Annotated in this window: 46 protein-coding genes and 1 tRNA gene (1 of these 47 running past the window's edge); 26 read left to right on the top strand and 21 right to left on the bottom strand. The window is 73.6% G+C overall.

What is annotated here, in order from left to right; all coding sequences use genetic code 11:
* Positions 1–177 precede the first annotated feature (177 nt).
* On the bottom strand, positions 178–864 hold the full coding sequence (locus tag IO30_RS0106435) for a GNAT family N-acetyltransferase (protein WP_031140178.1): 687 nt from the start codon (positions 862–864) through the stop codon (positions 178–180).
* A gap of 140 nt (positions 865–1004) precedes the next feature.
* Between IO30_RS0106435 and IO30_RS0106440 the strand changes: the two genes are divergently transcribed.
* Positions 1005–1805 (top strand): alpha/beta fold hydrolase, encoded by an 801-nt coding sequence (locus IO30_RS0106440; RefSeq protein WP_031140179.1) that lies wholly within the window; start codon positions 1005–1007, stop codon positions 1803–1805.
* A gap of 69 nt (positions 1806–1874) precedes the next feature.
* Here IO30_RS0106440 and IO30_RS45270 read toward each other — a convergent pair whose 3' ends face one another.
* Complete coding sequence (locus tag IO30_RS45270) at positions 1875–2021, bottom strand: hypothetical protein (RefSeq protein WP_157853125.1); 147 nt, start codon at positions 2019–2021, stop codon at positions 1875–1877.
* Between the two features lie 25 nt (positions 2022–2046).
* On the opposite strand from IO30_RS45270, the gene IO30_RS0106445 reads away from it, so the two are divergent.
* Together IO30_RS0106445 and IO30_RS0106450 are read left to right on the top strand one after the other, a co-directional pair.
* Positions 2047–2934 carry an SIS domain-containing protein gene (locus IO30_RS0106445; RefSeq protein ID WP_051901969.1) on the top strand — a complete coding sequence of 296 codons (888 nt, stop codon included), beginning with the start codon at positions 2047–2049 and terminating at the stop codon, positions 2932–2934.
* A 45-nt stretch (positions 2935–2979) separates the two neighbouring features.
* Complete coding sequence (locus IO30_RS0106450; protein WP_031140181.1) at positions 2980–3648, top strand: (2Fe-2S)-binding protein; 669 nt, start codon at positions 2980–2982, stop codon at positions 3646–3648.
* A gap of 70 nt (positions 3649–3718) precedes the next feature.
* Here the strand turns inward: IO30_RS0106450 and IO30_RS0106455 are convergent, their stop codons facing one another.
* Entirely contained in the window at positions 3719–5491 is a 1773-nt protein-coding gene (locus tag IO30_RS0106455) for a S8 family peptidase (protein ID WP_031140183.1), read from the bottom strand.
* 269 nt (positions 5492–5760) lie between these two features.
* A complete protein-coding gene (locus tag IO30_RS0106460) occupies positions 5761–7146 on the bottom strand; it encodes a cation:dicarboxylate symporter family transporter (RefSeq protein ID WP_031140185.1) in 1386 nt (461 codons plus the stop codon).
* Between the two features lie 106 nt (positions 7147–7252).
* On the opposite strand from IO30_RS0106460, the gene IO30_RS0106465 reads away from it, so the two are divergent.
* Positions 7253–8857, top strand: coding sequence for a sensor histidine kinase (locus IO30_RS0106465; RefSeq protein ID WP_031140187.1), 1605 nt, complete (start codon positions 7253–7255; stop codon positions 8855–8857).
* Positions 8854–9585, top strand: a complete 732-nt coding sequence (locus IO30_RS0106470; protein WP_031140189.1) for a response regulator — start codon at positions 8854–8856, stop codon at positions 9583–9585. The genes IO30_RS0106465 and IO30_RS0106470 overlap by 4 nt, the downstream gene beginning before the upstream one ends.
* On the opposite strand, the gene melC2 is transcribed toward IO30_RS0106470, so the two are convergent.
* On the bottom strand, positions 9531–10388 hold the full coding sequence (gene melC2, locus IO30_RS0106475) for a tyrosinase MelC2 (RefSeq protein ID WP_031140191.1): 858 nt from the start codon (positions 10386–10388) through the stop codon (positions 9531–9533). The genes IO30_RS0106470 and melC2 overlap by 55 nt on opposite strands.
* Complete coding sequence (gene melC1, locus IO30_RS0106480; RefSeq protein WP_031140193.1) at positions 10385–10789, bottom strand: apotyrosinase chaperone MelC1; 405 nt, start codon at positions 10787–10789, stop codon at positions 10385–10387. Before melC1 ends, melC2 begins: the two co-directional genes overlap by 4 nt.
* Positions 10790–11097: 308 nt before the next feature.
* Here melC1 and gad point away from each other — a divergent pair, with 308 nt between their 5' ends.
* Positions 11098–12489 (top strand): glutamate decarboxylase, encoded by a 1392-nt coding sequence (gad, locus tag IO30_RS0106485; RefSeq protein ID WP_031140196.1) that lies wholly within the window; start codon positions 11098–11100, stop codon positions 12487–12489.
* A gap of 20 nt (positions 12490–12509) precedes the next feature.
* Here gad and IO30_RS0106490 read toward each other — a convergent pair whose 3' ends face one another.
* Together IO30_RS0106490 and IO30_RS0106495 are read right to left on the bottom strand one after the other, a co-directional pair.
* Complete coding sequence (locus IO30_RS0106490) at positions 12510–14948, bottom strand: DEAD/DEAH box helicase (RefSeq protein ID WP_078904578.1); 2439 nt, start codon at positions 14946–14948, stop codon at positions 12510–12512.
* A gap of 233 nt (positions 14949–15181) precedes the next feature.
* Positions 15182–16852: a sigma-70 family RNA polymerase sigma factor gene (locus tag IO30_RS0106495; protein WP_031140200.1), complete on the bottom strand. Its 1671-nt coding sequence runs from the start codon at positions 16850–16852 to the stop codon at positions 15182–15184.
* 417 nt (positions 16853–17269) lie between these two features.
* On the opposite strand from IO30_RS0106495, the gene IO30_RS41705 reads away from it, so the two are divergent.
* Complete coding sequence (locus tag IO30_RS41705; RefSeq protein WP_157853127.1) at positions 17270–19264, top strand: tetratricopeptide repeat protein; 1995 nt, start codon at positions 17270–17272, stop codon at positions 19262–19264.
* Here IO30_RS41705 and IO30_RS0106505 read toward each other — a convergent pair.
* A complete protein-coding gene (locus tag IO30_RS0106505; RefSeq protein WP_051859006.1) occupies positions 19236–20042 on the bottom strand; it encodes an IclR family transcriptional regulator in 807 nt (268 codons plus the stop codon). The genes IO30_RS41705 and IO30_RS0106505 overlap by 29 nt on opposite strands.
* Positions 20043–20129: 87 nt before the next feature.
* Here IO30_RS0106505 and IO30_RS0106510 point away from each other — a divergent pair, with 87 nt between their 5' ends.
* A complete protein-coding gene (locus tag IO30_RS0106510) occupies positions 20130–20780 on the top strand; it encodes a bifunctional 4-hydroxy-2-oxoglutarate aldolase/2-dehydro-3-deoxy-phosphogluconate aldolase (RefSeq protein ID WP_234321583.1) in 651 nt (216 codons plus the stop codon).
* Entirely contained in the window at positions 20777–21787 is a 1011-nt protein-coding gene (locus IO30_RS0106515; protein ID WP_037893350.1) for a PfkB family carbohydrate kinase, read from the top strand. The genes IO30_RS0106510 and IO30_RS0106515 overlap by 4 nt, the downstream gene beginning before the upstream one ends.
* A gap of 83 nt (positions 21788–21870) precedes the next feature.
* Here IO30_RS0106515 and IO30_RS0106520 read toward each other — a convergent pair whose 3' ends face one another.
* A complete protein-coding gene (locus IO30_RS0106520) occupies positions 21871–22755 on the bottom strand; it encodes an aldo/keto reductase (protein WP_031140208.1) in 885 nt (294 codons plus the stop codon).
* A gap of 181 nt (positions 22756–22936) precedes the next feature.
* Positions 22937–24271 carry a glycoside hydrolase family 18 protein gene (locus tag IO30_RS0106525; protein ID WP_031140210.1) on the bottom strand — a complete coding sequence of 445 codons (1335 nt, stop codon included), beginning with the start codon at positions 24269–24271 and terminating at the stop codon, positions 22937–22939.
* Between the two features lie 385 nt (positions 24272–24656).
* Here IO30_RS0106525 and IO30_RS0106530 point away from each other — a divergent pair.
* From IO30_RS0106530 to IO30_RS0106545, 4 genes are all read left to right on the top strand, one after another.
* Positions 24657–24730, top strand: a tRNA-Trp gene (locus tag IO30_RS0106530).
* A 111-nt stretch (positions 24731–24841) separates the two neighbouring features.
* Positions 24842–26332, top strand: coding sequence for a hypothetical protein (locus tag IO30_RS0106535; protein ID WP_051859005.1), 1491 nt, complete (start codon positions 24842–24844; stop codon positions 26330–26332).
* 118 nt (positions 26333–26450) lie between these two features.
* On the top strand, positions 26451–27011 hold the full coding sequence (locus IO30_RS0106540) for a carboxymuconolactone decarboxylase family protein (protein ID WP_031140215.1): 561 nt from the start codon (positions 26451–26453) through the stop codon (positions 27009–27011).
* Complete coding sequence (locus IO30_RS0106545) at positions 27008–27859, top strand: RNA polymerase sigma-70 factor (RefSeq protein WP_031140216.1); 852 nt, start codon at positions 27008–27010, stop codon at positions 27857–27859. Before IO30_RS0106540 ends, IO30_RS0106545 begins: the two co-directional genes overlap by 4 nt.
* Before the next feature lie 37 nt (positions 27860–27896).
* On the opposite strand, the gene IO30_RS0106550 is transcribed toward IO30_RS0106545, so the two are convergent.
* The 4 genes from IO30_RS0106550 to IO30_RS0106565 all read right to left on the bottom strand — a co-directional run bounded on the left by IO30_RS0106550 (position 27897) and on the right by IO30_RS0106565 (position 32298).
* Positions 27897–28295 (bottom strand): VOC family protein, encoded by a 399-nt coding sequence (locus tag IO30_RS0106550; RefSeq protein ID WP_031140218.1) that lies wholly within the window; start codon positions 28293–28295, stop codon positions 27897–27899.
* An 888-nt stretch (positions 28296–29183) separates the two neighbouring features.
* Positions 29184–30023, bottom strand: coding sequence for a sugar phosphate isomerase/epimerase family protein (locus tag IO30_RS0106555; protein WP_031140220.1), 840 nt, complete (start codon positions 30021–30023; stop codon positions 29184–29186).
* Positions 30020–31177 carry a dihydrodipicolinate synthase family protein gene (locus IO30_RS0106560; RefSeq protein WP_031140222.1) on the bottom strand — a complete coding sequence of 386 codons (1158 nt, stop codon included), beginning with the start codon at positions 31175–31177 and terminating at the stop codon, positions 30020–30022. The genes IO30_RS0106555 and IO30_RS0106560 overlap by 4 nt, the downstream gene beginning before the upstream one ends.
* A complete protein-coding gene (locus tag IO30_RS0106565) occupies positions 31174–32298 on the bottom strand; it encodes a Gfo/Idh/MocA family protein (protein ID WP_031140223.1) in 1125 nt (374 codons plus the stop codon). The genes IO30_RS0106560 and IO30_RS0106565 overlap by 4 nt, the downstream gene beginning before the upstream one ends.
* Before the next feature lie 229 nt (positions 32299–32527).
* Here IO30_RS0106565 and IO30_RS0106570 point away from each other — a divergent pair, with 229 nt between their 5' ends.
* Positions 32528–33604 (top strand): LacI family DNA-binding transcriptional regulator, encoded by a 1077-nt coding sequence (locus IO30_RS0106570; RefSeq protein WP_031140225.1) that lies wholly within the window; start codon positions 32528–32530, stop codon positions 33602–33604.
* Positions 33601–34434: a sugar phosphate isomerase/epimerase family protein gene (locus tag IO30_RS0106575; RefSeq protein WP_051859004.1), complete on the top strand. Its 834-nt coding sequence runs from the start codon at positions 33601–33603 to the stop codon at positions 34432–34434. The genes IO30_RS0106570 and IO30_RS0106575 overlap by 4 nt, the downstream gene beginning before the upstream one ends.
* A gap of 776 nt (positions 34435–35210) precedes the next feature.
* Here IO30_RS0106575 and IO30_RS0106580 read toward each other — a convergent pair.
* Entirely contained in the window at positions 35211–36338 is a 1128-nt protein-coding gene (locus tag IO30_RS0106580) for a substrate-binding domain-containing protein (protein ID WP_031140228.1), read from the bottom strand.
* A gap of 249 nt (positions 36339–36587) precedes the next feature.
* On the opposite strand from IO30_RS0106580, the gene IO30_RS0106585 reads away from it, so the two are divergent.
* The 5 genes from IO30_RS0106585 (at position 36588) to IO30_RS0106605 (ending at position 42918) form a co-directional block, all read left to right on the top strand.
* Entirely contained in the window at positions 36588–38447 is a 1860-nt protein-coding gene (locus IO30_RS0106585) for a glycoside hydrolase family 35 protein (RefSeq protein WP_031140229.1), read from the top strand.
* 14 nt (positions 38448–38461) lie between these two features.
* On the top strand, positions 38462–39505 hold the full coding sequence (gene galT / locus IO30_RS0106590) for a galactose-1-phosphate uridylyltransferase (RefSeq protein ID WP_031140230.1): 1044 nt from the start codon (positions 38462–38464) through the stop codon (positions 39503–39505).
* Positions 39502–40659 carry a galactokinase gene (gene galK, locus IO30_RS0106595; protein WP_031140231.1) on the top strand — a complete coding sequence of 386 codons (1158 nt, stop codon included), beginning with the start codon at positions 39502–39504 and terminating at the stop codon, positions 40657–40659. Before galT ends, galK begins: the two co-directional genes overlap by 4 nt.
* 346 nt (positions 40660–41005) lie before the next feature.
* Positions 41006–41956: an aldo/keto reductase gene (locus IO30_RS0106600; RefSeq protein WP_031140233.1), complete on the top strand. Its 951-nt coding sequence runs from the start codon at positions 41006–41008 to the stop codon at positions 41954–41956.
* A complete protein-coding gene (locus IO30_RS0106605) occupies positions 41953–42918 on the top strand; it encodes a D-2-hydroxyacid dehydrogenase family protein (protein WP_031140235.1) in 966 nt (321 codons plus the stop codon). The genes IO30_RS0106600 and IO30_RS0106605 overlap by 4 nt, the downstream gene beginning before the upstream one ends.
* A gap of 37 nt (positions 42919–42955) precedes the next feature.
* Here the strand turns inward: IO30_RS0106605 and IO30_RS0106610 are convergent, their stop codons facing one another.
* Together IO30_RS0106610 and IO30_RS0106615 are read right to left on the bottom strand one after the other, a co-directional pair.
* Entirely contained in the window at positions 42956–43819 is an 864-nt protein-coding gene (locus IO30_RS0106610; RefSeq protein WP_031140237.1) for an ABC transporter permease, read from the bottom strand.
* Positions 43816–46602, bottom strand: a complete 2787-nt coding sequence (locus IO30_RS0106615) for an alpha/beta fold hydrolase (RefSeq protein ID WP_031140239.1) — start codon at positions 46600–46602, stop codon at positions 43816–43818. The genes IO30_RS0106610 and IO30_RS0106615 overlap by 4 nt, the downstream gene beginning before the upstream one ends.
* Before the next feature lie 153 nt (positions 46603–46755).
* On the opposite strand from IO30_RS0106615, the gene IO30_RS0106620 reads away from it, so the two are divergent.
* The 5 genes from IO30_RS0106620 (at position 46756) to IO30_RS0106640 (ending at position 50843) form a co-directional block, all read left to right on the top strand.
* Entirely contained in the window at positions 46756–48294 is a 1539-nt protein-coding gene (locus IO30_RS0106620; RefSeq protein ID WP_031140241.1) for an ATP-dependent DNA ligase, read from the top strand.
* 58 nt (positions 48295–48352) lie between these two features.
* A complete protein-coding gene (locus IO30_RS0106625; protein ID WP_031140243.1) occupies positions 48353–49006 on the top strand; it encodes a helix-turn-helix domain-containing protein in 654 nt (217 codons plus the stop codon).
* Between the two features lie 46 nt (positions 49007–49052).
* Positions 49053–49205 (top strand): DUF6126 family protein, encoded by a 153-nt coding sequence (locus IO30_RS40130; RefSeq protein WP_234321617.1) that lies wholly within the window; start codon positions 49053–49055, stop codon positions 49203–49205.
* Between the two features lie 79 nt (positions 49206–49284).
* Positions 49285–50367: an NAD(P)H-dependent amine dehydrogenase family protein gene (locus IO30_RS0106635; protein WP_031140245.1), complete on the top strand. Its 1083-nt coding sequence runs from the start codon at positions 49285–49287 to the stop codon at positions 50365–50367.
* The gene (locus IO30_RS0106640) at positions 50364–50843 is read left to right on the top strand and encodes a carboxymuconolactone decarboxylase family protein (protein WP_031140247.1); all 480 of its coding nucleotides are present in this window, start codon (positions 50364–50366) and stop codon (positions 50841–50843) included. Before IO30_RS0106635 ends, IO30_RS0106640 begins: the two co-directional genes overlap by 4 nt.
* A 112-nt stretch (positions 50844–50955) precedes the next feature.
* Here IO30_RS0106640 and IO30_RS0106645 read toward each other — a convergent pair whose 3' ends face one another.
* From IO30_RS0106645 to IO30_RS0106650, 3 genes are all read right to left on the bottom strand, one after another.
* Positions 50956–52605: a GMC oxidoreductase gene (locus IO30_RS0106645; protein WP_031140249.1), complete on the bottom strand. Its 1650-nt coding sequence runs from the start codon at positions 52603–52605 to the stop codon at positions 50956–50958.
* A 99-nt stretch (positions 52606–52704) separates the two neighbouring features.
* Positions 52705–52827, bottom strand: a complete 123-nt coding sequence (locus IO30_RS47830) for a DUF6629 family protein (protein ID WP_324617532.1) — start codon at positions 52825–52827, stop codon at positions 52705–52707.
* Between the two features lie 30 nt (positions 52828–52857).
* Positions 52858–54402 (bottom strand): MFS transporter, encoded by a 1545-nt coding sequence (locus IO30_RS0106650; RefSeq protein ID WP_051859003.1) that lies wholly within the window; start codon positions 54400–54402, stop codon positions 52858–52860.
* A gap of 168 nt (positions 54403–54570) precedes the next feature.
* On the opposite strand from IO30_RS0106650, the gene IO30_RS0106655 reads away from it, so the two are divergent.
* Positions 54571–57671 carry the 5' portion of a S8 family serine peptidase gene (locus IO30_RS0106655; RefSeq protein WP_031140253.1) on the top strand. Its footprint extends 463 nt past the window's final position, so the window shows 3101 of its 3564 coding nt (coding positions 1–3101); the start codon lies at positions 54571–54573; its stop codon lies beyond the right edge, outside the window.

Genomic DNA, 57671 nt, shown 5'->3' on the forward strand with positions numbered 1-57671 from the left:
GAGCGTCACGCCCTCGGGGGCGGAGCGCGGTCGGCACCAGGCCGTCACTTTCGGATCTTGCCGGGTCCGCGCCGCCCGGCACCGCGCCTCGCCGCACTGCCGGGGCAACCGAGTACGTCCAGTACACGGCAGCCCCGGACGACGCGGACCTGACCGACAAGATCCGAAAGCGAGGACCTAGGCGGGGATCAGGGTCCGTCGGCGGCGCTTGCGCTGCGCGGCGGCCGACAGCCTGAGCTCGATGACCGACCGGACGGCCGGCCACTCCTCGTCGAGGATCGAGTAGAAGGCGGTACTGCGCACCGCCCCGTCGAGCCCGCGCGAATGGGCCCGGCGGACCCCCTCGCTGGTGAAGCCCAGGCGTTCCATCGCCGCCCGGGACCGTCCGTTGCGGGCGTCGGCGCGCAGCGAGATGCGCCGCACGCCCCAGGTCTCGAAGGCGTGGCGCAGCATGAGCAGCTTCGCCTCGGTGTTGATGCCGGTGCCCTGGGCGCCCGGGGACAGCCAGGTGTTGCCGATCTCCGCGGCATCGGGGATCGCCGTCGCAGGATCGCCGAACGGGACCCCCGGCACGGCGGGCCAGACCAGCGGCCCCTGCCAGTAGTCGAGTTCCAGGAACCGGGTCGAACCGACGACCCGCCCGTCGGTGGCTCTGACCACCGCGAACGGGACCGATCGACCCGCCGCCTGATCGGCGAGGGCACGGTCGATGTACTCGTGGGACGCCTGCACGCCGTGGGGTACGGGAGTGAAGGCGTAAGTCGTACGATCCTCGGCCCCGGCCACGGCCAGGGCCTCGGTGTGGTGGGGGGCGAGGGGCTCAAGCCGCACGCTGCGGCCGGCGAGGAGTACGGGTACGGGCACGGAGCCTTCGGTCCTTCTGGGCGGTGGGGTGGTTGCACAGTCTGCGTTTCTGACGTCGCCCCCCGTGCAAAACACGGGTGAAAGGCAACGGGCGGTCAGGTGAACGCGAGTGGCTCAATGTAGCCCCTTAAAGTCCTCTCATGAAGCCCCAATTTGGCAATGACGCGCCGCTGTTTTTCGACGACTCCGGTCCCCGTGACGGAGCGCCGGTCCTGCTGGTCCACGGGCACCCGTTCAACCGCACGATGTGGGCCCCCCAGACGGCCGCACTGGTGGCTGCCGGATACCGGGTCATCGCCCCTGACCTGCGCGGATATGGGGAATCTCCGGTGCGGCCGGGCGTGCTGCCGCTGGCCGCCTTCGCCGACGACCTGGCCGCTCTGCTCGGCCGCCTGGACATCGAACAGACGGTCGTCGCCGGAGTGTCCATGGGCGGGCAGATCGCCATGGAGATGCGGCTGCGCCACCCGGGTCTGGTACGGGCCCTCGTCCTGTCCGATACGAGCCCGGTTCCGGAGACCGAGGACGGAAAGAAGACCCGTCTCGGGACGGCCGAACGGCTGCTCGCCGAGGGAATGGGGCCTTATGCCGAAGAGGTCATCGCCAAGATGCTCGCGCCCTACAACGTGAGCGGGATGCCGGAGGCCGCGGCGCACGTCGACGCCATGATGCGGGCCACGGACCCCGAGGGCGCCGCGGCCGCACTGCGGGGCCGCGCCGAGCGCCCCGACTACCGGCCCCTTCTCGCCCGGGCCACGGAGCCCTGCCTGGTCCTGGTGGGTGCGGACGACGTCTACACCCCGGTCGCGGAGGCCGAGGCCCTGCACGCGCTGATGCCCCACTCGGTGCTCACGGTCATCGAGCGGGCGGGCCACCTGCCGGGCGTGGAGCAGCCCGAGGCGTTCAACCGGGCGCTGCTGGAGTTCCTCGCCCGCCTCTGAGCGCGGGCCTCGGGCCTTTCGTCGCCCGCCCGGGTGCCCAATGGCGGCCGGGCGGGGCGTGCGGACGTGTCAGTCTGTCTGGAGGGTGGTGCGCAGCCGGTAGCGGTCCCCGCTGGGCGCGGCCCTCGCCCGCATCGCCGCCCGCGTCCGCACCCAGCTCGGCTCCCCGGAACTGGCCGGGCTGCGGGCCGCCCGCCGCCCCCTGTTCACCGGCATCGGGGCCTCGTACGCCGCCCTCGCCGTGCCCGTGCAGCAACTGCGCGAGGCCGGGGTCGTCACCCAGCGGGTCCTCTCCAGCGAGATCGAGACCGGTACCGCCGGCTTCGACACCGACTGCCTGATCGCCGTCTCCCAGGGCGGCCGCAGCTCCGAGACCCTCGCCGCCTTCCGGTGCGCCGCCCCCGGCATCACGAGGACCGCGCTCCTGAACGTCGCGCCCTCGCCCCTGGGAGAGCTCGCCGACCTGGTCGTGGACCTCGGCAACGAGTGCGACTCGTACGCCTCCACCATCGGCTACACCGGCACCGTCGTGGCCCTCGACCTGATCGCGGGCGCCCTCGCCGGGCGCGCGGGAGACCCCTGGGGCGAGATCGCGGAGCAGACCACCGCCGTCCACCGGCAGGCCGCACAGGTGGTCGCCGGGCTGCGGGAGCGCGGCGCCCGCTGCATCGCCTCCGACGGGGTGGCGGCCGGCGCCTCCCGGGTCTCCGCCGAGGAAGGCGCCCTGCTGCTGCGCGAGGTGGTCCGGATGACGGCCGCCGTCTCGGCCACCCGCAACTACCTGCACGGCGAGATGGAGTCGGCGGGCAACACCCTGCACCTCGTGTACGGGGACGGCCGCGAGATCGAGCTGGCCCGGTCGCTGGCCGGCGCGGGCCACCTGACCCTGCTGATCACCGCGGCCGACGTGGAGATCGCCGAGAACCAGTTCGTCGTCCGGCTGCCGAAGGCGGCCGACGCCGTCCGCGTGGTCCTGGAGACGGTGGTCCTCCAGGAGCTCGTGGCCCAGCTCAGCGACGAGCGGGGCGTGCCGATCGAGTCCTTCGTCTTCGCCAACGACGACACGAAGGAAGGCGGCCTGGACATGTCCGACTTCGAGGTCGCCGCCTGGTCCCCGGCGGCCGGCTGAACCCCCGCCCCTCCCGGGCCCGTCCCCGGCTGAGATCATCCGGGGATGGACGAGGTACTGCGCACCCTGGCCGAGGTGGGCCCCTTCTTCGCCGTGCCGTACGGCAAGGAGCCGCCCGGGCCGGGATTCCGGCCGCTGGACGAGCTCTACGGGGAGGGCCTCGGCCCGTACGTGGCCGAGGTCGGGCGGCGGATCGGCACCGGGCCGGACCGGGTGGCCGCCTCGACGGCGCAGTTCGGGATCGCCTCGCGGCTGTGGTCGATCGGGCTCGGGTGCGTGGCCCTGGCCGGGCAGGTGCCGGACCTGGACCCGGGGCGCGTGGGGTGGCGGCTGCCCGCAGCGGGCTCGCTGGAGCTGTGGCTGCCCGAGCCCGTGCCGCTGCCCGCCGCTTCCCTGGGCGGGACCGTCCTCGGGAACCTCGCCGTGCTCGACGCGCGGCTGCGCAAGGATTTCGGGGTCTCGCCGAAGGTGCTGAGGGGCAATGCCGCGTCCGGACTGGTCGGGGCGCTGCGGGTGCTGACCGACCGGGTCGAGGGGGACGCGGCGGTGCGGTCGGCGGCCGCGCTGCTGGCCGAGGACGGCCCGCTCGCCGGTACCGGCACCTTCGTCCACGAGCCGGGGCTCGGGGTGGCCTTCGTACGGCGCAGCTGCTGCCTCTACTACCAGGTGCCCGGCGGCGGGTTCTGCGGGGACTGCGTCCTGCGGACCCGCTGACGGGACAGGGCCACCGGGGAGCGGTCAAGCCGCTGCCCGATGGCCCTGCCGGTGGTGTGGTGCGGACGTCCTAGAAGGTCAGGTTCCAGGCGTCGATCTTGCCGGTGTCGCCGCCCGCGTTGTCGTTCACGCGCAGCTTCCAGGTGCCGTTCGCGACCTCGGACGAGGCGTTGACGGTGAAGACCTGGTTGATGTTGTCGGCGCTGCCGCCGGCCCGGTTGTGCACGGTGTAGACGGTGCCGTCGGGGGCCAGGAGGTCCACCTTCAGGTCACCGGTGTAGGTGTGCACGATGTTCACGCCCACCTTGAGGGTGGCCGGGGCGTTGCCGGTCACCCCGCTGACGGTGATGGGGCTCTCCACGGTGGTGTTGTCGCCGATGGCGAAGTCACCGAGGTTCTCGAAGTACTTGCCGGGGGGCGGGGTGGATCCGACGGCCTTGAGGGCGTCGGTCTGGCCCTCGCCGAAGAAGCCGTTCTTCGCCGTGGTGCCCTTGCAGCGGCTGTCCGACGGGCAGGCGACGTCGTTGGCCTGGGTGGCCAGCTTGTCGCGCAGCTGCGCCGGGGTGATGCCCGGGTTGGTGCTCGCCAGCAGCGCAGCCACACCGGCCACGTGCGGGGAGGCCATCGAGGTGCCGCTCATGCTGCCGTACTTGCCGCCCGGCAGGGTGCTGTAGATGCCGGTGGCGTCGCCGCCGGGGGCGGTGATGTCGACGACGTTCAGGCCGTAGTTGGAGTACGAGGCCTTGGCCGTGGTGCCCATCGCCGAGACCGTGACCACGCCCGGGAGCTCGGTCGGGATGTCCAGGCAGGCGTTGGTGATGGTGCGGGTGACCGGCGTCGAGTCGTTCGGGCTCTCGGTGTCGGTCGTCTTGTTGGCCAGGTCGAGGTTGGAGTTGCCGGCCGCGGCGACCTGCAGCGAACCCTTGCCCTCGGCGTACTCCTGGGCGCGCTTGACGCCCTCGATGATCGCGGCCTGGTCGGCGTTGTCCGGGCAGTTGAACTGCCACGGGTCCGTGTAGTAGCTGTTGTTGGTGACCTTGAAGCCGTGGTCACCGGCCCACATGAAGCCGCAGACGGTGTTCTCGGCGAAGAAGAGCGAGGATCCGGGCTCCGCGATGCGCACGGAGGAGATCTTCACGCCCGGGGCCACGCCGATGACGCCCTTGCCGTTCTTGGCGGCGGCGACCGTACCGGCCACGTGCGTGCCGTGGGTGCCGACGTCCCGCCAGGAACCGGCGCGGGTGTCCGCCTTGCCGTACGCGCAGGACGCCGAGTCCGCCGCGTTGAAGTTCGGCGCCAGGTCCTGGTGCTGGTCGTCCACACCGGTGTCCAGGATGCCGACCTTGACGGTGGCGGAACCGGTGGTGACGGCCCAGGCCTGGTCGGCCTTGATCTGCGTCATGTCGGCGCGGACCGGCTCGCCGGAAGGCGTCGTGGACTGCGCCGGGTTGGCGGGCAACGCCGGGTTGTAGGCGTCCGCCGGGACGTCCGAGGTGCGGGTGGCCCCGACCTGCTGGACGCCGCTCACGCCGCGCATGGTGGCGGCGAAGGAAGCGGACGACGAGTGGGCGACGATCACGCCGATCGCGTCGTAGTTCGCGAAGACCGTGCCGCCGTTGGCGGTGACGGCGGAGCGCACCGCCGTGCTGTCACCGGGAGCGGTGATCACGAGGTAGGCGCGGGTGCCGGCAACCCAGGTCGCACTCTGGGAGGCCGACGCCGCTGCCGGGGCCGCTGCCGGGGCCGGAGCAGGAGCGGGAGCGGAAGGAGAGACCGGGGCGGTGCCGGCGAGCGCGGCGGGGGCCCCGAAGGTCAGTGCGGCGCCGAGAGCGGCGGCCAGCACCAGGGTACGGCGAGGCCGGCTGGATATGTGGGGTATCAATGCGTCCTCCGAAGGCCCGGTGGTCGCACCTACCGGGCCGTACGAAACAAGTGGTGGACGCAAGATGTCAGACGCACACCCCGCTGCGGAAGTACCTTTTGCAACACGGGGGTTCGTTTATCGGTGGCAGGTAACCGAATACGGGTGAGATGTGCGATGTGTTCCGGGTCCGGCCGGGCTGGGCACCGTGGGGGCGAGCCCGGCCCGGCCGGATCGTGCGGGCGTTCCGGCTACACCGGTACGCCGTTCTTGTCGCCCTCCGGCTGGACCGGCAGGGCGTCCTTGTGCGGGCCGGGGCTCCCGTCCCCGGCGGGCTCGGCGCCGTGGCCGTCGTCCACCAGCGTGGTCTCGTCGAACGGCAGCCGGCCCGCGAGGACTTCGCCGGCCCGTGCGTGGTCGAACTCCTTCGTCCACGTCCCGATGAGCACCGTCGCGACCGCGTTGCCCGCGAAGTTGGTCAGGGCGCGCGCCTCGCTCATGAACCGGTCGATGCCCACGATCAGGCCGACCCCGTCGACGAGTTCCGGCCGGTGGGACTGGAGTCCTCCGGCGAGGGTGGCCAGCCCCGCGCCCGTCACCCCGGCGGCGCCCTTCGAGGCGATGATCATGAAGAGCAGCAGGGAGATCTGCTCGCCCAGGGCGAGCGGCTTGCCCATGGCCTCCGCCACGAACAGCGAGGACATCGTCAGGTAGATCGCGGTCCCGTCCAGATTGAAGGAGTAGCCGGTGGGCACGGTGATCCCGGTGACCGGACGCGAGACCCCCAGGTGCTCCATCTTCGCGATCAGCCGCGGCAGCGCCGACTCCGAGGAGGACGTGGACAGGATCAGCAGGAACTCCCGGCCCAGGTAGCGCAGCAGCGCGAACACGCTGACCCCCGTACACACCCGCAGCAGGGTGCCGAGGACCACGAACACGAACAGCAGGCAGGTCGTGTAGAAGCCGATCATGATGACGGCGAGGGACTTCAGCGCGTCGATGCCGGTCGCCCCGACCACCGCCGCGATCGCCCCGAAGGCGCCCACCGGCGCGGCCCACATGATCATCGCCAGCACCCGGAACACCAGCTTCTGCACGTGCCCGATCCCGCGCAGCAGCGGCTCGCCGGACCGGCCCATGGCCTGGAGCGCGAACCCGCACAGCAGCGCCACCAGCAGCGTCTGGAGCACCTCGCCGCCGGTGAAGGCGGACACCAGGGTGGTCGGGATGATCCCGAGCAGGAACTCCGGGGTGCTCTCGGCCCCGCCCGCCTTGGCCTGCGCCTCGCCGGCGCTGCGCGCCGCCTCGGTCAGGTGCAGCCCGCTGCCGGGCTCCAGCAGGTTCCCCACCAGCAGACCGATGGCGAGGGCCACGGTGGACATCACCATGAAGTAGCCGAGCGCGAGCCCGCCCACCGCCCCGACCTTGGCGGCCTTGCGGACCGAGCCGATGCCCAGCACGATCGTGCAGAAGATCACGGGCGAGATCATCATCTTGATGAGGTTCACGAAGCCCGTGCCCAGGGGCTTGAGCTCCACGGCCACGCCGGGTGCGGCGAAGCCGACGGCGATGCCGAGGAGCACCGCGGCGATCACCGCGATGTAGAGATAGTGCGTTCTGTCGCGCCTGGCGGCCACGATGCCTCCTGGTGGTGAATGTGTCCCGGGAGGACCATGGCCCGAGGCTGTGACCCCGGTCACCCTTGCGTTCATTGAGTTCACGGCCGGGTGCACACTGAGCGCCATGTTCCGTTTGCCCCGCCCGCCGCGCAGCCTCGCCGGCCAGCTCTTCGCCATGCAGGTGCTGCTGGTCGCAGTGGTCGTCGCGGGCTGCGCCGTCTTCGCCTACGCCACCGCACGGGGCCAGGCCGAGGACTCCGCCCGGCGCCAGGCCGGGGCCGTGGCGCGTGCGGTCGCCGACTCCCCGTCGGTCCAGCAGGCCGTACGGGAGGCCGTACGCGGTACCGACCCCTCGACGGCCCTCCAGCCGTACGCGGAGCGGGTGCGCGTCGACTCCGGGGTCGACTTCGTCACGATCATGGACCCGGACGGGCGGCGCTGGACCCACCCCGACCCGCGCCGGATCGGCGAGCGCTTCCTCGGCAACACCGCGCCCGCGCTGCGCGGCGAGACCTTCAGCGAGACCTACACCGGCACCCTCGGCCCCTCGATCCGCGTGGTCACCCCGCTCACGGACGGGGGCCGGGTGGTCGGAATGGTCAGCGCGGGCATCACCGTCCGCGCGATCAGCGCCCGCCTCGCCGCGCAGCTCTCGGCCCTCGCCTGGGTCGCGGCCGGGGCCCTCGCCCTCGGCGGCGCGGGTACGTACGTGGTCAATGCACGGCTGCGCCGGCACACCCACGGCATGAACGCGGCCGAGCTCAGCCGGATGTACGACTACCACCAGGCGGCGCTGCACGGCGTCCGCGAGGGGCTGCTGATGCTCGACGGACAGCGCAGGATCACCCTGATCAACGACGCGGGCCGGGAACTGCTCGGACTCCAGGGCGAGTTGACCGGCACCGCGGTCGCGGACCTCGGGCTGCCCGCCCCGATCACCGGCGCCCTGCTCGCCGACCGGCCCCGGACGGACGAGGTGCACCTGACCGCCGACCGGGTGCTCGTCGTGAACAGTTCACCCGTCGCGGGCGGCGGCCGCCGCGGCACCGTGGTGACCCTGCGGGACCACACCGAGCTCCAGGCGCTCACCGGCGAGCTGGACCACGAGCGCGGCTTCACCCAGGCCCTGCGCTCGCAGGCCCACGAGGCGGCCAACCGGCTGCACACGGTGGTCTCCCTCATCGAGCTCGACCGCGCCCAGGAGGCGGTCGACTTCGCCACGGCGGAACTGGAACTGGCCCAGGCCCTCACCGACGAGGTGATCACCGCGGTGGGGGAGCCGGTGCTCGTGGCGCTCCTGCTCGGCAAGGCCGCGCAGGCGCACGAACGCGGGGTCGAACTGGTGGTGACCCCGGACAGCAGCGCCATCGACGGCGGCCCCGGCACCCCGCCCGCCCGGGACCTCGTCACGGTGCTCGGCAACCTCGTCGACAACGCGGTGGAGGCGCTCACCGGGGTCCCGGGCGGCCGGATCGCGGTCACCGTCCGGCCCGAGGGGGAAGAACTGCTGCTCCGCGTCGCCGACAACGGCCCCGGTCTGCCCGAGGGGGCCGCGGCCGACGTGTTCCGCCGCGGCTGGTCGGGCAAGGGGGAGGGGCGGGGCCTCGGCCTCGCCCTGGTCCGCCAGGTGGCCCAGCGGCACGGGGGAACGGCAGCCGCCGCGGAAGTCCCGGACGGCGGCGCCGAGTTCACCGTACGGCTGCCGCTGGCCCGGGAGGCCGGCGCATGAGCGGGACGGGCGGGCCGGGCGAGGGCGAGGTGCGGGTGCTGGTGGTCGAGGACGACCCCGTGGCCGCCGCCGCGCACGCGCTGTACATCGGCCGGGTGCCCGGCTTCACGGCCGTCGCGACCGTCCACTCGCTCGCCGAGGCCACCCGCGCCCTGGAGCGGACCCGCGTCGACCTGCTGCTGCTCGACCTCGGCCTGCCCGACGGGCACGGGCTGCGCTTCGCGCGCGGGCTGCGGGCCGCCGGACACCCCGTCGACGTGATCGTGGTGACCTCGGCGCGGGACCTGGCCGTGGTCCGCGAGAGCGTCTCCCTCGGCGTGGTCCAGTACGTGCTGAAGCCGTTCGCCTTCCCGACCCTGCGCGAACGCCTGCTGCGCTACGCCGAGTTCCGCGCGACCGCGGGCGAGGCCGCCGGGCAGGACGACGTGGACCGGGCGATGGCCGCCCTGCGGGCGCCCCGCCCGGCGGAACTGCCCAAGGGGCTGAGCGCGCCGACCCTGGACCGCGTCGCCGCGCTGCTGCGGGCGGCTCCCGAGGGGCTGACCGCAGCGGGGACGGCCGAGGCGGCCGGGATCTCGCGGATCACCGCCCGCCGATACCTGGAACACCTCGTGGACAGCGGGCGGGCGGCCCGCACCCCCCGGTACGGGCAGGTCGGCCGCCCCGAACTGCACTACCGCTGGCTGGCGGAGGCCGCGGCCGCGGCCGGTTCGGTGTCGAAGGTGTAGAACTTCCGGTGGTCCAGCATGTCCGCCGGGGTCACGTCGTTCCAGGGCCGCATCGTGTCGTGCAGGTCCACGACGTTGGCGGTGCCCGCGGCCGGCAGGTAGGTGGACTGCGGGTTCCGTGTCTGCCAGTCGGCCCACAGCTTGTCGATGAAGGCGTGGTGCATCCAGAACACCGGGTCGTTGGGGGAGACCCCGGTCGCCATCTGCCCGCCGACCCACACGTGCACCCGGTTGTGCAGGTTGGCGCCGCGCCAGCCCTCCAGGTGGTTGCGGAAGCCGTTCGAGGAGCTGTTCCACGGCGCCATGTCGTAGACCGGCATGGCGAGTACGGAGTCCACCTCGGCCTTGGTCGGCAGCTGGGCCACCCCGGTGCCGAGAGCGCGCCTGAGGTAGGCGCGCCCGTCCACCCGTACGGCTATGTCCCACTTGCCCGTCGCGTGGGCGAACGGCCCGTCGAGGACCTGCCCGTCGCGGGCCCGGCCGGTGCCGCCGAGGAAGTCCGGGGCCCAGAGGGAGGAGCGGGCCGTGCGGTCCGTCGTCCAGTCCCAGTAGGGGATCGCGACGCTCGCGTCCACTTTCTGCAGCGCCGCCTCGAACTCCAGCAGGAAACGGCGGTGCCAGGGCAGGAAGGAGGGCGATCTGTGCCCGACGCGGTCTCCCGAATCGGTGTCGCTCATGATGAAGCCGTTGTGGGTGGTGACGAAGCGGTCGTAGCTGCCGGTGCGCTTGAGCTCCAGCAGCGCCGCGGTGAAGGCGCGCTTCTCGTCGGGGGTGAGCGAGGCCTGGTTCTTGCGGACGGTCATGCCGAGCCTCCGAAGGGGACGAGGGCGGCGCCCTGGAGTTCACGGACCGCTGCGCGGGCGAGCGAGCGGGGGTCGGAGTAGGTCTCGTAGTGGTTGATCACGCTGATCCAGCTGCCGTCGGCGTTGCGCATGACGTGCAGCTCGCGGCCGTCTATCTGCACGGTGGGCAGGCCCGGGGAGTGGTGCCCGCCGTGGTGGCCGCCCCCTCCCGCGGTGATCTTGATGCGGCGGCCCTGGTAGACCTCGTCGACGCTGGTGCCGGCGGCGCTGATGCCCGCGGCGGTGGAATCGGCGGCGGCGGCCGGGCGTACGGCTGCCGCGGCGGCAGCGGCGGTGAGACCGAGAGCGGTGAGTGCGCCTGCGGAGGCCCCTAAGGCCTGGCGGCGAGTGATCTTGTTCATGCCCCGAGAGGTATCAGGGGCAGGGCAAGGGTCGGCCAGTATCCGGACATCTACTGATAAGTTGCCCATAGAACAAGTTGGATGATCTTCCCGTCCGGAGCGGCTCCAGCAGTCCGGACGGGAAGATTTTTGGACTCAAGGCTACTCGACAGTAATTTCTTCGGCCGCGTGAGGTCCCTATGGGAGGGGTCACATCGAAGAGAAGGCCGGAAGCGATGGTGCGGAGCGGGTCCCGGGAGTCCGGGCGGAGCCGGGACTCCCGAGGCGGCTTCCCCGAGTATTGACCGATTCTTCCCTATAGTCCCGATATGGCTCTTCACAAGACGAAGGACGACGGCGAGAACGACGTCGGCACCGACGTGTTCGCGTCCACCCTGAGCGGTCAGATCCTCCCCAAGTTCCGAATGCCGGACGATCACTCGCCGACCGAGGTCGTCTACGAGCTCCTCCACAACGAACTGCTCCTCGACGGCAACGCCGCCCAGAACCTGGCCACCTTCTGCACCACCTGGTCGGACGACGGCGTGCACCGCCTGATGAACGAGTGCCTCGACAAGAACATGATCGACAAGGACGAGTACCCGCAGACCGCCGAGATCGAGGCGCGCTGCGTCAACATCCTGGCCGACCTGTGGAACGCACCGCCCGGCGGCGCCGCCACCGGTTGCTCCACCACCGGCTCCAGCGAGGCCGCCATGCTCGGCGGCCTCGCCCTCAAATGGCGCTGGCGCAACCGCCGCCTCGCCGAAGGACGCTCCGGCGACCGGCCCAACCTGGTCTGCGGGCCGGTCCAGGTCTGCTGGGAGAAGTTCGCCCGCTACTTCGACGTGGAGCTGCGCCAGATCCCCCTGGAGCCCGGCGCCACCGGCATCCTGCCCCACCAGCTCGCCTCGTACGTCGACGAGAACACCATCGGCGTCGTCGCCATCCTCGGTGTCACCTACACCTGCGACTACGAACCCGTGGCGGAGATCGCCGCCGAACTCGACCGCATCCAGGCCGAACACGGCTGGGACGTCCCCATCCACGTGGACGGCGCCAGCGGCGCCTTCGTCGCCCCCTTCCTCCACACCGACGTGGTGTGGGACTTCCAGCTGCCGCGGGTCGCCTCCGTCAACACCTCCGGCCACAAGTACGGGCTCGCACCCCTGGGCGTCGGCTGGATCGTGTGGCGCACCGCCGACCTGCTGCCGGCGGACCTGGTCTTCGACGTGGACTACCTGGGCGGTGACATGCCCACCTTCGCCCTCAACTTCTCCCGCCCGGGCGGCGAGGTCATCGCCCAGTACTACCTGTTCCTGCGCCTGGGCCGAGGCGGCTACCGGCGCGTCCAGGAGGCCTGCGCCGAGACCGCCCAGTACCTGGCGGGGGAGATCGCGTCCATGGGGCCCTTCACGCTCCTGTACGACGGCCGGGGCGCCCTGCCCGCGGTCTCCTACACGCTCAGTGACCCGGAAGGGGCCGGGTTCACCCTCTACGACCTCTCCGAGCGGCTGCGGATGCGCGGCTGGCAGGTGCCCTCGTACCCGCTGCCGGCCGACCGTCAGGAGACGGTCATCCAGCGGGTCCTGGTCCGGCACGGCGTCACCCGGGACCAGATCGCCCTCCTCGTCGCCGACCTGCGCCGCGCGGTGGAACACCTGCGGGCGACGCCCCCGCCGGTGCCGACGACCGCGCCCCGCTCCGGCTTCCACCACTGACGGCGGGGGCCGGGCGGCGGTCAGCGCACCGCCGCCCGGCCCCGTGGCCGAGGCGTCGGCCAGAGCATGCCGAGAGCGGACAGCGCCTCGACCCGGTCCGCCGCCAGGGAGTCCGCACGGGAGCGCTGGTTGGCGATCCAGGAGCCCAGGCGCAGCTCCCGGTCGCCGACCCGCTCCACGTGCGTGCGGGGGACCCGCAGGTGGTGCTCGCGGGCATGGAACGAGCGCGCCGCCTCCAGGTGTTCCGCCCACGCGGTGGCGTGGCTGCGGCGCCGCGGCGCCCCCGCGGCCCCGTCACCCGTCCCCGGGGTCAGCCCGAGCGTGTGCTCCAGCAGCCAGCGCTGGGCCCAGGACAGCCGCTCCCAGGCCGCCTGCTGACCGCGCGCCCACCCGCCCAGGTCGTGGCCCTGCACCACCACCTCACCGGGCCCCTGCGGGAGCCGGCCGCCCGCGTCCAGGTGCACCCGGGTCAGGTGGAAGGCGCGCTGCCAGGCGATGTCCCAGGCCGGGCACCAGGACGGGTCGACGGCGTCGAGGGCCTCCCGGCGCTCCTCGGGGAGCGCGCCGGGCCCCTCGCGGCGGGCGGCGGCCCGCTGGTTCTTGACCCACACCCCGACCGGCGCCCCGTTCCAGGTGGCGTCGACCGGCGGCAGCAGGTGGCCGTGCTCCGCGGCCCAGGCCCGGGCCGCCGCGAGCCCCTCCTCGAAGGCCACGTCGAAGTGGCTCCACACCATGCCGAGCGCGTCGAGCTGCGCCACGCGTTCCCGGCCGAGGGCGCCCCGGCGGTACGTGCGCCGCACGTCCGCGACCCACTGCCCGAGCGGGAAGCGGGCCAGCCCGGGCGGCCAGTCCCCGCCCTCCGCCGGGACCCGGAAGGCGAACGGCACCTTGAGGTCCCCGGCCCCGGCGGCGTAGATCCGGGCGGCCTCCACCCCGCGCCGCCAGTGCTCGCGCTCCGGGTGCAGGACGCGCAGCCGGATGAACGCCGCCAACTGCGCCGGGTCCCGGGGCGTGGAGAAGCTCAGCAACGCCTGCGCCCCGCCCGAGGTGCCCGGGACCGCGGCGGGCCGGACCGGACGGCCCGGCGACTGCGGCTGGGCCAGGGACTCGACGAGGCGGCTGTCGTGGGCGCGCAGTGCCTCCAGCAGCCGCGCCAGGTCCCGGTACGCCCGCGAGGTCAGCATCGTCTCGGCCGTCTCGCCCGGCCCCAGCAGGACCGGCACCACCAGGGAGGCGACCTTCCCCTCCCCGGGCCGGATCCGCAGCGCCCGGCCGACCGCCTGGACCAGGTCGGGCATGGACCCCCGGACGTCGGCCCAGAAGACCGAGTCGCACTCCTTGGTGTCCACGCCCTCGCCGAGCACCCGGACGCTGCCCAGGAAGGCCTTGTCCGCGGTCCGCTCGTCCGCGAACGCCTCCAGCACCCGGCGCCGGTGCGCCGCCGTGTGCTGCCCGTACAGCCAGTCGGCCCACACGGTGCGCGGGTACGCCGGCCCGGCAGACCGTCCGGCGCGCCGCAGCCGCGCGGCCACCTCCGGCAGTCCGGACGCGAAGGCCTCGGCCTCCTTGGTCAGGTGGTGGAAGACGAGCGTGCGCCGGAAGCCCTGGTCGGCGGCGGCCTTGACCAGCGCAGTCTGGAGCGCGGCCAGGCGTGCTCCGCGGACCGCGTCGGAGCGGCCGTCCCGGCCCAGCAGCACGGCCGCCTGGAACCCCGGATCGGTGACGTCCACGCACACCACGCGGTACGGGGCGCAGATCCCGCGGCTGATGGCCTCCGACAGCGCGAGGGTGTGGCAGCGGGCGCCGAACGGGCCCCGCGGATCGTCCTCCATGGAAGCGACCAGCTCGCCGCGCCCGGCGGGAGGGCCGCCCTCGTCCTCCTCGCCGTCCTGCCAGACCCGGGGAGTGGCCGTCAGGTACAGCCGCCGGACGGCGGGGATCCGTGCGTTGTCGTGCACCACCGCCCAGGGCTTCCCGATCCGCCCGGACGTCCGGTGGGCCTCGTCGACCACGATCAGGTCCCAGCCCGGCAGTCCGGCGAGGTGGGCCCGTTCGACGGTCCCCAGGCCCAGCGAGGCGTACGTGGCGAACACCGTCACCCGCTCGCCCGGCAGGCCGCCCCGGCGCGCCAGTTCGTCCGGATCGGTGGTGGTGGGTGCGCCCGCGTCCTTCTCGCTCAGCGAGCACACGGCGAGGTACCGGCCGGGGCGGCCGCCCTCGCGCCAGGCCCGGGCGGTCTGTGCGAGCAGGTCCAGGGAGGGCACCAGCACCAGCACCCGGCGGGCCTTCAGCTCCTCGGCCGAGCCGACCGCGACCAGGGTCTTGCCCGAACCCGTGGCCATGATCACCTGGGTGCGCAGTCCCGCCCCGGGCACCCGGCCGCCGGCGGGCAGTTCCAGTGCGCGCACCACGGCGTCGACGGCCTCGCGCTGGTGCGGGCGGAGTTCCTTCTTCACCATGCCGTCACCGTCACCGTCACCCTGACCGCCACAGTCACCCTCGCCGTCACTTCACCGTCGCCCCGCCATCCGTCACCGTTACCCGCTGCGGCGTCGACCTCGTCGTGCCGGGCGCATGATCAGGTGGTTCTGCTCCAGTTCCTATCCCGCCCTCCACTATGACTCATGGGGGGCGGGGGCGGAGGGAGCCGCGCGGGGACACGCGGAGCGAGGGCGGGACCGGCCGGCCCCGGTCACATGCGGGCGCCGAAGTTCTGCGTCCACCAGGGACCGCCGGGGCCCTGGTGGATGCCCACGCCGATGTCCTTGAACGAGCAGTTGAGGATGTTCGCGCGGTGGCCCGGGCTCTTCATCCAGCTGTCCATGACGGACTGCGGGGTCTGCTGGCCCTTCGCGATGTTCTCCCCGTACGTGGACCAGCGGTAGCCGGCGGCGGTCGTCCGCTTGCCGGGGTCCGTGCCGTCCGGGCTGGTGTGGGAGAAGAAGTCCCGGCCCGCCATGTCGTCGGAGTGCCCCTGGGCGGCCGCGCGCAGCTGTGCGTCCTCCTTCAGCGGCTCGCATCCGGCCGCCTTCCGTTCGTTGTTGACCAGCGCCACCACCTGGCTCGCCGCGCCCCCCTGCGGCGCAGGGGCCGGAGCCGGGGCGGAGGCGCGCGGCGTGGGTGAGCTGCTGCGCGGCTGAGTGGGGCTGGGGCTCGGGCTCGCGGTGGACGGGCTCGGCGAGGCGGACGCCGAAGGGGAAGCGGACGGGGAGGGCGAAGCCGGTGCCGAGGGGGAGGGCGAAGCCGACTCCGAGGGCAGGGCCGCGCCGTCGGTCGCCGACAGCGCGGCCACCGGGGAGGCGGGAGCGCCGCCCGCTTCGGAGTCGCCGGAGCCGGGGAGCGTGCCGACGTACACCAGGCCGCCGCCCGCGACGCACGCGGCGATCACCGCGCCGCCGATCACCCGGCGGCGGTTCTGCCGCCGCTTGCGCAGGGCACCCCGGCCGCCCGTCATGGCGCCCGCCGCTTCCGCCGCGTGGGTGGAGGCCACCGGGGTGAGCTGCGTCGCCGCGTCGGCGAAGTCCGTCCCGGAGCCGTCGGCGAAGGCCGAACCCGCCGGACCGAAGTCGGCCCCACCGGCCGCCCGTACGCCCGCCAGCAGGGCCGCCGAGACCGGGACCAGGGCCAGGCCCGCCAACAGCCCCTCCGCCGGGACCAGGCCGCTCCACAGCCCGGAGCAGCGCACGCACTCCCGCGCGTGCCGGGCTATTCGCTTGCGCCACAGGGCCGAGGGCCGCCCGTCCCAGCCCGCCGTCACGGTGCGCAGCCCGTCGCACGGGGGCTGCGCCTCCAGGGCCCGCTCCACGACCCGGGCCGCCTCGAGCTGGGCCTTCATCCGCTGCACCCGGACGGCGGTGTGCTGCGGGGACAGTTCCAGGGCCGAGGCCATCTCCGCGCGGGTCAGCTCCCCGGCGCACTCCAGCCACCAGAGGGAGAGCAGCGCCCGGTCGTCGGGCTCCAGCCAGCGGGTGGCGCGGGCCGTCTCGCGGCGCTGGCCGGCCAGCTGGAGGCGTACGACGGTCAGGTCGGCGAAGTCGGCGCCCGGGTCGGCGATGTCCGCGGCCGTCTCCAGGGTGCTCTCGCCGTAACCGCTCTGGCGGGCCTGCCCGTACGCCCGTACGCGGTTCATCGCGATCGCCACCAGCCAGGACCGGAAGCTCTCGTCCGAGCGCAGGCCGCCCAGACCGTCGAGCGCCCGCAGCATCGTGTCCTGCACCACGTCGTCCACGTCGCAGGACCCGCCCAGGGCCCGGCCGACGATGTTGTAGACGAGGGGCAGATAGGCGCTGACCAGTGCGTCCTGCGCGCGGGCATCGCCCGCACGGGCCGCTGCCACCAGCTCTGCCGTGTGCTGTGTACTCATGTCGTGATCCCTGTCCGTACCGGCGGTCGATGATGCCCAATGACTGGGAGACCGTCGAGTGGGGCTCCGATAACACTTATCCCGCAGAACGGTCCGAGGATTCCCGCGGACGGCGTCCTGCCGAGGCGTCCGCCTGGGCGGGGCACCGCAGGGCCGCCAGCATCGCATCCCCGGGAACGACGCCGACCACCACCCGCCCCACCGGGCCGTGGCCGCGCTCGGGATCGGCTTCGCGGCCCGGGAACTCCCGCCGCGGTCCCGTCCGTTGAGGTCACCGAATGCCTGAGCGGGTGCCCCCTTCGGACGGGACGGCCGCGGGACGGGCGGGTTGGGGGCGCCATGTCGACGTTGCTCTTACGGAGATCCGGTCGCGGGTGGAGCCGCCTCTCCGCGGCCCTGGCCGCAGCCGTGCGGGCGGTGTCCCGCAGGGCCGCCGCGTGGCCGTGGCCCGCGAAACCGGCCGCGGGCCCCGCCGGGGCCCTCCTGCGCACCCCCGCCGGGCGCATCCCGCGCGTGCGCATGAGGGCCCGGCCCGAGACGGCCGATGGGCAGACCGCCGGGGCCCGCGGCGCACCCCCCGCCTACGTCGAGCGCGACGTCGGACCCCTGTTGCACGAGGCCCTGGCCCGAGCCGGGTTCGTCCTCGTCGTGGGCGAACCCGCTGCGGGCCTGACCCGCCTCGCCCACGAGGCGGTGCGCACGCTCCACCCCCGCCACGCCTTCGTCCGCCCGCTGACCCGCGCCGCACTGCCCGAGGCCGTACGGCTCGCCGCCCGGCGCCGCCGGGCCGTGCTGTGGCTGGACGACCTGGCGGAACACCTCGGCCCGGACGGCCTCACCACCGCCCGGCTGGACGCCCTGCGCCGCACGGTGGTGGTCGCCACGATGCGCACCGAGGAGTACGAGCGCCACCGGGCCCGCGAGACGAGCCGCCTCATCGGCTCCGACGGGGACGCCTGGCGGGACCAGCGGGAGCTGCTGCGCCGCGCGGTCGTCGTCCGCCTCGACCGCCGCTGGACACCCGCCGAGCGGAGCCGCGCCGAGGCCCGGCGCCACGATCCGCGGATCGCGGCGGCCCTGGGCGCCGGGGAGCGCTTCGGGATCGCCGAGGTCCTGGCGGGGGCGCCCGGACTGCCGGCCCGCTGGGATGAAGGCTGGGCGGCGGGCGCCCGGCCGCGCGGGGCCGCGGTGGTGGCCGCCGCGCTGGACTGCCACCGGGCCGGGCTGCGCCGTCCGGTCGACGTGGATTGGCTGCGGGCCCTGCACCGGCCCTACCTGGCCGCACGCGGCGGCGACGCCCTGCGCCCGGAGGCCTTCGCCGAGGCGCTGGAGTGGGCCTGCCGGGCGGACGGCGCCACCGGGTCCCTGCTGACCGGCAGCGGCGCCCGCGGCTACACCGCCTGCGGCTACCTGCTGGCAGCCGCCGGGCCGGGTCCCGTTCCGGACCACCTGTGGCGGGCCCTGCTGGCCCGGGCAGGGGCCGAGGACGCGTACGACCTGGGGCTCACCGCCCATCAGGAAGGGAGGCTGGGCCACGCGGTGCTGGCCTACACCCGGGCCCTGGGCGCCGGGGTGGCCGCGGCCGAACTGCCGCTGGCCCTCGCCGTCGGCGACGCGGGCCGCCCGCGCCGGGCCGCCGCCGACCTCGCGGGCATCGTCCGGAGGCGCGAACGCCGGCTGGGCCCCCGCCACCCCGGCACCCTGGCCGCCCGGCACCAGCTCGCCCACTTCACGGGAGAGGCCGGGAACGCCCGGGCCGCTGCCGCCCGGTTCGCCGTCCTCGTGGCCGACGCGCGGGCGGCGCTCGGGCCCGGCCACCCGGACACCCTCGCGGCCCGGCACGAGCTGGCGTACTTCACCGGAGCGGCGGGCGATCCCCGGTCGGCGGTCCGTCAGCTGGAGGCCCTGCTGGCCGACCGGCTGGACATCCTCGGGCCCGACCATGCAGCGACGCTGGCCGCCCGGCGCGGCCTGATCTGGTTCCGGGCCGCGTACGCCGCGCCCGCGGCTGCCGGGGCGGTCCGGGCGGCCGGGGCCGAGCGGCAGTTGGCGGAGCTCCTCGCGGACGCACGGCGCGTACTGGGGCCCCGCGACCCGCACACCCTGGCCGTCCGCGCCACGCAGGCGGCGCTCGCGGCCCGCGCCGGGCGCTGCGCCGAGGCCGTGCGGTCCTGGGCGGACCTGGCGGCCGACCGGACCGCGGTCCTGGGCGGGCAGCATCCGCACGTGGTCCATGCCCGGCTGGAGTGGGCCCGGGCGCTGATCGCCGACGGGCGGCCGGAGGAGGCCCGGGAGCTGCTGGCCGGCATCCTGGCGACCGCCGGGCGCAGCCTGGAACCCGGCCACCGGCACCTGCGCCTCGCCCGGGAGCTCGGCGCCGCCGTCACAGCAGCGGAGCCAGGGCCTCCGTAGCCGCCCGCAAGGCCGGTGCGTAGGCCTCCAGTTCCGTACGGGAGACCAGGAAGGTGACGGTGGTGATGCTGACCCCGCCGACCGGGCGGCCGTCCGGGCCGAGGACGGCGGCGCCGATGCAGCGGATGCTGGGCTCGTTCTCCTCGTCGTCCAGGGCGAATCCCCGGCTCCGGACCGCCGTCAGCTCCGCCTGCAGCGCCTGCGCGGTGGTGAGCGTGTGCGGGGTGCGGCGCGGGAGTCCGGTGGCGCGGACCAGGGCCCGTACCTCCCCGGCCGGCAGATGGGCCAGGACGCTCTTGCCGATGGCGGTCGTGTGCAGGGGCATGCGCATGCCGATCCGGGAGGCGGTGTGGAACGGCTGGTCGCCCTCCACCTTCCGGATGTAGGTGATCGTCTCCCCGCTGTGCAGGGCGAGGTGGACCGTCTGGCCCGTGGCCCGCTGCAACTCGCCGAGGATCCGGCCGATGCCCGCCGGCTCACCTCCGCCGACCAGGGCGGACAGTTCGCGCAACCGCGGCCCCACCCCGTAGCGGCTCTCGCCCTCCACGCGGACGAAGCCCTGCTCTACCAGCGAGGCGAGGATGCGGAAGGTGCTCGACTTCGGGACCGCGGCCGCTGCCGTCACATCGGTCAGACGGTGCGGACCGCCGGGCGCGGCCACCGCCTCCAGGACGCGCAGCGACTTCTCCAGCGCGGAACCGGCCGCCGAGGTCCGGCCCCCGCGCCCGCCTCCTGCCGTTTCCTCCGCTGGTTCTTCCGCTGCTTCTTCCGTTGACACGGGATCTCCTGGCCTGTGTAAGGTCTAGACCAAATGGTTCCGGTACACGATACTGCGTTCCACTACGTGGAACAAAGGGAGGGTTCCTTGTCCTGCCATCCGTACGCGGTCATAGCCGCCCAGCGGCTGCTGCCCGTGCTGCGCAACGCCGACGCGGACGAGGCCGTCCGGCAGGCCACGGCCCTGCTGGCGGCGGGCTGCCGCGCCGTGGAGCTGACCACCTCCACGCCCGGCTGGCCCGGGGCCGTCACCCGCACCGCCCCGCTCACCGACGCGCACGGCCGCCGCGCCGTCGTCGGCGTCGGCACCGTCACCACCACCGCGCAGGCCGAGGCCGCCCTGGACGCGGGCGCCGCCTTCCTCGTCTCCCCGTACCCGGCCCCCGAGGTCCGCGAGGTCGCCGACCGCCGCGCCGCGGTCTTCCTCGAAGGCGGCTTCACCCCCGGCGAGATCGCCGCAGCCGCCCGGTCCGGGGGAGCGGCGAAGGTCTTCCCCGCCCATGTCGGCGGACCGCGGTACCTCCGCTCCCTGAGGGCCGTCCTCCCCGGGGCCCTGATCGTCCCGACCGGCGGCATCAGGCCCGGCGACGTCCACGACTGGCTGGCCGCCGGAGCGACGGCCGTCGGCATCGGTGACGGCCTGCCCGCCGACCCGGCCGAACTGGCCGCCCTCTTCGCCGAACTGGCCCGGCCGTGCTGCGCCGACTGCACCGACCGCACCGCGGGGACCCGCCGGTGACCGGGCCCGCCGCCGCGGCTGCGTACGACGTCCTCGTCCTCGGAGAGGTCCTCGTCGAGGTCCACGCCGACACCGCCCTGCGGGACGCCGCCGACGGGACCCCGGCCCGGATCTCCTACTCCGGCGACGCCCTCAACGCGGCGGCCGCCGCGGCAGCCGCCGGGGCCCGTACCGCCCTCCTCGCCGTGGTCGGCGACGACGAGCTCAGCGTCCCGCTGCTGCGCCGGGCCGCCGAACTCGGCGTGGACGTCTCCCACGTGCGCCGGGCCCCGCGGCCCAACGGCGCCTACCTGCTGTGCGCCGACACCGAGGGCGACCGGGACTTCGTCTACTGGCGGGAGCGGAGCGCCGGTTCCACCCTCTCGGTCCGGCACGTGGCGTCCTGGCGCGACCTGCTGACCCGCTCCAGGTCCCTGGTCACCAGCGGCATCACGGGCGCGCTCGCGCCGAGCAGCCGCCAGGCCGTGCTGGCCGCCGCCGAGACGGTGCATTCGGCGGGCGGGCACCTCTCCTACGACCCCAACTTCCGGTCCCGGCTCACCGGCCGCGACGGGGCGCGGGAGCTACTGGCCCGGCTCGCCCCGTTGACCGGACTGCTCAAGACCTCCTGTCCGGCCGACGCGCTGGCCCTCGTGGACACCGACGACCCGCTTACCGCAGCCGCCCGCTACCGGGCGCTCGGCGCCCGTACCGTCGCCGTCACCGCGGGCGCCGACCGCCTGCTGCTCGCCGAGGACGGGACGGTGACCTGGCACTCCGTCCCCGCGAACCCCGCTCCCGTCGACGCGACCGGCGCCGGGGACTGCTTCACCGGCACCGTCACCGCCCGGCTCGTCCTCGGCGACACCCTGGAGGAGGCCGTGGCCCACGGCACGGCCGCCGCCTCGCTCTCGGTGTCCGGACGCGGCGGCACCGGCTACGTGCCGCCGTTCTGGCGGACGGCGGAACTGGCCGCCGCCCACCGGCGCGCGCGGATGCGGGCACGGGAGGTGGCGGACGAGGGCTGACGGGGACTGACGGACGGCCAGGTGGGGGCAGGGGCAGGGGCAGGGGCAGGGTGGGTGGCGTCCGGCGGCCGGGGCGTCCCGTCCTACGCGGCTCCGAGCCGGGCCATCTCCTGCGGTGACAGGCGCACCGCCCCGGCGGCGACGTTCTCCACGAGGTGGTCCGGATTGCCGGTGCCCGGGATCGCCAGCACGTGCGGCCCCCGGCTGAGCGTCCACGCCAGCCGCAGCTGGGCAGCCGACACGCCGTGGGCCCCGGCCACGGCATGGACCTGCTCACCGTCCTGCTCGACCACCCCCGCCTCCTTGCCCGCACCGGCGATGGCGAAGAAGGGCACGAAGGCGACGCCCTGTTCCCCGCACAGGTCGAGGAAGGCGTGGTCCTCGGCGGGGGAGCCGATTCCGTACGGGTTCTGCACGCACACCACCGGCGCGATGGCCTGCGCCTCGGCGAGGTGGTCGGGCCGGGCGTTGGAGATCCCCAGGTGCCGGATCAGCCCGGCCGTGCGGAGCTCGGCGAGGGCGCCGAAGTGCTCGGCCACCGATCCGCTGGTCTCCCGGCGCGGGATGCGCAGGTTGACCACGTCGAGGTGGTCCCGGCCCAGTTGGCGCAGGTTCTCCTCGACCTGCCCGCGCAGCTGCCCGGGCTCCGCCCACCACCAGTTCCCGGCCGGGTCGCGGCCCGGACCCACCTTGGTGGTGATGACGAGGTCGTCGGCGTACGGGGCGAGCGCACGGTTGATCAGCTCGTTCGCGGAACGCAGCGGGGAGAAGTAGAACGCGGCGGTGTCGATGTGGTTGACGCCCAGTTCCAGCGCCCGGCGCAGCACGGCGGTGACCCGGTCGCGGTCGCTGGGGGAGCCGTCGGCGAGGTGGGTGAGCCGCATGGCGCCGAAGCCGAGCCGGTTGACGGTCAGGTCGCCGAGGGTCCAGGTGCCGGAAGCGGCCGCGTCGATCTTCGCAGTGGTCATCATCCGACCGTACCGGGCCCCGCGGGCCCTGCGACGAGGGGCGGCCCGGCGGGCCCCGTGCGGCCGACCGCGTCCTGCGGGAGTCGTGGCGCGGGCGTGGAGTGACGCCGCCGGGCCGGATCGGTGTCCGCGGCCCGGCGGCGCCGGTCGGTGGGGGCGGGCCCCCTCGGGGGCCTGTGCGTCAGCGGCCGCGCAGACCCCGGTCGACGGCCTTCAGCAGCTCGCCGTCGGAGGTGTCCGCGTCCAGCGACCAGAACATCGCACCGCCCAGGTCCTCCTCGCGGACGTACTGCGCCTTGGTGCGCAGTACCTGCGGGTCGTCGTAGGTCCACAGGGTGGTTCCGTCGAAGAGCCAGGCGTGTCCGCCCCGCCGGTCGCGGTGCACCTGGTAGCTGCCCGCATCGGCCAGCTTCTTCAGCTCCTTGTAGTCCTCGTACCCGGCGGCCCAGGTGGCGGGCGCCGGGCCGGTCGCGGGCTGGCCCATGCCGTCCCCGCCGCCGCTGACCCCGGTCCAGCCCTGCCCGTAGAACGGCATGCCCACGACCAGCTTGTGGGCGGGCGCGCCGCGCCGCTTCCAGGCGTCCACCGTGCCGGCGACGCTGAAGTCGTTGCGGGCGCGCAGCGCGGACTGCTGGGCGGTGGTCTTCTCGCCGGAGACGTGGAAGTCGTAGCCCTGGAGGTTCACGAAGTCGAAGTCCCGCATGATCTTGCGGACGTCGAAGCCCGCGTCGATCTTCGCGGGGGCGGTCGGCACGAAGGCCGTCAGCTCGTAGGCGGACTTCCTGCGCTGGCTGCGGCTGTAGGCGTCGAGCTGCGTGCGGAACTCCTTCACGAGGGCGGTGAAGTTCTGCTTGTCCTCCGGCCGGAACTTCGTGTCCGCGTCGCCTTCCGAACCCGGCCACTCCCAGTCGAGGTCGATGCCGTCGAAGAGCCCGGCGGCCGCGCCCGCACCTCCGCGGGTGCCGTCCTGCGGCAGGTTGCCCTTGATGTAGAGGTCGATGCAGGACTCCACGAAGGCCTTGCGGGACGCCGGGGTGAGGGCGGCGTCGGAGAAGTGGGTGGACCAGCTCCAGCCGCCCAGGGAGATCAGGACCTTGAGGCCCGGGTGCTTGGCCTTCAGCTCGCGCAGCTGGTTGAAGTTCCCGGCGAGCGGCTGGTCCCAGGTGTCGGCGACGCCGTCGACGGAGTTCGCCGCGTCGAGGGGCCGGGCGTAGTCGGCCCAGGCGTCGGCTTCGCCGGGCACGTTCCCCGTGAAGCACTTGCCTTCCGCGCTGACGTTGCCGAAGGCGTAGTTGATGTGCGTCAGCTTGGCGGCCGAACCGTTCGCTTCGAGGTCCTGGACCTGGAAGTCCCGTCCGTAGACGCCCCATTGGGTGAAGTAGCCGACTTTTCTGTACGAGCGGTCGTGCCCGCCCGTCCGGTCGTCACCGTGCGCGCCGGCGGCGGGCGCGAAGGCGGTCAGCAGGGAGAGGGAGCAGGCGGCGACGGTCAGCCTGCCGAGCGTGCTGCGGCGCATGGGCTTCCTTTGCGGATGCGGGGAACGGAGCGGGTGCGCGTGCGCTGTGCAAGCCGGAAACTATTGGTCTGGACCAGAGTGGGTCAAGGGGGTGGACCGAAGTGACGCCCGACGGGCCGTGATCGGCCGGTTACGGCAGACCTCGCTGGGCGACCTCGTCACCGAGGCCGCCCAGCGAGGGCGAACTGCACCGCGGCCGGGCCCGCGTCCGGCCCGCGTCCGCCGTCTCACCGACCGGACATCGGGCAGGCCGGTTCCGGCCGCAGGAACCCGTCAGGCGTCCCGCTGACCAGGGGAATTCGCTCCGGCCGGGCACATTCCACCCGGTTGGCCCACGAATTCGGTGGATCTTCGGGTCGCGCCGTGTCATGGTTGGTCTCGCCGAAGGGGTGTAGCTCAGCTGGTCAGAGCGCCGGTCTCCAAAACCGAAGGCCGCAGGTTCGAATCCTGCCGCCCCTGCAAAGAGTTGCCAGCAGTACGCCGCCGGGCCGGACCCTCCAAAGGGTCCGGCCCGGCGGCGTTGCGGGGCCCGGGCGTCGTCTCATCGTCTCGTCGTCTACTGTCCGGTGGATGGGGAACGGGGCGGCGACCGGCGAGGGATGGGCCGGGCTGGAATACGGGGACGCGGTCGGGGAGCGCCTGCGCGCGGCCCGCCGCGACGGCCTGGCCTGGAACCGGGCCGCCCCCGACGAGATCCTGGTGCGGCTGCTCGACACCACCCCCGCGCTGCTCTGGCGCCGTGACCTGTCCGACGCGGTCCTGCACGCGGCCGCCGGACACCCCGACCGAGCCGTCCACGGCCGCCTGGCCGAGACCGCCGTGCACACCGGGATGGCGCCCGGGCACTGGGCCAGGCTGCTCGCCGTGGCCGACCCGCGCAGCCGCTACCTGGCCCTGTGGGCCGCGGGCGACGCGGGCGCCCGACTGACCGACCCGGCGTACGCGTCCGTCGCCGCCGACCCCTCGGCCCGGATCCGCGAGGAGGCGGCCCGGCTGCCCGCGCTGCCCCTGCCGCTGCGGACCGAGCTGGCGGCCGACCCCGAACCGAGGGTCCGGGCCGCCGCCTGCGCGGCAGGCTGGCCGGCGCTGGGCGCCGAGGCCAGGGCCCGGCTGGCAGCGGACCCCGCCCCGGCCGTACGGACCGCGGTCACCCTCGCCCGGCACGAGGAGGCCCCGCTCACCGCCGCCGTCCTCGAAGCCGCGCAGGGCGGCCGCCACCTGATCCCGCACCACCGGCTGGAGCGGGGGCTCGCGCTCCGGCTCACGGGCGACGAGGACCCGTCCACCCGGCGGGCCCTGGCCGAGAACCCCTACCTGGACGCGGACCTCGTCGCACGGCTCGCCACCGACCCGGACGACGGCGTACGCCTCGCGGTGTCCCTGCGGCCCGGGCTGACGGAGGAACAGCGGGCCGCCGTCCGCGTGGACATCGACCCGCGGCAGAGCCGGAGCCCCCTCCCGTGGGTCGAGGCCCTGCACGAGGACCCGCAGGCCATGCGCCGCCTCGCCGCCTCCGCGCACCTCCTGGTGCGCAGCAGCGTCGCCACGGCCCGGCGGCTGCCACCCGACGTGGTGGAGCGGCTGGCCCGGGACGAGGACCGGGTCGTACGGCTCTTCCTCGCCGAGCACTGCGAGGACGCGCCCGCCGAGATGCTGCTGGAGGTCTGGCTGTGGTGGAACGGCAGCCTGTCCACCCCCGACCGGCCCTACGGTCACCCGAACTTCCCGGGCCGCGACCTGCTGCGGTACGCCGAGGACCCGCACCCCCGGCTGCGCCAGCTCGCCCTCGACGACCCGGACTCCACGCCCGCACTGGTGGAACGCTTCAGCGCCGACGAGGACCCGGAGGTCAGGCTCCGCGCGGCGACCGATCCACGGCTCTCGCCCGACACGGCGGTACGGCTGCTCGGGGACCCCGCCCAGGGCGTACGGGCGACCGCCGCCCGGCACCCCCGCCTCCCGGCTCCGGTCCTGGCGGCTCTGCTCTCCGCCGAGGACACGGCGGAAGCAGCCGCACGCAATCCGTGGCTGCCGGTCGCGGTCATGGAGCGGATGCTCTAGTGCCGTGACCCGGACGACGGTGACGGTCGCCTCGGGGCGGACGGCTCCGATGTCACCTTCTCGGCAGCTGTCCTGTCCTACCTCCAGAGAGATCCGCCCGGAAGCCTGGAGGCTCGACATGACCGCCCGCATCTCGCTCACCCCGCCCCGCACCCTGCTGAACCGCATCGGGTCCTGGTACTCGCGGCGGATGTACGGCCAGGTGCTCGAACCCGGGCTCGCGATCGGCCACAACCCGAAGGTCCTGCTCGGCTACGTCAAGCTGGAGCGCTCCGTAGCCAAGTGGAACGCGCTCGAACCGGCCCTGAGGCATCTCGCCGTGATGACCACAGCGGCCCGGATCAACTGCTCCTGGTGCATGGACTTCGGCCACTGGGAAGCCGGCGAACTCGGCCTGCCGCTCGACAAGATCGACCGGGTCCCGCAGTGGCGCGACCACCGAGAGGCCTTCACCGAGCTGGAACTCCAGGTGATGGAGTACGCCGAGGCCATGAGCGAGACCGAGCCCCGCGTCACCGACGGACTCGCCGAGGCGCTGCTCCAGCGACTGGGCGAGGCCGCCTTCGTGGAGCTCACCGCCATGATCGCCCTGGAGAACTGGCGCTCCCGGATGAACAGCGCCTTCGGCCTGACCAGCCAGGGCTTCTCCGAGGCCTGCGCGGTACCGTCGCGTCCATGATCGAGATCGCCGACTTCGAACAGCACCGACCGAGGCTCTTCGGGATCGCCTACCAGATGCTCGGCAGCGTCGCGGACGCCGAGGACCTGGTCCAGGACACCTGGCTCCGCTGCAGCCAGGTGTCCGGCCGGATCGACCACCCGGGCGCCTACCTGGCCCGTACGATCACCAATCTCGCGCTCAACCGGCTGAGTTCGGCCGCCGTCCAGCGCGAGCAGTACGTCGGACCCTGGCTGCCCGAACCGCTGGTCACCGTGCCGGACACCACCGGGGACGTGGAGCGGGCCGAGTCGGTCTCCCTCGCCGTACTGGTGGTACTGGAGAGCCTCTCACCGCTGGAGCGGGCGGTCTTCGTGCTCAAGGAGGTCTTCGGCTTCTCGTACCGGGAGATCGCCGAGACGCTCGACCGCACCGAGACCTCGGTACGCCAGGTCGGCTCGCGGGCCAAGTCGCACGTCCAGGCCCGCCGGCCGCGCTACACCGCCCCGGCCGAGGTGACGCGCCGGGTCACCGACGAGTTCCTCGCCGCGTGCCTCGGGGGAGACCTGAACCACATGCTGGAACTGCTCTCCCCCGACGTCACCGCGTGGAACGACGGCGGCGGCAAGGTCAAGGCAGCCCTGTGTCCGCTGCACGGCGCCGAGAACGTGGCCCGCTTCCTCGCGGCCGTCCTCGCCCAGCCGATGGAGGCCCCGCGCCTCGTGGCCGTCGACGTCAACGGCCGGCCGGGCCTGCTGCTGACCACGGCCGGCCGGCCGGACACCGTCGCCTGCGTGGAGGTCGAGAACGGCCGGATCACCGAGATCCGGGCCGTCCGCAACCCCGACAAGCTCCGACACCTGGCCTGACCCCGACGCCCAGGGCGCTGCCCTGGGCGTCTTGGGGCTACTCGTCCCCGGCCTCCTGGTAGCCGTACGGACGCGTGATGATTTCCATGCCGTGCCCGGCGGGGTCCAGGAAGTACACCCCGCGACCGCCGTCGTTGTGGTTGATCTCGCCGGGCAGCTTGCCGTGCGGATCGGCGAAGTAGGGAATGCCCGCCGAGCGGATCTTCTCGAACGACGCGTCGAACTCCGCCTCGGAGATGAGGAACGCGTAGTGCTGCGGGGTGATGGACTCGGACGGGATGGTGGCGAAGTCCAGAGTGACGCCGTTCGCGACGTCCACGGGGACGAAGGGGCCCCATTCGGGCCCGACCTCGAGGCCGAGGATGTGCGCCAGGAATTCGGCGGACTCCCGGTTGTCACGGGAGTGGATGATCGTGTGGTTCAGTGCGACTGCCATGAGTGAATGCCTCCGAAAGGCACGTCACGGCACCTCCATGCCTCACCCGGCCGGTGACCGGCACGCGATGCCGTGATCACGATCCTAGACACCCCGTCCGGAGGAAGTCCACCGCCTTCCGGCGGACCGCCGGATGCCGGTGACGACGTGGGCGGTGTGCGACAGGAACCCCCGTACCCCGCAGCGACGTTGTCGTACACCGCGTCGTACACGCCGGACCTACCGGTCCGTCCGCGAACACCCGCAGGAGGTTCCCCGTCACCCGGGTGGTCAGTGCTCCCGAGCGTGCGTCCAGGCCGTGGAGGACGCCGTGGCGGCCGTCGGCCGACGCGTCGAGGGCCTCCACCCACCACATCGTGCCGGTCCGCGGTGTCCACCGGATGGCAGTCGTAGATCACACCGACCAGGAACCCTCCGGGTCCGCGCCTGGCGCGGAGCGGAACTCCACGGTCGCGGGCCGACCCCGCCGGAACATGCCCCTCAACGCACCACGGGGGACGGGGACATGACGCCAGAGGGTGTGCACGGCCTGGGCGCGGCCCGACAGCTGTCACCGTCGCTCGGGCCCCGCACCGCCCAGCGCTGCCCGGGCCCGGTGCTGCCCGGCCCCCGCCCGGCCTGGCCCCCACCCCGTCCGGCCCGCGCGCCGCCCCTGCCCGGGGCGTCCGAGCCGTCTCCAGGCCCGGGGTCACCCGTGCTGACGTCGCCGTCAGCCGTGCGGGGCCAGCTGCCGCCGGGCGTTGTCCGGACCGTGCGGGCCGTCGGGGCCGTCCGTCGTGCGTGCGCGGCCAGGGCCGTCCGTACGGGCCGCACCGGCGGTGATGCCTGGGCCGGGTCGACCGTCCCGCCGAGGGGGCCGCGTTGGTGGTCCGGTCGACTCCGCCCGGCTCATGCGACGTGTTCGCGGTAGCGCTCGATCACCTCCCGCAGCACCTCCCCACCGTCTCGGGCCCACAGGCCCGGGTGGAATATCTCGACCTCCACCGGCCCCTGGTATCCGGCCGCGTCGGCCAGCTCCCGGAACCCCCGCAGGTCGACGGAGCCGTCGCCGAGCTGCCCCCGGCCCAGGAGCACGCCTTCGGGGAGCGGAGTCACCCAGTCGGCCACCTGGACGGACACGATGCGCCCGCCCTCACCGGCCCGGCGCAGATCGGCGGGCAGCCGTTCGTCCCACCACAGGTGGTACGAATCGGCCACCACACCCACCTGGTCCGCGGGGAACTGCTCGGCGAGGTCCAGGGCCTGCCCGAGGGTGGAGACCACGCAGCGGTCCGAGGCGAACATCGGATGCAGCGGCTCTATGCCCAGGCGCACCCCGTGCGCGCAAGCCCATGGGGCCAGTTCGCCGAGGACTTCGCCGATCCGAGCCCGGGCCGCAGCCAGATCCCGCTCTCCCGGGGCCAGCCCGCCCGAGACCAGGACCAGCGTGTCGGCGCCCAGCTCCGCGGCTTCCTCAACGGCCCGGCGGTTGTCCGCGAGCGCCGCCGCCCGGCAGGCCGGATCTGCCGCGGTGAAGAAGCCGCCGCGGCACAGCGAGCTGACGCGCAGCCCTGCATCGGCCACGAGCTTCGCCGCTTCGCGCACCCCGAACTTCTGCACGGGATCGCGCCACAGCCCGACCGCACCCACCCCGGCCGCCGTGCACCCGGCGACGAGCTCGGGCAGCGACCACTGGCGGATCGTCTCCTGGTTGAGGCTGAACCGCGCCGGGGCAGGGGTGGGGGTCATGACGTCACCCCGTACACCGAGAGCAGGCGGCGCATTCGGTCCTCCGCGCGGTCCGGATCAGGGAGCAGACCCAGTCCGTCGGCCAGCTCGTAGGCAGTGGCCAGATGGGGCAGCGACCGGGCCGACTGGAGCCCGCCCACCATCGTGAAGTGCTCCTGATGCCCCGCCAGCCACGCGAGCAGGACCACCCCGGTCTTGTAGAACCGGGTCGGCGGGGCGAAGAGGTGTCTCGACAGGCGCACCGTGGGATCCAGCAAATCCCGGAAGCCCGCAGGGTCACCACCGTCGAGTGCGATCGCGGCCCGGGCAGCGATCGGGGCGATCGGGTCGAAGATGCCCAGGAGCGCATCGCTGGCCAGCTCCCCGTCACCGGCGATCAGTTGCGGATAGTGGTAGTCGTCCCCGGTGTAACAGCGCACGCCTGCGGGCAGCCGACGACGGATGTCGACCTCGCGCTCCGCGTCCAGCAACGAGACCTTGATCCCGTCCACCTTCTCCGGGGACTCGGCGATGATCTTCAGGAAGACGTCCGTGGCGAGGTCGAGGTCGTCGTGGCCCCAGTAGCCGGCCAGCTCGGGATCGAACATCGGCCCCAGCCAGTGCAGTACGACCGGCCGCGCGCTCTGGCGGAGCAGCCCTCCGTACACCTCCAGGTAGTCCTCCGGGCCGCGCGCGGCAGCCGCCAGGGCCCTTGAGGCCATCAGGACGGCCCCCGCACCGCAGGCCTCGGTGTGCGCGAGCTGCTCCTCGTACGCCGCGGTGATCGCGGCAAGGGAGTGCTCTACACCGGCGGGCAGTTGATCGGTGCCCGCGCCGCAGACGATGCGGCCGCCCACGGCCTGCGCCTCCGCCGCGGAACGCCGGACCAGCTCCGCCGCCGTCGGCCAGTCGAGGCCCATCCCGCGCTGAGCGGTGTCCATCGCCTCGGCCACCCCGAGCCCCTGGGCCCACAGGCGGCGCCGGAAGGCCAGCGTGGTGTCCCAGTCGACCACGGCCCCCGCCCCGGCCGAGGCGGCCAGGGGATCGGCGACCACGTGCGCGGCGGAGTAGAAGGTCCGCGTACGAGCCGGACCGCAGGTCAGGTCTGCGAACGGGGCGGGATTCGGGTGGTGCACCCGGTACCCGCCGTCCGCGGAGGGGAGCCGGATGCTCACAGGACCACCTCCGGCACCGTCAGCCGCCGCCCCTCGGAGGAGGAACGCAGACCGAGATCGGCGAGCTGTACCCCCCGCGCGCCGGCGAGCAGGTCCCACTGCCAGGGCTCGTCGAGCACGACGTGCCGGAGGAAGAGCTCCCACTGGGCTTTGAAGCCGTTGTCGGCAGGGTCGTTGTCCGGAACCTCCTGCCACTGAGAGCGGAAGGCTTCGGTCTGGGGCAGATCCGGATTCCACACCGGCTTGGGCGTCGTCCCGCGGTGCTGGACGCGGCAGCCGCGCAGACCGGCGACCGCGGACCCGTGCGTCCCGTCCACCTGGAACTCGACGAGCTCGTCGCGGTGGACCCGGACCGCCCAGGAGGAGTTGATCTGCGCGACCGCGCCGCCCTCCAGCTCGAAGATCCCGTACGCGGCGTCGTCGGCCGTCGCCTCGTACGGCTTGCCCTCCTCGTCCCAGCGGCGCCCGACGTGCGTACGGGTCAGGGCCTGCACCGTGCGGACCCGCCCGAACAGCTCGTGCAGCAGGTACTCCCAGTGGGGGAACATGTCGGCGACGATGCCGCCGCCGTCCTGCGCCCGGTAGTTCCACGAGGGCCGCTGCGCGGGCTGCCAGTCCCCCTCGAACACCCAATAGCCGAACTCCCCGCGCACGGAGAGGATCTCGCCGAAGAAGCCGCCCTCGATCAGCCGTCTCAGCTTCAGCAGCCCAGGCAGGAACAGCTTGTCCTGGACGACCCCGTGCTTGATCCCCGCGGCCGAGGCCAGCCGGGCCAGCTCCAGGGAGGACTCGAAGCTCAGCGCGGTCGGCTTCTCGCAGTAGACGTGCTTGCCCGCTGATATGGCCTGCCGGACCGCCGTCTCACGGGCACCGGTTACCTGGGCGTCGAAGTAGATCTCGACCTCGGGATCGGCCAGCACGGCCGCCAGGTCCGTACTGATGTGCTCCAGCCCGTGCCGTTCGGCGATGGCCCGCAGGGCCGTCTCCCGGCGTCCCACCAGGACCGGCTCCGGCCACAGCGTCGTGCCGTCGCCCAGGTCCAGACCCCCTTGCTCGCGCAGGGCGAGCAGTGAACGGACCAGGTGCTGGCGGTATCCCATCCGCCCTGTCACGCCGTTCATCGCGATCTTGATCGTCCGGAGTGCCACGGTGTCCCCTCCTACGTGTCGGTGGTGCGGAAAGTGGATAGAAAGCGCTTTCACTCGCTCCAGGCTAGGGCGGATGGTCGAGTGAGTGCAACACTCGGACGGGTGATGGAAAGCGCTTTCTAGTTGAGGGAGTATGGAGAGCGACGGACGGATGAGACGATGACCCGGGCCCGCAGCCGGGTCCTGAAGGGGGAGGTGCATGATGGCGGTCACGCTTGCCGAAGTCGCGGCGCATGCGGGCGTTTCGCCCGCGACGGTCTCGCGCGTGCTCAACGGCGGGTACCCGGTGGCAGGCGGCACCCGCACCCGGGTGGAGCAGGCCGTGGAGGAGCTCGGCTACGTCGCCAACGGCCCCGCCCGCGCGCTCGCGGCTGCCACCTCCGACCTCGTGGGCGTCCTCGTCCACGACGTGGCGGACAGTTTCTTCGGGATCCTCGCCGGCTCCCTCCAAAGCGCCCTCGCACCCCGCGGCGGCTCGGACGCCCGCCGGCTCGCCGTCGTCTGCAACACCGAGGGCGACCCCGCGGCCGAACTGGCCTACCTCACCCTGCTGGAAGGCCAGCGGGCCGGCGGGGTCGTCCTCACCGGCGGTGCCGTCGAGGAGCCAGGCCACACCGCCGCGCTGACCGCCCGCGTCGCACGGATGGCGGCCACCGGTGCTCCGGTGGTCCTGTGCGGTCGGCCCCCGCTGCCGGTCCCAGAGGAACTGCCCGTCTCCACCGTGATGTTCGACGACCACGGAGGGGCCTTCCGCCTCGCCGAGCACCTCCTGACCCTCGGCCACCGCCGCATCGCCTACGTCGCCGGACCCGCCGATCTGAGCACCACCCGCGAACGGCTCGCCGGGCACCACGCCGCCCTGCTGCGCCACGACCCCGCGCTGCCCGAGGCCTGCGCACCCCTCACCGTCCATGCAGGCTTCGAACGCTCCGCGGGCTACGACGCCACCCGCGAACTGCTGCGCCGCGGGGCACCCTTCACCGCGGTCGCCGCCGCCAACGACACGGTGGCCACCGGTGTCGTCGCTGCCCTGCGCGAGGCGGGCATACGGATTCCCGAGGACGTCTCCGTCGCCGGTTTCGACGACCTTCCCTTCTGCGTGGACACCGCACCCGCTCTCACCACGGTCCGCGTACCCCTGCGGGAGGCGGGCACGCTCGCTGCCCAACTGGTCACCGGCCGCCGGGTGCCGCCCCCCGGCGGGATCACCACTCTGCCCACCGAGCTGATGGTGCGCGGCTCCACCGCGCCGCCCCCGGCCGAGGGGAGCCCGCAGTGAGGTACGCCTTCTCCACCCTCGGCCTGCCCGGTCTCCCGCTCGACCGCAGCGCAGCCCTGGCCGAGGCCCACGGGTTCGACGGACTCGAACTGCGCGCCCATCCCGAGGAATCCCTGCACCCGGGGAGCCCGCCCGCCGAACGGGCCGCGGCCCTGAAGACCCTCAGCGCGGTGGGCGTCACCGCCCTTGCCGTCGCGGGCTACGCCAAGGTGGCTGCGCCCGGCGACGACGAGCCGGTCCTCGCCGAGATACGCGCCCTGATCCGGCTGGCCGCCGACCTCGAAGCCCCTTGGGTCAGGGTGTTCCCGGGAGGGGCCGGCCTCCCCGAGGCGCTCTCCGATGCCCATGCCGTGCGCAGGCTGCGGGCGGCGGCGCCGTTCGCCGAGCGGCACGGTGTACGGATCCTGCTGGAGACCCACGACTCCCACCGCACCGCAGTCGCCACCGCGCGGGTGCTGGACCGGGTCGGGCATCCGGGGGCCGGGGCACTGTGGGACGTCCTTCACACCTGGCTGGGCGGAGAGTCGCCGACGCAGTCCCGCCGGGCCCTCGCCGGGCACCTGGGCTACATACAGGTCAAGGACGTGGAGTCCGCGCAGCAGCTCACCCCGCTCGGGCTCGGTGAGGGTGTACTGCCGCTCGCCGAGGCCGTTGCCGCTGCGCCGTCGGAGGGCTGGCTCTGCTGGGAGTACGAGAAGCGCTGGTACCCCGACGCCGAGGAGCTGCCGGGGCAGCTCACCCGTGGCCGGGAGTACTTGGAGGCCCTCGTGGCGGCACGAGGCCCGACCGGCCGGGCCGAACGGGGCAGCCGCCCCGGGGGCATACCGTAGGGCCAGCCTTGGCCCGGGCCTGGCGCTCGGCCTCGTCCCGGGGCGAGCGGGCGTGGGGCCTTGGGCTTGCGCCGTCGGCCGCCTGCCGCGGGGTCACGCCGCAGCGCACGCCCTGAGCTGGGCGTAGCGGGCGGCTTCGTCCCCGGTCCGAGCGGGTGAGCCGCCCCGGGGGCATGTCGTAGGGCCAGCCCGGCTCGGGCGTGGCGCTCGGCCTCGGGCCGGGGTGAGCGGGCGTGCCGCCTCCAGCGGTGGTCTGCTGCCCGCGCCCTGCTGCTCGTGCCCTGCTGTTCGTGTCGTGTCGTTCCGTGCCGGGGCGGGCTGCGTGCTGTGGAGGATCACAGCCCGGCCTTCGGTTGGATGGGGTCCGCAGTCGCCTCGCTGGTCGGTGTGCTGCGTTGGGCCGTCGGAGTGTTCTCTTGACCGGCGCCGCGACGCGCAGGATGCGCAAGGTCCCGCCGCAGCCCGAGCCGCCGGGGGGCCTGGGCCGGAGCCGAGTGGCCGGGTCGGCCTGACGTGCCTGCGGCCGCCCGGGCCGATTTCGGCAGGGGCTCGGCGTGGGCCGGGGTGCCGCCCGGTCCCGCTGCGGCCGGGGCGGCCACCCCGTACGGCTGCGCTGCCCGGCTGGGGGCCGGGCTTGGCGGGCGCCACCGGCCCCGACCGGCCCCGACCGGGGCCGGGGCCGGGGCCGGGGATTGGTGTGTGGGGCGGGTGGGGCCGGGACGGGTTGGGCTCGCTTCCGGGCGGAGGCGGGCGCGGACGGGTCCCGGCGGTGGGGGTCAGGGGCGGATGGTCAGGAGGGGCAGGAGGTCCAGGTGCTGGCGTGGGACTTCCTGGACTCCGGTGCGCGGCGACGGCGTCCGGAGTCGGTCCAGGAGGAGTTCCGCGGCGCGGGCGCCCACCTCGTGTTTGGCCGGTGCCACCGCCGACAGCGGTACGTCGGCCATCCCGGCGACCTCGTCGTCGTACGTGATCACGGCCAAGTCCTCGGGGACCCGCACCCCACGTGCCTGGAGCCGCGGGATCAGCATGATCGCGTCGGTGTCGCTGTGGATGAGGGCGGCGGTCACACCACCCGCGGTCACCGCGTCGCACAGGTAGTCCAGCGTCCGGGCGAAGGACTCCGCCTCGGAGAGCGGGACGGGGCCGGCCTGCGGCCACTGCGGCGCGGGTTCCAGCCCCAGCGCGGCGACGGCCGCCTCGTAGCCCGCGCGCAGCCGCGCCGTGGTCGGCGTCGTCCGGCTGGCGAGTGCGATCCGCCGGTGCCCCGCGTCCCGCAGGTGCTGTACCGCCCGGGCCGCGCCGTGCGCATGGTCGGAGGACACCCGGTCCAGCGCCGCCGCCGGGTGCCCGGGCGGGGCCCACCGTTCCACCAGGACCGTCGGAACCGGGAGTTCTGCCGTCCAGGCCCCCTCGTCCGGCCCCGGTGACCCGGCTTCCCAGTTCGGGGTCAGCAGCAGTCCGTGCGCCCCGGTCGACAGCAGCCGGTCGGCCTGGGTCCGGTCCTCGCCCGGCAGGTAGCGGGTCAGCCCCACCCGCAGCCGGGCGCCCCGTGCCTCGACCGCCTCGCGGGCCCCTCGTACGACATCGGCGTAGTAGTACTCGGTCGTGGGCACCACCATCCCGATCACCAGCCCCTCGCCGCTCCTGCCCGGAGCCGCGGCGGCGGGAGCCGTAGCGGAAGGTGCGCCGCCCGGCCCGCGGCCCGGGGTGCGTTCCGCCGACACCCGGCTGATCACCCCGTGCATGCGCTGGATCTCGCCCCGCGCCGCCATGGCCTCGATGTCCCTGCGCAGGGTGACCGGGGAGACGCCGAGCTCCTGGGCGAGTTCCGCCACGCGCACGCTGCCGCGTTCCCGGACGAGCGCCAGCACATGTGCCTGACGTTGGTCTACGTGTGGTCTCAAGGATCCCCCTGCGGTCTGAGCGCCGGTCTGCGGTCGGCGGGCGCGGTGAGCTGGTGTGCTGCCGTGCTGGTGCGCTGGTGTGCGCACCGGTGAGGGTGGTGCGCACACCAGCACCGCCATCATAGACATGCGAAACGATCGATTCGATCGATTCCGATCAACTGGTCATTGACGGCCTTGCGGAAACGTTCATATATTCGGCGGCGTCCCGCATCTCACAGCATCTCGACCTCTCTCGGGAGTCAGCGCATGCTCACGCACGACCAGGACGGCTTCCGGCGCGCAGACCACCCCCACCGCATCGTCTCGGGGGCCCTGCACTACTTCCGGGTCCATCCCGACCTGTGGGAGGACCGGCTCAAGCGGTTGCGCGCCCTCGGCGTCAACACCGTGGACACCTACGTCCCCTGGAACTTCCACGAGACCGCCCCCGGCAAGGCCGACTTCACCGGCTGGCGCGATCTCGGCCGCTTCCTGCGCATCGCCCAGGACCTCGGCCTCGACGCCATAGTCCGCCCCGGCCCGTACATCTGCGCCGAATGGGACTTCGGCGGGCTGCCCGCCCGGCTCCTCGCCGTCGACGGCCTCCACCTGCGCTGCTCGGACCCGCGCTTCGAAGCCGAGGTGGACGGCTGGTTCGACCTCGTCGTCCCCGAGCTTCTGCCGTTGCTCGCGAGTCGGGGCGGACCCGTGGTCGCCGTGCAGATCGAGAACGAGTACGGCTCGTACGGCAACGACACCCGCTACCGCGCCCACGTGGAGCAGGCCCTCGTCGAACGCGGCGTGGACTGCCTGCTGTTCACGGCCGACGGCCCCGAGGACGCCATGCTCCAGGGCGGCATGCTCCCCGGACGGCTGGCCACCGCCACCTTCGGCGCCCGCCCCGCCGAACGCCTCGACGCCCTGCGCCGCTACCAGCGGACCGGCCCGCTCGCCGCGATGGAGTTCTGGATCGGCTGGTTCGATCACTGGGGGGAGGACCACCACGTCCGCGCCGTCCAGGACGCGGCCGACTCGCTCGACGAACTCCTCGCCACCGGCGCCTCCGTCAACCTCTACATGGCCCACGGCGGCACCAACTTCGGTTTCTGGGCCGGCGCCAACCACACCGGTTCCCGTCCCGGCGAGCCCGGCTACCAGCCCACCGTCACCAGCTACGACTACGACGCCCCGATCGGCGAGGCCGGGGAGCTCACCCCCAAGTTCCACGCGTTCCGCGAGGTCATCGGCAAGTACGTACCGCTGCCGGACGGTCCGCTGCCCGAGCCGCTCCCGCGGATCACCCCCGCCCTCGCCACCCCGGCCGGCACCGCCCCGCTGCTGGCCGCCCTCGACCTGCTCGCCGGCCCACCGGTACTGCGTCCGGCCCCCGAGCCGATGGAGCGCCTCGGCCAGAGCCACGGGCTGATCCACTACCGCACCACCGTCACCGGCCCGCGCCCCGCCATGCCCGTCAAGATCGACGGCCTCGGCGACCGGGCGTACGTCCTCGCCGACGGCGTGCCCCTCGGCGTCCTCGACCGCAACGCGCCCGACGAGGGGCTCGACCTGCCCGTCGGCGAGGACGGAGTGGTCCTCGACGTACTCGTCCGCGCCCAGGGCCGGGTCAACTACGGGCCGCTGCTCGACGACCGCAAGGGCATCTGGCGCGGCGTACGCCACGGCCACCAGCAGCTGTTCGAGTGGGAGATCCGCCCGCTGCCGCTGGCCGATCTGACCGGGCTCGACTTCGCACCGGACGCAGTACCGGACACCGCACCGGACGCCGTACCGGACACCGCAGTGGACGCCGCACCGGACAACCGCGCGGAGCATGCAGAGGCTGCCCTGCCGGTCTTCCACCGCTTCGTCCACGCCCCGGAGCACGCGCCCGCCGACGGATTCGTCGACGTCTCCGGCTGGGGGACCGGCCTGATCTGGCTGAACGGCTTCCTCCTCGGCCACTACGACACGCCGCGCGGCCCGCAGAGCACCCTCTACGCCCCCGGACCCCTGTGGCGGACCGGAGAGAACGAGATCATCGTCCTCGAGCTGGAGCGCCCCGGCGCCGTACTGCCGCTGCTCGACCAGCCCGACCTCGGCCGCCCGACGGTCGTCACCCTCCAGTGAGAGAAGCTCCTCACGTGAAGCGCACGAGTTCCCGTCTCGCCGACGGCCGCGAGATCTTCTACTACGACAGGGACGACGGCGCGGCCCGCGCCTTCCCCGACACCCGGCCGCTCGGCGCCGCCCCGTCCCCGGCCACCTCCGAAGTGCGCCGGGACCCGCTGCTCGGCGACGCCGTCGTCATCGCCGCCCACCGCCAGGCCCGCACCTACCACCCGCCCGCCGACGACTGCCCGCTGTGCCCGTCCACCGAGGGGCGCGCGAGCGAGATCCCGGCCCCGGACTACGAGGTGGCGGTCTTCGAGAACCGCTTCCCCTCCCTCGCCGGTGACACCGGCCGCTGCGAGGTCATCTGCTTCACCCCCGACCACCGCACCTCCTTCTCCGAACTCGACGAGGAGCGCGCCGCGCTGGTGCTGGCCGCCTGGACCGACCGCACCGCCGAACTCGCGGCCCGCGACGGGGTCCGCCAGGTCTACTGCTTCGAGAACCGGGGCACGGAGATCGGCGTCACCCTGGCCCATCCGCACGGGCAGATCTACGCCTTCCCCTTCGTCACGGCCCGCACCGCCCGGATGACCGCCACCGTCGCCGCCCACCGGGAGCGCACCGGGGGCAACCTCTTCGAGGAGGTCCTCGCCTCCGAACGCGCCGAAGGCACCCGCGTCGTCCTCGAAGGGGAGCACTGGACGGCCTTCGTCCCGTACGCCGCGCGCTGGCCGTACGAGGTCCACCTCTACCCGCACCAGCGGGTGCCCGACCTGCCCGCCCTCGGCGACGCGGCCCGCGCCGAGTTCCCCCGCGTGTACCTGGAGCTGCTGCGCCGCTTCGACCGGCTCTTCGACCTGCCCGGCCCGACCCCGTACATCTCCGCCTGGCACCAGGCCCCGGCCGGGGACGGCCGCGCCGACTTCGCGCTGCACCTCGAACTGTTCACGGTCCGCCGCACCGCCGACAAGCTGAAATACCTGGCGGGGACCGAATCCGGGATGGAGGCCTACATGAACGACGTCCGACCCGAGGACGCGGCCGCCCGGCTGCGAGAGGTGGCGAGCCGGTGAACGCGACGGCGCGGGAATTCCGCGAACTGTACGGGTACGGACCCGAGGGGGTCTGGGCAGCCCCCGGCCGCGTCAACCTGATCGGCGAACACACCGACTACAACGACGGCTTCGCCCTGCCCTTCGCCCTGCCGCAGCGCACCGAGGTGGCCGCCGCCCGGCGCACTGACGGGATCCTCAGGGTCCACTCCGCCGACGTCCCGTCCGGCGCGGTGACCTTCGAGCTCGCCGCGCTCGATCCGGCGCAGCCCCCGCAAGGCGCCGACAGCTGGGCGGCGTACCCGGCCGGGGTGGTCTGGGCCCTGCTGGACGCTGATCTTCCGGTCAGCGGCGCCGATCTGACGATCCGGTCCGACGTGCCCACGGGGGCGGGCCTCTCCTCCTCCGCGGCGCTGGAGGTGGCCACCGCGCTGGCCCTGACAGACCTCCACGGGCTCCCGCTCACCCGGCCCGAACTGGCCGCCCTCGCCCGGCGCGCCGAGAACGACTACGTGGGCGTCCCCTGCGGGGTCATGGACCAGATGGCCTCGGCGTGCGCCACCGACGGCCACGCCCTCCACCTGGACACCCGCAGCCTGGAGCAGCGCCACATCCCCTTCGACTGCGCCGCGGCGGGCCTGCGCCTGCTCGTCGTCGACACGCGGGTCAAGCACGCCCTGGCCGACGGGGCCTACGCACAACGCAGGTCCTCCTGCCACGAGGCGGCCGCCGCCCTCGGACTGCCCGCCCTGCGCGACCTCCCGTACGGGGAACTGGACCGGGCGCTGGCCCGGCTCGGCGACCCGGTCCTGCGCAGCAGGGTCCGGCACGTGGTCACCGAGAACGAACGGGTCGTACGGACAGAGGAGCTGCTGAGGGCCGGGCGGCTGCGCGAGACCGGCCCGCTGCTCTCCGCGGGCCACGCCTCGCTGCGCGACGACTACGAGGTGTCCTGCCCGGAACTCGACCTGGCGGTGGCCACGGCCGACGCGGCGGGCGCGTACGGGTCCCGGATGACGGGCGGCGGCTTCGGCGGCTCGGCCCTGGCCCTGATCGACGCGGAGGCCGAGGCCGAGGTGGGCCGGGCCGTGACCCGGGCGTTCCGCGATGCGGGATACGCGGCGCCCCGCATCACGGCAGCGGCCCCTTCGGCCGGAGCGACCCGCCTGGTGTGACGGGCCGGCCCGCCCGGTGTGACGCGCGGGCCCCCTCCTGTGACGGGCGGCCCCGGTGCTGGGACGGCCGGGCCCGCCCGGCCGGCTCTCCCCGGCCGCGGCGGACGGGACCGCCCGGCCGGCCGGTCGGGGACGAGGTCCACTCCCGTTCCCACGCCACGGACCGACCGCGGGCCGGAGCGAAGTCCGCTGAGACCGCGGCGACTTCCACACCACCACCGGGCCCGCCGATGCCGCGGCGCGCACCACCCCAGAGGCAGGGCCCGTCGGCATGCGGCCGGCGGGCCCCTCCTAGACTGGCCCGAGGCCGGTCCGGCACCGTACGAGCGCGGAGGACACGAAGCACATGCGGTATCTCCCCCTGGGCAGTTCAGGTCTTCAGGTCTCCGCCGTCGGCCTCGGCTGCAACAACTTCGGCGGCCGCCTCGACGCCCGGGCCACCCGCGAGGTCGTCGACGCCGCCCTCGACTCCGGCATCACCCTCCTCGACACCGCCGACATCTACGGCGGCCGCGGCGGCTCCGAGCGCCACCTGGGCCAGGCCCTCAAGGGCCGCCGCGACCAGGTGGTCCTCGCCACGAAGTTCGGTTTCGCCGGCATGGACATGGAGTACGGACCCGCTGCCGGCTCCCGCGGCGGCCGCGCCTACATCCGCCGGGCCGTCGAGGAGTCGCTGCGCCGCCTGGAGACCGACCACATCGACCTCTACCAGCTGCACAGCCCCGACCCGGCCACGCCCGTCGCGGAGACCCTGGCCGCCCTCACCGAGCTCGTCACCGAGGGCAAGATCCGCTACATCGGGCACTCGAACCTCACCGGCTGGCAGCTCGCCGAAGCCGCCCACGTCGCCCGCGAGACGGGCGCGGCACCCTTCGTGTCCGCGCAGAACCAGTGGTCCCTGCTGGAGCGTTCGGCCGAACGAGAGCTGGTTCCGGCCGCCCTGCACTACGGCGTCGGCGTGCTCCCGTACTTCCCCCTCGCCAACGGCCTGCTGACCGGCAAGATCCGCCGCGGCGCGCCCGTCCCGCCCGGCTCCCGCCTCGAAGGCCGCGACGCCTACCTCACCGAGGAACGGCTCGACGTGGTGGAGGAACTGGCCGCGCTGGCCGGCCGGCACGGCCGCAGCGTCCTCGAACTCGCCGTCGGCTGGCTCTCCGCGCAGCCCGGCTGCGCCTCCGTCATCGCCGGAGCCACCACCGCGGAACAGGTCCGCGCCAACGCCGCCGTCGCCGACCGCCCGCTGGACCCCGGGCTGCTCGCCGAGATCGACGCGATCGCGCCGGGCGCACCCGCATGACGGGCCCGCTGCGCTGCGCGGTCCTCGACGACTACCAGGGGGCGGCGGCCATGCACGCCGACTGGTCCCCGCTGGCGGGCCGCGTGGAGGTGGTCGGTTTCCCCGACCACCTCGGCGACGAGGACGAGCTCGCCGCCCGCCTGGCCGACTTCGACATCGTCGTCACGCTCCGCGAACGCGTCGCCTTCCCGGCCTCGCTGCTCGACCGGCTGCCCCGGCTCAGACTGCTCGTCGCCAGCGGCATGCGGAACTCGGTGATCGACTACGCGGCCGCCGCACGGGGCGGCATCACCGTCTGCGGCACCGGCAGCTCCTCCACCCCGCCCGTGGAGCTGACCTGGGCCCTGCTGCTCGGCCTGGCCCGCGGGCTCGTCACCGAGAACGAGGCCCTGCGCGGCCGCGGCCCCTGGCAGAGCACGGTCGGCGCCGACCTGTACGGCAGCAGGCTCGGCCTGCTCGGCCTCGGCAAGATCGGCAGCCGCGTCGCCCAGATCGGCCTCGCCTTCGGCATGGACGTGACGGCCTGGAGCCCGAACCTCACTGCACAGCGGGCCGCGGACGTGGGCGTCGCGCACGCCGCGTCCAAGGAGGAACTCCTCGCGGGCAGCGACTTCGTCTCCCTGCACCTCGTGCTCGGCGAGCGCACCCGCGGCCTCATCGGCGCCGCCGAACTGGCCCTGATGCGCCCGACCGCCTGCCTCGTCAACACCTCCCGGTCGGCCCTGGTCGACCAGGAGGCGCTGCTGGAGGCCCTGCACCGGGGAAGCATCGCGGGCGCGGCGACCGACGTCTTCGACGTCGAACCGCTGCCGCAGGACCACCCCCTGCGCACCGCTCCCCGCCTGCTGGCGACGCCCCACCTGGGCTATGTGACACGCGGCAACTACGCCACGTACTACGGCGAAGCCGTCGAGGACATCCGTGCCTTCCTCGACGGCTCACCCGTACGCGTACTTCCCTAGCCCTGCGGGGCTCAGGCCCGCAGGGCCCCCACCCGGCTCAGGACACGATGTCCTTGCGGGAGAACCCGCGGAAGGCGAGGGCGAACAGCACCAGCGCGTACGACACGGACACCGCCGCTCCCTTGATCATGCCGCCCCACTCCAGCTGGGGCTGCAAGGCGTCGGCCCACGCGAACTGCCAGTGCGCCGGCAGGAACTCGCGCCAGGATCCGAGCGCGGTCACCGCGTCCAGCACGTTGCCCACGATCGTCAGTCCGACCGCCCCGCCGACCGCGCCCAGCGGCGCGTCCGTGCGCGTGGACAGCCAGAACGCCAGACCGGCCGTCACCAGCTGCGACACGAAGACGAACGCCACCGCCAGCGCGAGGCGCGGCACCGTGTCCCCGGCGGCGAGCGCCCCGCCCGCGGGGAGCTGCAGCGGCCCCCAGCCGTACGCGGCCGTGCCCACCGCCAGCGCCACCACCGGCAGCAGCACCATCGCCGCCAGGCTGAAGCCCAGCGCCACCACCAGCTTGCTCCACAGCAGCCGCGCCCGCGGCACCGGCGAGGCCAGCAGGTAGCGCAGCGAGGACCAGCTCGCCTCCGAGGCCACCGTGTCCCCGCAGAACAGGGCCACGGGCACCACCAGCAGGAAGCCCGCCGAGACGAACAGGGAGGTCGCGGCGAAGTTCGCGGCGGACGCCGTGGCCGTGTCGATGAGGGTGATCCGGCCGTTCCCGCCGCCCCGGCTGCCGGGACCGCCGCCGACGGCGAAGGCGACCATCAGGATGACCGGCAGCGCCGCCAGCACCCCGCCCATCACCAGCGTCCGCCGTCGGCGCCACTGCCTCAGCGCCTCCACGCGCAGCGGCAGCGTACGACTCGCCCGGTAGCCCGGGGCCACCTCCTGTACGGCGCTCATGCCGGACCTCCGATCAGGGTGAGGAACGCGTCCTCCAGGCGGCGGTGCGGCCCCACTCCGGTCACCGGCACCTCCAGCCGTACGAGTTCGGCGATCAGCCCGGCGGCCGTCGCCCCTTCGAGCCGTACGAGCAGCCCGTCATCGGCGGCCACCACGGAACCCACTCCTTCCAGCGCCGCCACCTTCTCGACGCCCACCTCGTCCACCGGCCCGGCCAGCGTCACCAGCAGGGTGTCGCCCCCGCCGGTGATCTCGGCGACCTCGCCCGCCTGCACCAGCCTGCCCCGGTCCATGACCACCAGGTGCGTACAGGACTGCTCCACCTCCGACAGCAGGTGGCTGGAGACGATGACCGTCCGCCCGCCCGCCGCGTAGCGGATCATCACGTCCCGCATCTCCCGGATCTGCGGCGGGTCCAGACCGTTCGTCGGCTCGTCGAGGATGAGCAGGTCCGGCATCCCGAGCATGGCCTGCGCGATCGCCAGCCGCTGGCGCATGCCCTGCGAGTACGTGCGCACCGCGCGCTCCAGCGCGTCGCCGAGCCCGGCGATCTCCAGCGCCTCCGCCATGTGCGAGTCCTCGACGGGCCGGCCGGTGGCCTGCCAGTACAGCTCCAGATTGGCGCGGCCCGTCAGGTGCGGCAGGAACCCGGCGCCCTCCACGAAGGCCCCGACCCGCGACAGCACCGGAGCGCCGGCCCGTACCGCGTGCCCGAACACCCGGATCTCCCCGGCGTCCGGGGAGATCAGCCCCATCAGCATCCGCAGGGTCGTGGTCTTCCCGGCACCGTTGGGCCCGAGCAGCCCCAGCACCTGCCCCTTCTCCACGCGGAACGACAGGTCCCGTACGGCGTACCGGTCCTGGGCCTTCGCGTACCGCTTGGTCAGCCCCGTGATCTCCAGCGGTACGTCGGCCAGCGCCGGGTCCGGCTGCGTGTTCGGCCCGCCCCGTCCGCCCGTGGCCCCCGGGCCGGTCCGGCGGATCCCGAGCAGTGCGGCGGCCAGCACGGCCGCGCCCAGCGGGAGTCCCCAGCTCCAGGCGGGCAGCCCGGAGGAGCCGGTGCTCACGCCCTCGGCGACGGGGACGGCCAGCGGGCCCTGCGCCGAGACCGTGTAGGCGGCCGGCGCGGCGGGGCTCGCGTAGCCGAGGTCGGTGGCGGCGACGACCAGCCGAAGCCGGTGCCCCGCCTCGACGGCGTGGTCGATCGCGGGCAGCGCGAGCCGGACCTCCTTGCCCTGCTGGGCGCCCTCCACCCGGACCGGGGCGACCAGCTGGTGGGGCAGGACCTGCCGGCGTCCGTCGGGCCCGACGTCGTACACCTTGCCGAACAGCACGGCGCTTCCGTCCGCAGCCGTCGACCTCACGTTCAGGGTGACGGTCGGGGTGCCGGTGATGCGTACGTCCTTGTCCAGGGGCTCCGATTCGAACCGTGCGTTCTGCCCCGGGAAGTCCAGCGAGAGCCCGGCGCCGAACGCGGCGAGCTGGCCGCCGATGCCGGGCAGGGCGGACAGTGCGGGCGGCGCCCCGCCCGCCGGATTGGCGAAGGTCTGCTCGCGCCCCGTCAGGGCGAACTCGCGGGGGCCCGGGGTGAGGCCCGGGTACCGGTCTCCGCTCGCGCCGCGCACCTGCACGGCGCCGTCGGTGGAATCGATGCCGCCCGAGCGCGAGACCCGGAACGCCGGGCCGGTGTCCGTGCCGCCCGCGGCCCCGTCCTCCTTGAGGTAGCGGTCGAACCAGGCCGTCACCCGGCCCTCGATGCGGTCCGCCTCGCTCATCCCGCCGTCGTGCCCGCCCGCCGCCCAGTCCACGGAGACCGGAGCGCCGTTGGCGGCGATGGCCTTGGCCATGGCATCGGCCTGATCCAGCGGGAACAGGGAGTCGTCCTGGCCCTGCACGACCAGGGTCGGCACCTTGATCCGGTCGCCGACGGCCGAAGGGCTGCGCTGCTCCAGCAGCGCGCGGGCCTCGGGATCGGGCTTCCCGGCCACCGCCACCCGCTCGTACATCGCGCAGAGCTCCGGCTGGAACCGTCCGCACCCGGGCGCGGGCTGCGGTCCGGCCGCCTGCGCTCCCTGCGGCCCGGACGAGCCGGTCTGCCCGGTCGGGCCCGTCTGCTCGGACGGGGCGGACGGTCCGGGCTGCATGCCCCCGGCCGAGCCGGTGGTGAAGAAGATCCCGGCCCACAGCTTCTTGAAGACGCCGCCGGGAAAGAGGGAGTCCGCCAGGTTCCAGTAGGTGATCTGCGGGGCGATCGCGTCCACCCGCCGGTCGTGCCCGGCGGCGAGCAGCGCCACCGCGCCACCGTAGGAGGCACCGGACATGCCGACGCGCGGATCGCCGTCCCCGTCGAGCTGCACCTCGGGCCGGGCCGCGAGCCAGTCCACGAGGCGCGAGACGTCCTTGACCTCGTACGCGGGATCGTTCAGCCCGATCCGGCCGCCGGAGCGGCCGAAGCCGCGCGCCGACCAGGTCAGGACCGCGTACCCGTCGCGGGCGAGCTGTTCGGCCTGGGCGCGGACGTCGTCCTTGCTGCCGCCGAAACCGTGCCCGAGGAGCACCGCGGGACGTTTGTGCGTGCCGCCCGCCGTGAAGTAGGAGGTGTCGACGGGGACCTCGGGCCCGTCGGAGCCGGGCATGCCGATCACGTGGTCCTGGCGGTGGACGGGCGGTGCGCCGTCGGACGCGGCCGTGGCGGTCCACGTACCGGCCCCCGCGACGACGGCGAGGGCCGCGGCGCCCGCGAGGAGGCGGTCGCGGCGGCGCCGGGGCAGTCGGAGCTTCATACGGGAACCCTAGACGCCCGGCGGCGCGCGCCCGAGCGCCGCAAGGGGGATGTCCCGACCTTCCCGAGGAGTACACGGACCGCGGACACGTACCGCACCTGCGGTACGGCGGCCCGACCTGCGGGGTGCGTCCGGGGGCGGGAGGATGGCCGCATGCTGCTGGCCGAACTCGCGCGCGCGTCCCGGGAGGTCGCCGGGACCTCCGCCAGGTCCCGCAAGACGGCTCTGCTCGCGGAAGTCTTCGCCGCGGCCGCCCCCGAGGAGGCCGACCTGGTGATCTCCTACCTCTCCGGGCGGCTCCCGCAGGGCCGCCCCGGCATCGGCTGGCGCGCCCTCGGCCGCCAGAGCGCGCCCGCAGCGGAGCCCACCCTCACCGTCCGGGCCGTGGACGAGGCGGTCACCGCGCTCGCCGCCGTCGCGGGCACCGGAGCCGCCGCCCGGCGCAGCGCCGTCGTCGACAGCCTCCTGGGCGCGGCGACCGCGGCCGAGCAGGACTTCCTGCGCAGCCTGCTGTCCGGCGAGGTCCGCCAGGGCGCACTGGACGCGGTGGCTCTGGAGGGCGTGGCCGCGGCCGCCGCCGTGCCGGCCGCCGATCTGCGCCGGGCCGTCATGCTCGACGGCTCGCTGCCCCGGGTCGGCGCGGCCGTCCTGGCCGGGGGAGCGGAGGCGCTCGGCGGGTTCACCCTCCGCGTCGGGCGGCCCGTGCAGCCGATGCTGGCGCACACCGCGTCCTCGGTGACCGCGGCGCTGGAGGCGCTCGGACCCTGCGCCGTCGAGGAGAAGCTCGACGGCATCCGCATCCAGGTGCACCGCGAGGGCCAGGACGTACGGGTGTACACGCGCTCCCTCGACGAGATCACCGACCGGCTGCCGGAGGTGGCCGAACTCGCCAGGTCGCTGCCCGGGGAGCGGTTCGTCCTCGACGGCGAGGTCATCGGACGGACGGCGGACGGGCGCCCCGTGCCCTTCCAGGAGATCGCGAGCCGGGTCGGATCGCGCATCGACGTGGCGGCCGCCCGCCGGACCCTGCCCGTCGCCCCGTACTTCTTCGACGTCCTGGTCGCCGGGGAGGAGGTCCTGCTCGACCTCCCGGTGCGCGAACGGTACGCGGCCCTCGCCGCCCTCGTCCCCGAGACCGCCCGGGTCGGCAGGCTCGTGGTCGAGGACCCGGCGGCGCAGGCGGCCGAGGCCGAGGAGTTCTCGGCCGCCACCCTGGGCCGCGGCCACGAGGGCGTCGTGGTCAAGGCTCTGGAGTCCTCATACGCGGCGGGCAGGCGGGGCAGGCACTGGCTCAAGGTGAAGCCCGTGCACACCCTCGACCTGGTGGTGCTCGCCGCAGAATGGGGCCACGGGCGGCGCACCGGACTCCTGTCGAACCTGCACCTGGGGGCCCGGACCGCCGACGGCGGGCACGCCATGCTGGGGAAGACCTTCAAGGGGCTCACGGACGAGATGCTGCGCTGGCAGACCGCCCGGCTGAAGGAGCTCGCGACCTCCGACGACGGGTTCACCGTCCGGGTGCGGCCCGAGCTGGTGGTGGAGATCGCCTACGACGGCCTCCAGCGCTCCTCGCGCTACCCGGCCGGCGTCGCCCTGCGCTTCGCCCGGGTGCTCAGACACCGCCCGGACAAGAGCGCGGAACAGGCCGATACCGTGGAGACGGTGCTCGGGCAGCAGCCCGGCCCAGGATGAATTTGCCTCTGAGGTAAGACGGATTGCCACCGGGGCAAGGTTCTGGCTCAATCGAGGCATGACAACCGGTCCCACCCCCGGAAGCCCCGGAGTCGAACCCGGAGCCGAACCCGGCCCCGCCGAGGAACTCCCCAGCGTCGCTCCGCAGCTGCGCGCCCTGCGCCGCCGCACCGGGCTCACGCTGGAAGCGGCCGCCGCCCGCGCCGGACTCTCGCCCGCCCACCTGTCCCGCCTGGAGACCGGCCGGCGCCAGCCCTCGCTGCCCCTGCTGCTGGAGCTGGCCCGCACCTACGGCACGACCGTCTCCGAGCTGCTCGGCGAGACACCCGCCGTCGCCGATCCCATCGTACGGGCCGGCGGTCCGGGCGCCCGCGAGGCCGACGGCTGGACGTACTGGCAGGCCGGCGGCTCCGGACGGGGGATGCAGGCCCTGCGCGTGCACGTCCCGGAAGGCCGCAGCCAGGGCGAGCTGGTCCGCGTACACCCCGGCGAGGAATGGCTGTACGTGCTGAAGGGGCGGCTGCGGCTGCACCTGGGGGAGACCGAGTACCTGCTGGAGCCCGGGGACAGCGCGCACTTCGACTCGCTCACCCCGCACCGGATCGGGGCGGCCGGCGCCGGCGGCGCCGACCTCCTGTTCGTCCACACCCTGCTGCAGAGCAGCCTCGCCGGGCTGTGCCTCGGCGCGGGCGCCACCACGCACCACCGATAGCCGAGGAGCCGTACCCGTGTCCCAGGGAGAGAACGACGTGTCACCCGTGTCCGAGACAGCGCCCACCACCGTACGGGCCCGCATCGAGTCGAAGTTCCCGCGCGGCCTGGTGATCCGGCTGATCGCCTACTTGTTCGTCGGCCACCTCTTCGCCTTCTTCGTCTACCTCCTCTTCGTCCTGGGCGCCGAGAACCAGTGACGCGAGGGGCGCCGAAGCCCTCCCGGTTGCAGCGCTCACCACTCTGGAAACCTGCAGGTCCTGTCGCTACCCTCCGCGCATGATTTCCACGGTTGTCTGGGGTACCGGCAACGTCGGCCGCTTGGCCATCCGCGCCGTCGAGGCCCATCCCGCGCTGAAGCTCACCGCCGTCATCGTCCACAATCCAGCCAAGGTCGGCCGCGACGCGGGCGAACTCGGCGAACTCGACCACCCGTTGGGGGTCGCCGCCACCGACGACATCGAGGCGGTCCTGGCCGCCCGTCCGCAGGCCGTGGTGTACGCGGCCTCCGGGGACGTCCGCCCCGACGACGCCCTCGCCGACATCACCCGGGCCGTCCGCTCCGGCGCCGTGGTCGTCAGCCCCGCCCTCTACCCGCTCTACGACCACCGCAACGCCCCGCCCGAGTTCCGCGACCCGGTCCTGGCCGCCGTCACGGAGGGCGGCGGCTCGCTCTTCGCCTCGGGCGTCGACCCCGGCTGGGGCAACGACGTGCTCCCGCTGCTGCTCAGTGGCCTGGGCACCACCGTCGACGTCATCCGCTGCCAGGAGATATTCGACTACTCCACCTACGACCAGCCCGACTCCGTGCGCTACCTCGTAGGCATGGGCCAGCCCATGGACTACCAGCCGATGATGCTCCTGCCCTCCGTGCCGACCATGGTGTGGGGCGGGCAGATACGGATGATGGCCCGGGCGCTGGGCGTCGAACTGGACGAGATCCGCGAGACCTTGGACCGGCGCCCGCTCGACACCACCGTCACGACCCGGACGATGGGCGAGTTCGAGGCCGGCACCCAGGGCGCCATCCGCTTCGAGGTGCAGGGCGTCGTGGGCGGCGAGCCCCGCATCGTCATCGAGCACGTCACCCGCATCCACTCCTCCTGCGCACCGGACTGGCCGATGCCGCCCGACGGGGGCGACGGCGCCCACCGGGTCGTCATCGAGGGCCGCCCCCGCATCGAGGTCACCATCGAGGCCACCGACGAGGGCGAGAACCGCTCCGCGGGAGGCAACGCCACCGCCGTCGGACGCCTGGTGGGCGCGATCGACTGGCTCGTCGGGGCGGAACCCGGCCTCTACGACGCCCTCGACGTCCCGCTGCGCCCCGCCGTCGGCAAACTCGGAAGGAAGACGACATGAGGATCGACATCCCCGAAGGCCAGCACCCGATCGAGTACGTGTGGGGAGACATGGTCCCCGGCATCGGCATGGCCGCCGCCAACTTCTCCCTGTCGGTGTACGCCCACACCACCCTGGGGCTGCGCGAGTTCGAGGCCGCCCGGCTGCGCGTCGCGCAGATCAACGGGTGCGTCTTCTGCCTCGACTGGCGCACCGAACGGGAGGGGGAGAAGGTCGAGGAGGAGTTCTCCGAGGCGGTCACCGAGTGGCGCACCACCGGGGCGTTCGACGAGCGCACCCGGCTGGCGGCGGAGTACGCCGAGCGGTACACCCTCGACCACCACGGCCTGGACGAGGAGTTCTGGGACCGGATGACCGCGCACTACAGCCAGCTCGAGATCGTGGAGCTGACGATGAGCATCGGGTCCTGGCTGGCCTTCGGCCGCCTCAACCACGTCCTCGGCCTCGACAGCGTCTGCATGCTGCCGGGCCACTGACCTGGCCCCGACACGGGCGCGGGGCCGGCACACGGGTCCGCGGGACCGGCACACGGGTCCGGGGCCGATCGGTACGCCCGATCGGCCCCGGTCTCCGCGCGTCCGGCCCCCGCTAGAGGTCGGTGGCGATGATCTTCTCGATGTTCCGCTCGGCGAGCGCCGTGATGGTGACGAACGGGTTGACGGTGGTGTTGCCGGGGATCAGCGCGCCGTCGATCACGTACAGGCCGCTGTAGCCGTGCAGCCGCCCGTAGTTGTCGGTGGCCTTGTCCAGTACCGCGCCGCCGAGGGGGTGGTAGGTGAGGTGGTCGCCCCAGATCTTGTTGGTGCCGAAGAGATCGGTCCGGTAGATCGTCCCCTCCTTCTTGTTGATCTTGTCGAAGATGGACTTTGCCATGTCGATGGACGGCTGCTTCCACGCCGTCTGCCAGTTCAGGTCGACCTTGCCCGCCGCCGCGTTCCAGGAGAACTGGGCCCGGTGCGGGTTCTTGGTGATGGACAGGTAGAAGGAGGCGTAGGTCTCGATCCCCGTCGGCAGCGGGGCCACCTCGGCGAAGGCGCCGCCCGCGTCCCAGTTGTCGATGCCGCCGCAGGGGATGGAGGCCTGGACCTTGCCGGTGGCGTCCCACATGTGGTTCGCGCGGCCGCACATGACATTGCCGTTGTCGCCCCAGCCCTTGCCGATCTCGTCGTTCAGGGCGGGGAGCACCCCGGTGGCCTTCAGCTTGACGAGCAGCTTGCTGGTGCCGACGCTGCCCGCGGCGAAGAACACCCGGGCCGAGGTCACGGTCTTGGTGGCCACCACTGCGCCCTCGGTGTTGAGCTGGTTGATGCTCACCGTGTAGCCGCCGCCGGCCGCCGGGGCCACCGAGGTGACCTGGTGCAGCGGGGAGATGGTGACCTTGCCGGTGGCCTTGGCCGCCGCGATGTAGGTCTGCTGGAGCGACTTCTTGCCGTAGTTGTTGCCGTAGAGGATCTCCCCGCTGACCGCGGACTTGGGGACCGTGCCGGCTGCCTCCTGCTTCATGTAGTCCCAGTCGTACACGTCCGGCACGAAGACGAAGGGGAAGCCGGAGCGCTGGGCGTGCTTGCGGCCCACGCGGGCGTACTGGTAGCAGTCCACGGTGTCGAACCAGGCCGGGTCGATCAGGCCGACCCCGAGGCCGGCGTTGGCCCGGGGGTAGTAGGTGTCGTACATCTCGTCCGCGTTGACCGAGGGCAGTACGGAGCTGAAGTTCTGCCGCTTGGGCGTGACCGCCATGCCGCCGTTGACGAGCGAGCCGCCGCCGACCCCGCGGCCCTGGTAGACGATGATCCCGCCCATTTCCTCGGCGTCGAGGATGCCCGTGTACTTCGGGACGTTCTTGTCGATCGGGAAGCCGAGGAAGTTGCTGAGCGGCGCCTTGGTCTTGGTGCGCAGCCAGTAGGAGCGGTAGTCCGGGTTGGTCGTGTGGGCGAAGATCTTCCCGTCGCTGCCCGGGGTGTCCCAGGCCATGCCCATCTCGATCATGTGCACGTCGACGCCGGCCTGGGCCAGGCGCAGGGCCGCCACGGATCCTCCGTAGCCGGTGCCGATCACCAGGACCGGTACCTGGGCACCGTTGCCGATCGCGGCGGTCGGGCCCGCGGCGGCCGCACGAGCCTGGGACGCGGTGATCTGACCGGCCAGGACCACGGACCCCAGGATAGAACTTGTTCTAGCGATGAATCCACGACGGGAAAGCCCATTGGAACCACGCCTGGGCACGCCATTCTCGCTCATGTGACGTTCCTCACTCTAGGCTGAATGGGAACGAGTTCTACTGCCGCCCGCTTGTGAAGTCACTACATACCTCTAGGTAACTTCGTAACTTTCGGCCGATCACGTCACAGGAACGGCGGGTTCCCGGCGCCGTACCCGGCCAAGGACCAGCACCGATGCGACCGCCGCGAAGGCGCACCAGGCGAAGGCGAATTCCGGCCTCCACGGCGCCGCGCAGATCACCGCGCCCGCGGCCGTCAACGGGTCCCGGTCCTAGGAGCCGGACCCGGACCCGGACCCGTGCGGGCCTGCGGCGGCCGGGGGCTGCGGCCGTGACTGCGGGGGTTCGAGCGGCGGCGCGGTCACCGCGCAGTGCGTCCGGCACTCCGGGTGGCAGCCTCCGGGCGCCGGGGTGCGTACGGTCGCCCAGGCCACGGCGGCGCCGACCACCAGGATGCCCGCGCACCAGGGCATGGCCCGTCCGAAGGCGGCGTCGAACTGCTCCGCCGAGCGGTACGCCTCCGGCCCCATCCCGGCCAGCAGCGGCAGCGCCGCCACCGCGAGGAGCCCGGCCGCCCGGGCCACGGCGTTGTTGACGCCACTGGCCAGACCCGCCCGCCCGGGGTCCACCGCGGCCAGGACGGCCGAGGTCAGCGGAGCCACCAGGACCACCATGCCCGTGCCCATCACCAGCAGCGCGGGCAGCACGTCCCGTACGTACGAGGCCTGCGGCCCCACCCGCAGCATGAGCAGCATCGCGGCCGCGCACAGCAGCGGCCCCACGGTGAGCGGGATGCGCGGCCCGATCCGCTCCCCGAGCTCCCCGGACCGGGCCGAGAGCAGCAGCATCAGCGCGGTGGTCGGCAGCAGCGCGGCCCCGGCCTGCAGGGCCGAGTACCCGGAGACCACCTGGAGCTGGAGGACGACCAGGAAGAAGAATCCGCCGAAGGCCGCGTAGACGCACAGGGTGACCAGGTTGACGGCCGTGAACTGGCGCGAGGCGAAGATCTCCGGCGGCACCATCGGATCGGCCCGTCTGCGCTCCACCCACACGAACAGCACGCCCAGCACGACACCGCCCACCGATGCCGCCACCACCAGCGCGGTGGCGGACCGGGCCTCGATCAGGGCGTAGGTGAGCAGGGCCAGCGACGAGGCGCCGAGCGCCGCGCCGAGCACGTCGAACCGCCCGTGGGCCTGCGGGTCCCGCGATTCCGGCACGTGCCGCAGCGCCGCCGGTACGCAGACCGCAGCCAGCGGCACGTTCAGCAGGAACACCCAGCGCCAGCCGGGTCCGTCCACCAGCCAGCCGCCGAGGAACGGCCCCACGGCAGCGCCCACCCCGCCCAGACCGGACCACAGTCCCACCGCCCGGGCCCGGTCCTCGGGGTGGATGGAGGCCTGGATCAGAGCGAGGGAGCCGGGGGTGAGCAGGGCGCCGCCCACGCCCTGGAGGGCCCGGGCGCCGATCAGGACCCCGGCGTTCGGCGCGATCCCGCACAGCAGGGAGCCGACGGCGAACCAGATCACGCCGAGGACGAAGATCCGGCGGCGCCCGAACCGGTCGCCGAGCGCGCCGCCGACCAGGATCAGCCCGGCCAGGGTCAGCAGATAGGCGTTGACCGTCCACTGCAGGACGGCCAGGTCGGCGCCGAGGTCCTCGCCGATGCGGGGGAGGGCGACGTTGACCACGGTGGAGTCCAGCAGCGCCATGGCCGAGCCGAGCACCGTGGTCAGTACGATCCACCGCCCCCGCGCCGTACCGAGCCGGACCCCGGCCCCGGGGCCGGACGCGGGTCCGCCGGGCGTCGCGGTCATGCCTTCAGGCTCACCCGCCCGGCCGGGTCCAGCCACCCGGCGGCGGCCCCGGCAGCTCGGCTCATTAGGCCCTCTTGTAATGCGCATGACGCCTCCTTCACCATGACCCGCGCACGTCACGCACGCCCTTTCCGCACAACCTGCACACGGCGTCCGAGGAGACAACACGTGGCACAACGCAACAGACGACCCTTACGCGCGGCGCTCGCCGCCCTGACCTCGGTCCTGCTCCTGCCGGTCGGGGCGGGCGTCGCCGCCGCCGCGCCGGAACCCGGCCCCACCCCGAGTGCGGCCGAGCGCAAGATCGAACCCGAGCTCCGCACCCAGCTCGACGCCTCCGCGAAGGCCGTCTTCTGGGTCTATCTCGACAGCGCCGCCGACCTGACCGCCGCGGGGAAGCAGCAGACCCGCGCCGCCAAGGCAGAAACGGTTCTGCGGGTGAAGAAGGACCACGCCGCGCGCAGCCAGGCCGAGGTCGTCAAGGCCCTGCAGGGCGCCGGAGCCGAGTACACCTCGTACTGGATCGTGAACGCGGTCCGCGTGGTCGGCAGCGAAAAACTGGCCGGTGCCCTGGCCCGGCGTCCCGAGGTCTCCCGGATCGACGCCGACGACAAGGTCACCCTCCCCAAGCCCGCCGAAGGCAGCCGGGAGAAGGCCGCCGCCGACGCCGTCGAGTGGAACATCGACCGGATCAAGGCCCCCCAGGTGTGGGACCAGCTCGGTGTCCGCGGTGAGGGCATCGTCGTCGCCAACATCGACAGCGGCGTGGACTACACCCACCCGGCCGTCAACGGCCAGTACCGCGGCAAGAACGCGGACGGCTCGTACGACCACAACTACAACTGGTTCGACCCGGCGGGAGTCTGCGACACCGCGGCGCCCTGCGACAACAACGACCACGGAACCCACACGATGGGCACCATGGTCGGGGACGACGGAGGCGCCAACAAGATCGGCGTGGCCCCCGGCGCCAAGTGGATCGCCGCGAAGGGCTGCGAGTCCAACTCCTGCTCCGAGGCCTCCCTGCTCGCCTCCGGCCAGTGGATCGTCGCCCCGACCGACGTGAACGGCCAGAACCCGCGTCCCGACCTGGCCCCGCACATCGTCAACAACTCCTGGGGCGGCTCGGGCGGCGACACCTGGTACCAGGAGATCGTCAACACCTGGCGCGCCGCGGGCATCTTCCCCGCCTTCTCCAACGGCAACTCCGGCCCGGGCTGCTCCACCAGCGGCTCGCCCGGCGACTACGCGAGCTCCTACAGCTCCGGCGCCTTCGACATCAACAACGCGATCGCGTCCTTCTCCTCGCGCGGCGCGGGACCCGGCGGCATCGTCAAGCCCAACATCGCCGCCCCGGGCGTGAACGTCCGCTCCTCCGTCCCCGGCGGCGGGTACGAGGCCTTCTCCGGCACCTCCATGGCCTCGCCGCACACCGCGGCCGCCGTGGCCCTGCTCTGGTCCGCGGCACCCGCCCTCGAAGGCGACCTCGCGCAGACCGAGTCCCTGCTGGACGGCACCGCGCTCGACACCGACAGCAGCCAGTGCGGCGGCACCCCCGCCGACAACAACGTCTTCGGCGAGGGCCGGCTCGACGTGCTCGCCGCGGTGAACGCCGCCCCGCGCGGCGCCATCGGCGCCCTCGGCGGCACGGTCCGCTCCGGCACCGGCGAACCCGTCGCCGGAGCCCGCATCACCGCCGACGGCCCGATCGACCGCACGACCACCACGGCCGCCGACGGCAGCTACAGCTTCGCCTCCCTCTCGGTGGGCGACTACGCCCTGACCGCGGCCAAGTTCGGCTACGGACAGCAGACGGCCACGGCGACGGTCACCGAGAACGCCACCGCCACCGGTGACTTCACCCTCACCCAGGCCGCCTCCGGCAAGCTCACCGGCACGGTCTCCTCGGCCGCCGGACCCGCCGCGGGCGCTGCCGTCACGATCGCGGACACCCCGGTCACCGCGACCACCGACGCCCAGGGCCGCTTCGAGGTCACCCTGCCGCACGGCACGTACGACGTGAACGCCACCCACGCCTCCCGCTGCGTCACCGGCGGCACGGCGAAGGCCACCGTCGCGGGCGACACCACCGTCGCCGTGAACCTCCCCGAGCGCACCGACGGCTACGGCTACGCCTGCGCCGCATCGGGCGACCGCCCGTACGCAGCCGGCACCAAGCAGCTCGCGCTGACCGGCGACAACACCACCGAACGCGCCGACCTGCCCTTCCCGCTGCCGCTGTACGGAAAGACGTACGGCCAGGCCTGGATCGGCACGAACGGCACGGTCAGCTTCGGCGGCAACAACACCGGTGACATCAACGGGGACATCCCGAGCACGGCCACGCCCAACGCGGCCCTCTACCCGTTCTGGGACGACCTCGTCGTCGGCGCGGCGGGCAGCGGCTCCGGTGTCTTCACCGCCGTCACCGGCACCGCCCCGCACCGCAGTTACGTCATCGAATGGCGCGAGGTGTCCCACTGGTCGGCGCAGTCGGAGAAGTTCTCCTTCTCCGCGGCGATCGGCGAGGACGGCACCGTGACCTACTCCTACAAGGGCACGGGCGGCACCGGCATCAAGGGCGGCTCCACGGCCACGGTCGGCGTGGAGAACGCGGCCGGCACCGACGCCTTCAAGTACTCCTTCAACACCGCGGTCATCTCGGACGGCCTGTCCATCGCCTTCCGCACCACCCGCAGCGGTGTGGTGGCGGGCCGCGTCCTCGACGCCAACGACGGCAACGGCGTCGCGGGCGCCACCGTCACTGTGGGCACCGGCGACTCCGCGGTGTCGGCGACCACGGCGGCGGACGGCGGATACGTCGTCCAGAGCCCCTCGGGCTCGCGGGCCGTCTCCCTCGCCGCGCCGCAGTACGAGCCGGCCCAGGCGACGGTCGAGGTCAAGGCCGCCGACGTCACCTCGGTGACGCAGTCGCTGCGCACCGGCAAGGTCACGGCGTCCAAGCCGTCCGTGGAGGTCGTCCTCGGGGCGGACCAGAAGCGCACCCGCACCCTGGACCTGACCAACCCGGGCCTCGGCACGGACTTCACGGTCACCGAGGACGCGGCCTGGCTGACGGCCACACCCGGCACGGGCACCCTCCCCACCGGCGGCAAGGCCCCGATCGGCCTCGCCGTGGACACGACGGGCCTGGCCCCGGGCACGGTCCTCACCGCGGACCTGAAGATCACCTCGGCGAGCGGCCGGACCCCGGTCCTCACCGTCCCCGTCAAGGTCGTCGTACCGCGCTACCAGGCCGCCCTGGACGC

The sequence above is a fragment of the Streptomyces xanthophaeus genome (genome assembly GCF_000725805.1).
GTDB classification, from domain to species: Bacteria; Actinomycetota; Actinomycetes; order Streptomycetales; family Streptomycetaceae; genus Streptomyces; species Streptomyces xanthophaeus.

Excerpts from the sequence above, each read along its gene's own strand:
- IO30_RS0106525 (WP_031140210.1), bottom strand. The coding sequence starts at position 24,271 with ATGCGCCGCAGCACGCTCGGCAGGCTGACCGTCGCCGCCTGCTCCCTC.
- IO30_RS0106550 (WP_031140218.1), bottom strand. The coding sequence starts at position 28,295 with ATGGCAGTCGCACTGAACCACACGATCATCCACTCCCGTGACAACCGG.
- IO30_RS0106615 (WP_031140239.1), bottom strand. The coding sequence starts at position 46,602 with ATGAAGCTCCGACTGCCCCGGCGCCGCCGCGACCGCCTCCTCGCGGGC.
- melC1 (WP_031140193.1), bottom strand. The coding sequence starts at position 10,789 with ATGAACAAGATCACTCGCCGCCAGGCCTTAGGGGCCTCCGCAGGCGCA.
- IO30_RS0106645 (WP_031140249.1), bottom strand. The coding sequence starts at position 52,605 with ATGAGCGAGAATGGCGTGCCCAGGCGTGGTTCCAATGGGCTTTCCCGT.
- IO30_RS0106605 (WP_031140235.1), top strand. The coding sequence starts at position 41,953 with ATGACGGGCCCGCTGCGCTGCGCGGTCCTCGACGACTACCAGGGGGCG.
- IO30_RS0106450 (WP_031140181.1), top strand. The coding sequence starts at position 2,980 with ATGGACGAGGTACTGCGCACCCTGGCCGAGGTGGGCCCCTTCTTCGCC.
- IO30_RS0106535 (WP_051859005.1), top strand. The coding sequence starts at position 24,842 with ATGGGGAACGGGGCGGCGACCGGCGAGGGATGGGCCGGGCTGGAATAC.
- melC2 (WP_031140191.1), bottom strand. The coding sequence starts at position 10,388 with ATGACCGTCCGCAAGAACCAGGCCTCGCTCACCCCCGACGAGAAGCGC.
- IO30_RS0106440 (WP_031140179.1), top strand. The coding sequence starts at position 1,005 with ATGAAGCCCCAATTTGGCAATGACGCGCCGCTGTTTTTCGACGACTCC.
- IO30_RS0106490 (WP_078904578.1), bottom strand. The coding sequence starts at position 14,948 with ATGGTGAAGAAGGAACTCCGCCCGCACCAGCGCGAGGCCGTCGACGCC.
- IO30_RS0106600 (WP_031140233.1), top strand. The coding sequence starts at position 41,006 with ATGCGGTATCTCCCCCTGGGCAGTTCAGGTCTTCAGGTCTCCGCCGTC.
- IO30_RS0106650 (WP_051859003.1), bottom strand. The coding sequence starts at position 54,402 with ATGACCGCGACGCCCGGCGGACCCGCGTCCGGCCCCGGGGCCGGGGTC.
- gad (WP_031140196.1), top strand. The coding sequence starts at position 11,098 with ATGGCTCTTCACAAGACGAAGGACGACGGCGAGAACGACGTCGGCACC.
- IO30_RS0106640 (WP_031140247.1), top strand. The coding sequence starts at position 50,364 with ATGAGGATCGACATCCCCGAAGGCCAGCACCCGATCGAGTACGTGTGG.
- IO30_RS0106565 (WP_031140223.1), bottom strand. The coding sequence starts at position 32,298 with ATGAACGGCGTGACAGGGCGGATGGGATACCGCCAGCACCTGGTCCGT.
- IO30_RS0106470 (WP_031140189.1), top strand. The coding sequence starts at position 8,854 with ATGAGCGGGACGGGCGGGCCGGGCGAGGGCGAGGTGCGGGTGCTGGTG.
- IO30_RS0106635 (WP_031140245.1), top strand. The coding sequence starts at position 49,285 with ATGATTTCCACGGTTGTCTGGGGTACCGGCAACGTCGGCCGCTTGGCC.
- IO30_RS0106545 (WP_031140216.1), top strand. The coding sequence starts at position 27,008 with ATGATCGAGATCGCCGACTTCGAACAGCACCGACCGAGGCTCTTCGGG.
- IO30_RS45270 (WP_157853125.1), bottom strand. The coding sequence starts at position 2,021 with ATGCCGGTGAACAGGGGGCGGCGGGCGGCCCGCAGCCCGGCCAGTTCC.
- IO30_RS0106555 (WP_031140220.1), bottom strand. The coding sequence starts at position 30,023 with ATGACCCCCACCCCTGCCCCGGCGCGGTTCAGCCTCAACCAGGAGACG.
- IO30_RS0106495 (WP_031140200.1), bottom strand. The coding sequence starts at position 16,852 with ATGAGTACACAGCACACGGCAGAGCTGGTGGCAGCGGCCCGTGCGGGC.
- IO30_RS0106540 (WP_031140215.1), top strand. The coding sequence starts at position 26,451 with ATGACCGCCCGCATCTCGCTCACCCCGCCCCGCACCCTGCTGAACCGC.
- IO30_RS0106465 (WP_031140187.1), top strand. The coding sequence starts at position 7,253 with ATGTTCCGTTTGCCCCGCCCGCCGCGCAGCCTCGCCGGCCAGCTCTTC.
- IO30_RS0106625 (WP_031140243.1), top strand. The coding sequence starts at position 48,353 with ATGACAACCGGTCCCACCCCCGGAAGCCCCGGAGTCGAACCCGGAGCC.
- IO30_RS0106570 (WP_031140225.1), top strand. The coding sequence starts at position 32,528 with ATGGCGGTCACGCTTGCCGAAGTCGCGGCGCATGCGGGCGTTTCGCCC.
- IO30_RS0106610 (WP_031140237.1), bottom strand. The coding sequence starts at position 43,819 with ATGAGCGCCGTACAGGAGGTGGCCCCGGGCTACCGGGCGAGTCGTACG.
- IO30_RS0106585 (WP_031140229.1), top strand. The coding sequence starts at position 36,588 with ATGCTCACGCACGACCAGGACGGCTTCCGGCGCGCAGACCACCCCCAC.
- IO30_RS0106620 (WP_031140241.1), top strand. The coding sequence starts at position 46,756 with ATGCTGCTGGCCGAACTCGCGCGCGCGTCCCGGGAGGTCGCCGGGACC.
- IO30_RS0106520 (WP_031140208.1), bottom strand. The coding sequence starts at position 22,755 with ATGACCACTGCGAAGATCGACGCGGCCGCTTCCGGCACCTGGACCCTC.